The sequence below is a fragment of the Streptomyces sp. SID13031 genome (genome assembly GCF_010548305.1).
Lineage (GTDB): Bacteria > Actinomycetota > Actinomycetes > Propionibacteriales > Kribbellaceae > Kribbella.
Window position 1 is genome coordinate 1 of sequence record NZ_JAAGLV010000012.1, and the last position, 57671, is coordinate 57671.

General features: G+C 68.7%; 49 protein-coding genes, 1 rRNA gene and 2 pseudogenes (1 of these 52 running past the window's edge). 40 read left to right on the forward strand and 12 right to left on the reverse strand.

All coding sequences use genetic code 11. The features are described 5' to 3' along the window. The 4 genes from rrf to G3I17_RS23370 form a co-directional block, all read left to right on the forward strand. A 5S ribosomal RNA gene (gene rrf / locus G3I17_RS23355) occupies positions 1-103 on the forward strand; the annotation flags it as partial. A 972-nt stretch (positions 104-1075) separates the two neighbouring features. Next, entirely contained in the window at positions 1076-1708 is a 633-nt protein-coding gene (locus G3I17_RS23360; protein ID WP_164599711.1) for a hypothetical protein, read from the forward strand. Further along, positions 1705-2664 carry a hypothetical protein gene (locus G3I17_RS23365; RefSeq protein ID WP_203590640.1) on the forward strand — a complete coding sequence of 320 codons (960 nt, stop codon included), beginning with the start codon at positions 1705-1707 and terminating at the stop codon, positions 2662-2664. The genes G3I17_RS23360 and G3I17_RS23365 overlap by 4 nt, the downstream gene beginning before the upstream one ends. A gap of 133 nt (positions 2665-2797) precedes the next feature. After that, positions 2798-3874 carry a CHAD domain-containing protein gene (locus tag G3I17_RS23370; RefSeq protein ID WP_275402525.1) on the forward strand — a complete coding sequence of 359 codons (1077 nt, stop codon included), beginning with the start codon at positions 2798-2800 and terminating at the stop codon, positions 3872-3874. Between the two features lie 22 nt (positions 3875-3896). Here G3I17_RS23370 and G3I17_RS23375 read toward each other — a convergent pair whose 3' ends face one another. After that, positions 3897-5060, reverse strand: coding sequence for a DUF1015 domain-containing protein (locus G3I17_RS23375; RefSeq protein WP_164599713.1), 1164 nt, complete (start codon positions 5058-5060; stop codon positions 3897-3899). A gap of 24 nt (positions 5061-5084) precedes the next feature. Here G3I17_RS23375 and G3I17_RS23380 point away from each other — a divergent pair, with 24 nt between their 5' ends. The 13 genes from G3I17_RS23380 (at position 5085) to G3I17_RS23440 (ending at position 19612) form a co-directional block, all read left to right on the forward strand. Beyond that, positions 5085-6197 (forward strand): HAD-IIA family hydrolase, encoded by a 1113-nt coding sequence (locus tag G3I17_RS23380; RefSeq protein WP_164599714.1) that lies wholly within the window; start codon positions 5085-5087, stop codon positions 6195-6197. Positions 6198-6329: 132 nt separating this feature from the next. Beyond that, complete coding sequence (locus tag G3I17_RS23385) at positions 6330-6860, forward strand: phasin family protein (RefSeq protein WP_164599715.1); 531 nt, start codon at positions 6330-6332, stop codon at positions 6858-6860. A 1-nt stretch (position 6861) separates the two neighbouring features. Then, on the forward strand, positions 6862-7710 hold the full coding sequence (locus G3I17_RS23390) for a hypothetical protein (protein WP_164599716.1): 849 nt from the start codon (positions 6862-6864) through the stop codon (positions 7708-7710). Positions 7711-7826: 116 nt separating this feature from the next. Beyond that, entirely contained in the window at positions 7827-8642 is an 816-nt protein-coding gene (locus G3I17_RS23395; protein WP_164599717.1) for a TlyA family RNA methyltransferase, read from the forward strand. 57 nt (positions 8643-8699) lie between these two features. Continuing rightward, positions 8700-9656: an NAD kinase gene (locus tag G3I17_RS23400; RefSeq protein WP_164599718.1), complete on the forward strand. Its 957-nt coding sequence runs from the start codon at positions 8700-8702 to the stop codon at positions 9654-9656. A gap of 3 nt (positions 9657-9659) precedes the next feature. Then, positions 9660-11381, forward strand: coding sequence for a DNA repair protein RecN (gene recN, locus G3I17_RS23405; protein WP_164599719.1), 1722 nt, complete (start codon positions 9660-9662; stop codon positions 11379-11381). 138 nt (positions 11382-11519) lie between these two features. After that, positions 11520-12701, forward strand: a complete 1182-nt coding sequence (gene steA / locus G3I17_RS23410; protein WP_164599720.1) for a putative cytokinetic ring protein SteA — start codon at positions 11520-11522, stop codon at positions 12699-12701. After that, positions 12698-13642: a copper transporter gene (locus G3I17_RS23415; RefSeq protein WP_164599721.1), complete on the forward strand. Its 945-nt coding sequence runs from the start codon at positions 12698-12700 to the stop codon at positions 13640-13642. The genes steA and G3I17_RS23415 overlap by 4 nt, the downstream gene beginning before the upstream one ends. Before the next feature lies 1 nt (position 13643). Further along, positions 13644-14456, forward strand: a complete 813-nt coding sequence (locus G3I17_RS23420; RefSeq protein ID WP_164599722.1) for a hypothetical protein — start codon at positions 13644-13646, stop codon at positions 14454-14456. 28 nt (positions 14457-14484) lie between these two features. Next, positions 14485-16089 carry a lipid II flippase MurJ gene (locus tag G3I17_RS23425; RefSeq protein ID WP_164599723.1) on the forward strand — a complete coding sequence of 535 codons (1605 nt, stop codon included), beginning with the start codon at positions 14485-14487 and terminating at the stop codon, positions 16087-16089. Next, positions 16086-17123 (forward strand): glycosyltransferase family 4 protein, encoded by a 1038-nt coding sequence (locus tag G3I17_RS23430; protein WP_164599724.1) that lies wholly within the window; start codon positions 16086-16088, stop codon positions 17121-17123. Before G3I17_RS23425 ends, G3I17_RS23430 begins: the two co-directional genes overlap by 4 nt. 21 nt (positions 17124-17144) lie before the next feature. Continuing rightward, positions 17145-18965: a CTP synthase gene (locus G3I17_RS23435; RefSeq protein ID WP_343238387.1), complete on the forward strand. Its 1821-nt coding sequence runs from the start codon at positions 17145-17147 to the stop codon at positions 18963-18965. After that, on the forward strand, positions 18962-19612 hold the full coding sequence (locus tag G3I17_RS23440; protein ID WP_164599725.1) for an NUDIX hydrolase: 651 nt from the start codon (positions 18962-18964) through the stop codon (positions 19610-19612). The genes G3I17_RS23435 and G3I17_RS23440 overlap by 4 nt, the downstream gene beginning before the upstream one ends. A gap of 202 nt (positions 19613-19814) precedes the next feature. Here G3I17_RS23440 and G3I17_RS23445 read toward each other — a convergent pair whose 3' ends face one another. Further along, positions 19815-20765, reverse strand: coding sequence for a helix-turn-helix domain-containing protein (locus G3I17_RS23445; protein ID WP_164599726.1), 951 nt, complete (start codon positions 20763-20765; stop codon positions 19815-19817). A gap of 71 nt (positions 20766-20836) precedes the next feature. Between G3I17_RS23445 and G3I17_RS23450 the strand changes: the two genes are divergently transcribed. Then, complete coding sequence (locus tag G3I17_RS23450) at positions 20837-21859, forward strand: saccharopine dehydrogenase NADP-binding domain-containing protein (protein ID WP_164599727.1); 1023 nt, start codon at positions 20837-20839, stop codon at positions 21857-21859. A gap of 50 nt (positions 21860-21909) precedes the next feature. Here the strand turns inward: G3I17_RS23450 and G3I17_RS23455 are convergent, their stop codons facing one another. Together G3I17_RS23455 and G3I17_RS23460 are read right to left on the reverse strand one after the other, a co-directional pair. Continuing rightward, positions 21910-22662, reverse strand: coding sequence for a peptidylprolyl isomerase (locus G3I17_RS23455; protein ID WP_164599728.1), 753 nt, complete (start codon positions 22660-22662; stop codon positions 21910-21912). A gap of 28 nt (positions 22663-22690) precedes the next feature. Beyond that, positions 22691-26086, reverse strand: a complete 3396-nt coding sequence (locus G3I17_RS23460) for a GH92 family glycosyl hydrolase (RefSeq protein WP_275402526.1) — start codon at positions 26084-26086, stop codon at positions 22691-22693. A gap of 435 nt (positions 26087-26521) precedes the next feature. Between G3I17_RS23460 and G3I17_RS23465 the strand changes: the two genes are divergently transcribed. After that, positions 26522-27505: an alpha/beta hydrolase gene (locus G3I17_RS23465; protein WP_203590641.1), complete on the forward strand. Its 984-nt coding sequence runs from the start codon at positions 26522-26524 to the stop codon at positions 27503-27505. A gap of 96 nt (positions 27506-27601) precedes the next feature. Next, positions 27602-28030: a cupin domain-containing protein gene (locus tag G3I17_RS23470; protein WP_164599730.1), complete on the forward strand. Its 429-nt coding sequence runs from the start codon at positions 27602-27604 to the stop codon at positions 28028-28030. Between the two features lie 14 nt (positions 28031-28044). On the opposite strand, the gene G3I17_RS23475 is transcribed toward G3I17_RS23470, so the two are convergent. Continuing rightward, positions 28045-28875, reverse strand: a complete 831-nt coding sequence (locus tag G3I17_RS23475; protein WP_164599731.1) for an LLM class F420-dependent oxidoreductase — start codon at positions 28873-28875, stop codon at positions 28045-28047. Positions 28876-29311: 436 nt separating this feature from the next. On the opposite strand from G3I17_RS23475, the gene ald reads away from it, so the two are divergent. The 8 genes and pseudogenes from ald (at position 29312) to G3I17_RS23515 (ending at position 37613) form a co-directional block, all read left to right on the forward strand. Next, positions 29312-30427, forward strand: coding sequence for an alanine dehydrogenase (gene ald, locus G3I17_RS23480; protein WP_164599732.1), 1116 nt, complete (start codon positions 29312-29314; stop codon positions 30425-30427). Positions 30428-30435: 8 nt separating this feature from the next. Beyond that, positions 30436-31365, forward strand: coding sequence for a site-specific tyrosine recombinase XerD (gene xerD / locus G3I17_RS23485; protein WP_343238399.1), 930 nt, complete (start codon positions 30436-30438; stop codon positions 31363-31365). 9 nt (positions 31366-31374) lie between these two features. Beyond that, positions 31375-32676: a low temperature requirement protein A gene (locus tag G3I17_RS23490; RefSeq protein ID WP_164599733.1), complete on the forward strand. Its 1302-nt coding sequence runs from the start codon at positions 31375-31377 to the stop codon at positions 32674-32676. A gap of 383 nt (positions 32677-33059) precedes the next feature. Further along, positions 33060-33935: a ParA family protein gene (locus G3I17_RS23495; RefSeq protein ID WP_203590677.1), complete on the forward strand. Its 876-nt coding sequence runs from the start codon at positions 33060-33062 to the stop codon at positions 33933-33935. Positions 33936-34075: 140 nt separating this feature from the next. Then, positions 34076-34309: pseudogene (locus G3I17_RS41005) on the forward strand (cobyrinic acid a,c-diamide synthase); the annotation flags it as partial. Positions 34310-34316: 7 nt separating this feature from the next. Beyond that, positions 34317-35429: a ScpA family protein gene (locus G3I17_RS23505; protein ID WP_164599736.1), complete on the forward strand. Its 1113-nt coding sequence runs from the start codon at positions 34317-34319 to the stop codon at positions 35427-35429. A 407-nt stretch (positions 35430-35836) separates the two neighbouring features. Next, positions 35837-36442: pseudogene (scpB, locus tag G3I17_RS23510) on the forward strand (SMC-Scp complex subunit ScpB); the annotation flags it as partial. 370 nt (positions 36443-36812) lie between these two features. Further along, the gene (locus tag G3I17_RS23515; RefSeq protein ID WP_203590642.1) at positions 36813-37613 is read left to right on the forward strand and encodes a pseudouridine synthase; all 801 of its coding nucleotides are present in this window, start codon (positions 36813-36815) and stop codon (positions 37611-37613) included. Positions 37614-37724: 111 nt separating this feature from the next. Here the strand turns inward: G3I17_RS23515 and G3I17_RS23520 are convergent, their stop codons facing one another. Then, positions 37725-38660 (reverse strand): hypothetical protein, encoded by a 936-nt coding sequence (locus G3I17_RS23520; protein WP_164599737.1) that lies wholly within the window; start codon positions 38658-38660, stop codon positions 37725-37727. Between the two features lie 142 nt (positions 38661-38802). Here G3I17_RS23520 and pafA point away from each other — a divergent pair, with 142 nt between their 5' ends. Continuing rightward, the gene (gene pafA, locus G3I17_RS23525) at positions 38803-40164 is read left to right on the forward strand and encodes a Pup--protein ligase (protein ID WP_164599738.1); all 1362 of its coding nucleotides are present in this window, start codon (positions 38803-38805) and stop codon (positions 40162-40164) included. 313 nt (positions 40165-40477) lie between these two features. After that, complete coding sequence (locus tag G3I17_RS23530) at positions 40478-41458, forward strand: FKBP-type peptidyl-prolyl cis-trans isomerase (protein ID WP_164599739.1); 981 nt, start codon at positions 40478-40480, stop codon at positions 41456-41458. A 72-nt stretch (positions 41459-41530) separates the two neighbouring features. Here G3I17_RS23530 and G3I17_RS23535 read toward each other — a convergent pair whose 3' ends face one another. Continuing rightward, complete coding sequence (locus tag G3I17_RS23535) at positions 41531-42013, reverse strand: hypothetical protein (RefSeq protein WP_164599740.1); 483 nt, start codon at positions 42011-42013, stop codon at positions 41531-41533. Positions 42014-42044: 31 nt separating this feature from the next. After that, positions 42045-43121 carry a DUF3866 family protein gene (locus G3I17_RS23540; RefSeq protein WP_343238388.1) on the reverse strand — a complete coding sequence of 359 codons (1077 nt, stop codon included), beginning with the start codon at positions 43119-43121 and terminating at the stop codon, positions 42045-42047. Positions 43122-43225: 104 nt separating this feature from the next. On the opposite strand from G3I17_RS23540, the gene G3I17_RS42210 reads away from it, so the two are divergent. Together G3I17_RS42210 and G3I17_RS23550 are read left to right on the forward strand one after the other, a co-directional pair. Further along, positions 43226-44188, forward strand: coding sequence for a WYL domain-containing protein (locus tag G3I17_RS42210; RefSeq protein ID WP_164599742.1), 963 nt, complete (start codon positions 43226-43228; stop codon positions 44186-44188). Positions 44189-44261: 73 nt separating this feature from the next. Next, positions 44262-45242: a WYL domain-containing protein gene (locus G3I17_RS23550; RefSeq protein ID WP_164599743.1), complete on the forward strand. Its 981-nt coding sequence runs from the start codon at positions 44262-44264 to the stop codon at positions 45240-45242. On the opposite strand, the gene G3I17_RS23555 is transcribed toward G3I17_RS23550, so the two are convergent. Beyond that, a complete protein-coding gene (locus G3I17_RS23555; protein ID WP_164599744.1) occupies positions 45239-46435 on the reverse strand; it encodes a winged helix DNA-binding domain-containing protein in 1197 nt (398 codons plus the stop codon). The two genes, G3I17_RS23550 and G3I17_RS23555, sit on opposite strands and share 4 nt — an antisense overlap. 114 nt (positions 46436-46549) lie before the next feature. Here G3I17_RS23555 and G3I17_RS23560 point away from each other — a divergent pair, with 114 nt between their 5' ends. The 7 genes from G3I17_RS23560 (at position 46550) to G3I17_RS23590 (ending at position 54124) form a co-directional block, all read left to right on the forward strand. Next, positions 46550-46741, forward strand: coding sequence for a hypothetical protein (locus G3I17_RS23560; RefSeq protein ID WP_164599745.1), 192 nt, complete (start codon positions 46550-46552; stop codon positions 46739-46741). Between the two features lie 50 nt (positions 46742-46791). Further along, positions 46792-47082, forward strand: coding sequence for a twin-arginine translocase TatA/TatE family subunit (locus G3I17_RS23565; RefSeq protein ID WP_164599746.1), 291 nt, complete (start codon positions 46792-46794; stop codon positions 47080-47082). Positions 47083-47161: 79 nt separating this feature from the next. Next, a complete protein-coding gene (gene tatC, locus G3I17_RS23570; RefSeq protein ID WP_164599747.1) occupies positions 47162-47917 on the forward strand; it encodes a twin-arginine translocase subunit TatC in 756 nt (251 codons plus the stop codon). Continuing rightward, positions 47917-48789: a YegS/Rv2252/BmrU family lipid kinase gene (locus tag G3I17_RS23575; RefSeq protein ID WP_164599748.1), complete on the forward strand. Its 873-nt coding sequence runs from the start codon at positions 47917-47919 to the stop codon at positions 48787-48789. The genes tatC and G3I17_RS23575 overlap by 1 nt, the downstream gene beginning before the upstream one ends. Positions 48790-48910: 121 nt before the next feature. Beyond that, entirely contained in the window at positions 48911-49798 is an 888-nt protein-coding gene (locus G3I17_RS23580; protein ID WP_239062822.1) for a chitosanase, read from the forward strand. Between the two features lie 137 nt (positions 49799-49935). Further along, the gene (locus G3I17_RS23585; protein WP_164599749.1) at positions 49936-52809 is read left to right on the forward strand and encodes a DEAD/DEAH box helicase; all 2874 of its coding nucleotides are present in this window, start codon (positions 49936-49938) and stop codon (positions 52807-52809) included. 52 nt (positions 52810-52861) lie between these two features. Then, positions 52862-54124 carry a serine hydrolase domain-containing protein gene (locus G3I17_RS23590; protein WP_164599750.1) on the forward strand — a complete coding sequence of 421 codons (1263 nt, stop codon included), beginning with the start codon at positions 52862-52864 and terminating at the stop codon, positions 54122-54124. A gap of 1149 nt (positions 54125-55273) precedes the next feature. On the opposite strand, the gene G3I17_RS23595 is transcribed toward G3I17_RS23590, so the two are convergent. Then, positions 55274-55738, reverse strand: coding sequence for a MarR family transcriptional regulator (locus tag G3I17_RS23595; protein WP_164599751.1), 465 nt, complete (start codon positions 55736-55738; stop codon positions 55274-55276). A 63-nt stretch (positions 55739-55801) separates the two neighbouring features. Between G3I17_RS23595 and G3I17_RS23600 the strand changes: the two genes are divergently transcribed. Next, positions 55802-56173 (forward strand): cupin domain-containing protein, encoded by a 372-nt coding sequence (locus tag G3I17_RS23600; protein ID WP_164599752.1) that lies wholly within the window; start codon positions 55802-55804, stop codon positions 56171-56173. Between the two features lie 22 nt (positions 56174-56195). Here G3I17_RS23600 and G3I17_RS23605 read toward each other — a convergent pair whose 3' ends face one another. Together G3I17_RS23605 and G3I17_RS23610 are read right to left on the reverse strand one after the other, a co-directional pair. After that, on the reverse strand, positions 56196-57479 hold the full coding sequence (locus G3I17_RS23605) for a glycoside hydrolase domain-containing protein (protein ID WP_203590644.1): 1284 nt from the start codon (positions 57477-57479) through the stop codon (positions 56196-56198). A 57-nt stretch (positions 57480-57536) separates the two neighbouring features. Next, positions 57537-57671 carry the end of an alpha-amylase family glycosyl hydrolase gene (locus G3I17_RS23610; RefSeq protein ID WP_164599753.1) on the reverse strand. 1965 nt of this gene lie beyond the right edge of the window, so the window shows 135 of its 2100 coding nt (coding positions 1966-2100); the start codon falls outside the window, past its right edge — the gene reads right to left on this strand; its stop codon occupies positions 57537-57539.

Below are 57671 nucleotides of genomic sequence, written 5' to 3' on the forward strand. Positions count from 1 at the left end.
GTCAGGGAAACACCCAGTCTCCATTCCGAACCTGGAAGTTAAGCCTGACAGCGCCGATGGTACTGCGACCGGTAGGTCGTGGGAGAGTAGGACGTCGCCGGACATTCACACTGTTAAGGGCCACCCATCCACTGGGTGGCCCTTAATGCATGTGCCTGTACTTTTGTCTGAGCGCTGTTTTCCCTCGTACGACCGATAGGAGTCACCGTGGCTACGCCACCTCGCAACCCCCGCTCTGGCCCGGGCGATCGCTCCGGCCGTGGTTCGTCCGGCGGATCGGGTCGTGCCGGCGGCGGACGGTCCGGAAACACCGGCGGCCCCCGCTCCGGCGGCTCGAGTTCGAGCTCCGGCCCCCGCGGCGGCAGCTCTTCCGGCGCCCCGCGCGGCGGCAGCTCCTCTGGTGCTCCGCGAGGTGGTTCCGGCGGCTCCTACGGAGGCGGCTCTGACGGCGGCTCCCGTGGCGGCTCTTCCGGCGGCTCGTACGGAGCTGGCTCTGGTGGTAGCTCCCGCGGTGGTTCGTCGGGCGGCTCCTCCTACGGGGGCGGCTCAGGCGGCGGTTCTCGTGGTGGCTCTTCTGGTGGTTCCTACAGTGGCGGCTCCGGTGGTGGGTCCCGTGGCGGTTCCACTGGTGGTTCCGGTGGTGGGGCCCGTGGTGGGTCTTCGTGGAGTGCTTCCGGTGATGGACGGAGTGGGGCTCCTCGTACTGGTGGGTCGACTGGTGGTCCGCGCAGTGGTGGGCCGCGCCGGGACGACAAGCCGGCTCCGAAGCGGAACACGCGCTGGGATGACAAGGGCGATCCGGGCCGCGACCCGTTCCGTGGGCAGCTGTCCGACCGCGATGACCGTGGTCCGCGTCGCGACGACCGCTCGGGCCTAGGCTCCGACGGCCGCTCCGCGCCGCGTGGCGGCGACCGTGGTGGCGCCGGCCGCGACGACCGCGGCGGCTACAACCGCGATGAGCGCTCCGCGCCCGGTCGCGAGGACCGTGGCGGTTACAACCGCGACGACCGTTCTGCAGCCCCGCGTCGGGACGACCGCAGTGCTCCGCAGCGCGACGACCGCGGTGGCTACAACCGTGACGATCGCTCCGCGCCTCGGCGTGACGACCGGAGTGCGCCGCAGCGCGATGACCGCGGCGGCTACAGCCGTGATGAGCGTTCCGCGCCTCGGCGCGATGAGCGCAGTGCACCGCAGCGTGACGACCGTGGTGGGTACAGCCGTGACGAGCGCAGTGCGCCCCGTCGTGATGACCGGAGTGCGCCGCAGCGGGATGACCGTGGCGGCTACAGCCGTGATGAGCGTTCGGCGCCGCGCAGTGCGCCTCGGCGGGATGATCGTGGTGCGCCTAAGCGCGATGACCGTGGCGGGTATCAGAGTGGGCCGCGGTCTGCGCCGCCTCGGGATGGTCGGCCTACTGGCTTCAAGGGTGGCGCGCGGACCGGGCCGCGGAGTGATGACCGTACGGGGTCTGTGCCTCGGCGGGATGAGCGGACCGGGTACCAGGAGTCGGCTCCTCGCGATGACCGTGGACCGCGTCGGGATGACCGGTCCGGGCCTCGGCGTGAAGAGCGTGGTGGCCGGGGGCGGAACGACCGTGAGCGTGGCGGTCGTGGCACCGGACGTCAGGACGAAGAGAAGGTCGGTCCGCGCAGGGACGACCCGATCATTCCGGTCGGGATCACCGGTGCGGAGCTCGACAAGGGGATGAAGGCTGAGCTTCGGTCGTTGCCGCGCACCCTTGCCGACCTGGTCGCACAGCACCTGGTCGCATCCGGCCGGTTCCTGGACGACGACCCGGACCTCGCCTACCTGCACGCCAAGACGGCGCGGCGGCTCGCGGCGCGGCTCGGCGGAGTACGGGAGGCTGTGGCGATCACGGCGTACCTGTCTGAGCACTATGCCGAGGCGCTGACCGAGTTCCGTGCGGTCCGGCGGATGACCGGCAACCACGAGATCTTGCCGGCGATGGCGGACTGTGAGCGGGCACTCGGTCACCCGGAGAAGGCGCTGGCGCTGTCGCGCGAGAAGCAGGTGATCGAGCTCGAAGAAGGTTCGCAGATGGAGATGCTGATCGTGGCGGCCGGGGCCCGGCGCGACATGGGTCAGACGGCGGCGGCGATCCAGACGCTCGAGATCCCCGAGCTGACCAAGCGGACCCGGGCGGAGTGGTTGCCGCGTCTGCGGTACGCGTACGCCGATGCGCTGGCCGAGGCCGGCCGGACCGAAGAGGCGCTGACGTGGTTCCACCGCGCGGCCGGCTCGGACGCCGACGGCTCGACCGGAGCAGCCGAGCGCGCGGCTGAACTCGAAGGCCTCAAGTTCACCGACCTCGACACCGACGAAGACGAGATCACCGTCGACGTAATCGACGACCACGCCGACGCCAACTCCGAGGACGAAGGCAACCAGTCCGACGACGACACCGACGAGTCTGACGACGAGTCCGACGACGAAGACGACGAAGGCGACGACGAAGCTGACGTTGACGACGAGGCTGACGCGGACGACGAAGCCGAGGCTGACGCGGACGACGAAGGCGACGACGCCGACGAGGTCGACGAGGTCGAGGACGGCTCCCAGGACGATGAGTCCGAGGACGACGACTCCGAGGGTGACGAGGCTGCGGACGATGAGTCCGCGGTCGATGGGAAGTCGAAGGACTGACCTGGCTGGATCTGGTAACTGAACGGCCCGGGTGGGTGGTGGAGAAATCCGCTGCCTACCCGGGCCGTTCGTCTTGTCCGGGGGCGGGCGGCGTGGCGGGGCATGGCCTCTGGTCAGCGACGAGAATGGGGCGATGGCGGACACGGTGAGCTCGGCGCGAGACGACCAGACGGCCGAAGCACAGCCCGGTACGCCGGGAACCGGCGAGCCGGCTGCGCCCGAAGCTGCTGAGGCAGCTCCACCTGGGGTTGGTGAGCCGGCTGTGCCTGGAATCGGTGAGCTGGTTGCGCCGGGGGGTCGTGAGTCGACGCCGTCGGCAGGTGAGGCGACAGTGGCGGCTGGTGAGGTGGGTCGGGCTGTTGTGGGTGGTGGGGAGTTGTTGGTGGGGGAGTTGGTGGGGCGGGCTGTTGGGAAGGGGGCTAGGCGGCTTGTCAAGGCGGTGGGGATGGTGGAGCGGGGGGAAGATGACGCGATTCATCAGGTGCGGGTGTCGTGCCGGCGGTTGCGGAGTGATCTGAAGTTGTTCCGGAAGGTGCTGGCGGGGGAGTGGAGCGGCGAGCTACGGGATGAGCTGGCTTGGCTGGCCAACAGTTGTGGTGAAGCGCGCGATCTCGAGGTGATCGCGGAGTTGGTGCGCGATGGCGTGACCAGCGAGGACGATCCGGATCATGTGGGGACGATTCTCGGGACGTTGACGATCGGGCTGGAGCGAGCCGGCGCACGGTCGGCGGAGGTCGTCACAGGTGAGCGAACCGCCTTGCTGGTGGCCAATCTGAAGGCTGTCGCGGCCGCGCCTGAGCTGAACGAGAAGGCCTCGAAGTCCTGCGCCGAGGTGCTGCCCAAGCTGCTGACGGCGGCGCAGAGGAAGTTCAGCGAATCGGCCGACCTGCTGAAGCCGTGGACGCCGGATGACGACTGGCACGAGGTGCGGTTGCTGGCGAAGCGGGTTCGGTACGCGGCTGACACCACTGCGTCGGTGCTTGGCGATGAGGCGCGGGAGGCCGCAGTACAGGCGGCGAAGTTCCAGGAGTTGCTGGGCCAGCATCAGGACCACTGCGCGGCTGCCGACGCGCTGACCGCGCTGGCGAAGGAGGCGGCTGCTCAGAGCGATGCTGAGCTGTCGTTCACTCTCGGGCGGCTGACTGAGCGACACCGCGCAGCCCGCAAACCACTCCGCGAGGAGTTCCTCAGCCAGTACCACCGGCCGTAAGCCGCCAGAACCAGCAGCCGAACTAGCTGAGCATCCGGAACAGCAGCCCCACGCGCGGCTTGGGACCGAACGAGGTCGCCTTCTGCGGCAGTACGACGCCGCGCACGGCCGACCGCAGCACCTGGTCCATCCGCGGCGCTACAAGCTCCACTGCGGCCTGCTGTGGCCCAGCGAGGGCTACTGCGTCCGTCAGCGCGTGGTGGAAGGTGATCTCGTCTGCGGGCACTCCCCAGGCCGGCAGCAGCTCCCTGTGCAGCAGGGCGACCGTAGGAGTCACCTGCCCCTCTGTGGACTGCAGTGTCACCCAGGAGGTGCCGTCGGTGATCGCGATGCGATCCGGCACGCCCTCCACCCGACCAGGCAGCACCCGCCAGCCACTCGGTGTACGGGACGACACCAACTCCAGCGTGAGCCCCGGGACGACGCGGTGGATCGGGTCGAGGGTCAGCGGGTGCCGCTCGTTGTCGACGAGCATGGCCAGGCCGACATCGGTGCCGTCGCGGTTGGGGTCGCGCCGGTTGCGTTCCAGGTACGCCGCGTAGCGGTGGTGACCGTCGGCGATCAGCGCCTCGTGCGTCGCCAGCTCGTCGGCGATCTTGGCCAGCAGGTCCGGGTCCTCGATCCGCCAGATTCGGTGGTGGGCGCCGTTCTCGGTGTCGGCAACCAGCCAGGGCTCGCCCGCGCGGGCCTCGTCGACGGCGTCGCTTGCCACCCGGCCACCGTTGTAGGCGAGCAGGATCGGCTCCAGATCGGCGTCGGTCGCCTCCATCAGCTCGAACCGGTCGTCGACCCAGTGCGGCATCACGTCCTCGTGCGGCAGCACCACCCGGCGGCCGGGATCGAGCGCGAGTGCCCCGACCAGGCCGCACAGTACGGCGCCCTGGAACTGCTGCTCGTACACGTAAAGCGCGGGGCTGCGGTCCTGGATCACCACCCCTTGGTGCTGCCAGTCGGCGAGTCTGCGCGCGGGCTCGTCGTACCGGCCGGGACCCAGGTCGGGATCGCGTGGAAGGATGAGCCTCACCATGTTGTGGAGATCAGAGTCAGTCAGCCGCCGGACGATGGCGGGTTCCAGTACGTCGTACGGCGGCGAGGTCACCGCGCCGAGGCCGCTCACCTTGCCCGCGACGAACCGCCAGGCCCGCAGCGGCTCGAGCCGCAGCACGCTTGCGGACGCTTCTGACATGGGCGGCATCGTACGGGGGGAAGCATGACCAAGGCGCAGGAATCGCCCGCTCCACTGTCGGCTTGTGACGAACCGCTCGCCGGCCGGTACGACGTGGCGCTGCTCGACCTGGATGGCGTGGTCTACGTCGGCCCCGACCCGGTCCCGGACGCGCCGGAGAATCTGCGCAAGGCCGCCGCGGAGGGGATGCGGATCGGCTACATCACCAACAACGCGAGCCGGCCGGCCTCCGTGGTCGCCGAGCACCTGGCGTCGTTCGGGCTGGACGTGATCGGCGAGGACGTCGTCACCTCCGCGCAGGCGGCGGCGAAGCTGATCGCGAAGGAGTTCCCGAAGGGTTCGCCGGTGCTCGTGGTCGGTGGCGAGGGGCTGATCGCGGCGCTGGAGGAGTATGAGCTGCGGCCGGTCCGGAGCAGCGACGCGCACCCGGTCGCCGTCGTCCAGGGGTTTCATCCTGATGTGAACTGGGTGATGCTCGCGGACGGCGCGCACGCGATCAACGAGGGCGCCAAGTGGTACGCGACGAATCTTGATCTGACCATCCCGACCGCGGGCGGCAAGGCTCCTGGAAACGGGACGCTGGTCCAGGCGGTACGGGCGGCTGTCGAGGTCGATCCGATCGTGGCCGGCAAGCCGGAGACGCCGTTGCTGGAGACGAGCATCGAGCGGCTGAAGGCCGAGCGGCCGTTGATGATCGGGGACCGGCTGGACTCCGACATCGCCGGCGCGCACAACGTCGGGATCGCGAGCCTGTGGGTTGCCACCGGCGTACACGATGCCTATGACCTCGCTGCGGCGCCGAAGAACGAGCGGCCGACGTACATCGGGGCCGGGCTCGGTGCTTTGCGGCAGAAGCATCCGGGGGTGACGGTCGACGGCGGCAAGCACAGCTGCGAGGGCTGGACGGCTTCGGTTGTTGACGGCGCAGTGGCTGTGACGGGCGAGGGCGAGCCGTACGACGGGCTGCGGGCGATCCTGTCGGCGACCTGGGCGGCGGTGGACGCTCCGGCCAAGTCGGTCGCCAAGACAGCCTCGAAGGGCGCGGCCCGGGGGCGGCGGCCGCTGCCGAAGCCGGCGCCGGAGCTGGGCTCGATCAAGATCGGCGAGGCGCTGCACCGGGTGGGCCTGGACAAATAGCCCGGCTGGGCCGTACGGACCGGCACAGCGGGACACTGGCACGGGTGGGCTGGTATTGCGGCCGTGGCGCGATACCGTGGCTGGCAACCAAGCCTGACCGGTGGGGTGCAGAATCAAGCACGGAGGTTTCTCATGGTGATGGATGCATTGCGCGGCTACGTACAGCTCGCGAACGGTCTGACCGAGGTGACGAAGCAGCGTGCGCAGCAGGCCGCGAAGGCGTTGTTGCAGCAGACCGGCGCGGACGCGCTGACGGCCGGCGTGACCACCAAGGTGAGCGACCTGGCCGAGGAGATCGTTGCCACCAGCAAGAGCAACCGGCAGTTGCTGCAGGCGATCGTGGCGAACGAGGTCGAGGGCGCGGTGGCGCGGCTCGGGTTCGTCCGGTCCGAGGAGGTCGCGGCGCTGAGCCGGCGGGTCGATGGGCTGGAGCGCGAGCTGTCCGAGGCGAATGACGCGCTGGCGGCCGCCGCTGTCTCTGCTCCGGCGCCCGCTGCTGCCGCTTCGAAGCCGGCGGCGAAGAAGGCTGCCGCGGTGAAGACGCCGCCGGTCAAGAAGGCCGCTGCGAAGAAGACTGCGGCCAAGAAGACCGTGGCAACCAAGACGGCGACCAAGACTGCAGTGAAGAAGACGGCCAAGAAGGCCCCGGCGAAGAAGGCGTGACGTGACCGACTACCCCGGCGAGCAGTTCCCCCCGGCAGTCGACCCCGACGTCGAGCCGGGCCGCGAGCCCCGGCCCGGCGAGAACGCCGAGCCCGACTACGACACCGAGCCCGGCCCGGACTCGCACACCCCGTGGGTCAACCCGACCCTCCAGGGCCGCCCGCACACGGACCCCCTGCTGGCCGGCTTCACCGTCTACGGCGACCCCACCCCAGAGCCAGACCCCGAAGAAGACACCGAACAAGCCTTCGAGGCCTCCCTGGAAGAGCCAGAACGCCACTCCTTCGTAGACGACGGCCCGGACGACTGGTCAGACGACACCTCTGCAGCGGGCGACGAGCCGGTGCCGGTAGCGCCGAGCGCTGGGGCAGCAGGAGGCTCCACACCGGGCTCTGCATTCCCCCGGCCTGCGGGTCCAACCCCCGGGCAGGCGTTCCCTCGGCCGGCGGCCACGTCTGCCACTCAGTCGTATACCCAGCAGACTCCGGCTGCACCAGCTCCGCGGCCCGGGGCGTATGTGCCCGGCGCGCCTGCGGCCCCGCGACCGGCGGCTCCGTCGTACACCCAGCAGGCACCGGCTGCACCGACGCCTGCACCTCCAGTGCCTGCTGCGCCCGCGCCTTCGGCTCCTCGGCCTGTGGTGCCGGTGCCTGCCGCGCCTGCGGCCGTAGTACGGGCTGAGGAGCGTGGCGAGGACGAGGTGCATCCGTTGGTTGAGGAGACCATGGAGCGGTTGGATGGGTTGCGTGACAAGCCGGTGGGCGAGCATGCGGACGTTTATGCGGATCTGCATGAGCGGCTGCAGAGTGCTTTGGTGGAGGCGGACGCCGACCATGGCGACCGGGGTTGAGTGACCGCGGGGACTAGGGCGTGTCTCCTAATTCCCTGCGTGCTGCGCGGCACTCGGCACGGCACCTCGCACCGAGCACCTGCTCGCGACTGCAGGGAATTAGGAGACACGCCCTAATGGCTAAAGGGGTGAAGCGGTCCCGGCTCGATGCCGAGCTGGTACGGCGTGGGCTGGCGCGATCGCGGGAGCAGGCCAGTGAGCTGGTGCTGGCGGGCAAGGTGAAGGTGGCCGGGACGGTGGCGACCAAGCCCGCGACCGGTGTCGGCGTGGATGCGGCGATCCTGGTCGACACGTCCGAGACGGATGATCCGGGATACGCGAGCCGCGGCGCGCACAAGCTGGTCGGTGCGCTGGAGGCGTTCAGCGAAGTACAGGTGAAGGATCGCCGGTGTCTGGACGCGGGTGCGTCCACTGGCGGGTTCACCGACGTACTGCTCAGGAACGGCGCGGCGAGTGTGATCGCGGTCGACGTCGGCTACGGGCAGCTCGTCTGGGCGCTGCAGACCGACGAGCGCGTCACCGTGATGGACCGCACCAACGTCCGCACGCTGACCCTCGAGGACATCGGCGGCGATCCGGTCGAGCTGGTCGTCAGCGACCTCAGCTTCATCTCGCTCACGATCGTGCTGCCGGCGCTGCTCGCAGTGGTCGAACCCGACGGCGACCTGGTGCTGATGGTCAAGCCGCAGTTCGAGGTCGGCAAGGAGCGGCTGGGCAAGGGCGGCGTCGTCCGGGACCCGGTACTCCGCGCCGACGCCGTCCGTGGCGTGGCCCGGAAAGCGGCCGATCTCGGCTGGGGGGTGGCCGGTGTCGCGGCCAGTCCGTTGCCGGGTCCGTCAGGAAATGTCGAATACTTCCTGTGGATACGCCGTACAGCGCCGCCGCTCGATGAGACGATGCTGCGGACCGCCATCGAGAGCGGGCCGCAGTGACCCCACCCCGACAGCTACCCGCAGCAGGACGGCCCGCACGACGACGTGGCGGTGCCGATGAGCGAGAGGCAGGTCCCCGTGGTTGAGCCGGCGCCCGAACCGCGGCGCGTGCTGCTGGTGACGCACACCGGCCGCGACCTGGCCGTGGAGGTCGCCCGCGAGGCGCACCGGTTGCTGACCGACGCCGGGCTGCTGGTCAGGTTGCTGACCGAAGAGTTCGAGGCGATGAAGCTCGACCCGGTCGAGATCGCCGACGATCCGGCCAAGGCGGCCCAGGACGTCGAGCTGATCATCGTGCTCGGTGGCGACGGCTCGATCCTGCGCGCGGCCGAGCTGGCCCGCCCGCACGGTACGCCGGTACTGGGCGTGAACCTCGGCCATGTCGGGTTCCTCGCCGAGGCCGAGCGCGACGACCTGGAGCGGATCGTCGACGTGGTGGTCGAGCGCAGCTACACGGTCGAGGAGCGGATGACGCTCGCGGTCGACGTCTGGCACGAGGACGAGCTGATCTTCGACACCTGGGCGCTCAACGAGGCCAGCGTCGAGAAGGCGGCTCGCGAGAAGATGCTCGAGGTGATGGTCGAGGTCGACGGCCGGCCGCTGTCGCGCTGGGGTTGCGACGGGGTAGTGGTCGCGACGCCGACCGGCAGTACGGCGTACTCGTTCTCTGCCGGCGGACCGATCGTCTGGCCCGAGGTTGAGGCGATCCTGATGGTTCCGCTCAGCGCGCACGCGTTGTTCTCCCGGCCGATCGTGGTGGCGCCGACGTCGCAGTTGTCGATCGAGCTGATCGCCGCCTGGCACGGGCGCGGGGTGCTGTGGTGCGACGGCCGGCGGATGGTCGAGGTACCACCGGGTGCGGTGATCCAGGTCCGGCGCGGCAAGACCCCGGTCCGGCTGGCGAGGGCGCACGAATCGTCCTTCACCGATCGGCTGGTGGCCAAGTTCGATCTACCGGTGCTCGGCTGGCGCGGCCGCGCCGAGCGCGACCAGGCTTTACAAGAGGAGAACTAGACCATGCTCTCGGAGATCCGCATCACCGGACTGGGCGTGATCGAGGACGCGACGCTGGAGCTCGATCCGGGCTTCACCGCGGTCACCGGCGAGACCGGGGCCGGTAAGACGATGGTCGTGACGGGCGTGAACATGCTGCTCGGCGGTCGCGCCGACAGCGGCCTGGTCCGGCACGGGGTCCGGCGGGCCCGGGTCGAGGGGCGCGCGAGCAACGTGCCGAAGTCGATCGTGAAGCAGGCCGAGGACCGTGGCGGTGAGCTGGACGACGACGAGCTGCTGATCGCGCGCGAGCTGTCGTCCGAGGGCCGGTCGCGAGCCTTCCTGGGTGGCGCCTCGGTGCCGGTGTCGGTGCTGGCCGAGGTGTCGGGTGACCTGGTCGCGATCCACGGCCAGGCCGATCAATGGCGGTTGCTGCAGCCGGCTAGGCAGCGCGAGACGCTGGACACCTTTGCGGGCAAGCCGGTTCTCGTTCCGCTGGGGGAGTACGCCTCGGCGTACAAGCGGCACCGCGAGATCGACAACGAGCTGACCGAGCTGACCACGCGCGAGCGCGACCGGCTGGCCGAGGCCGATTTGCTGCGCTTCGGGCTGCGGGAGATCGCCAAGGCAGAGCCGTTGCCAGGCGAGGATGTCGAGCTGGCAGCCGAGGAAGAGCGACTCGCTTACGCCGACGGCCTTCGTACTGCGGCAACGACAGCGGCCGACGCACTCGCCGCGGAGGACATCGAGTCCACCCGGCCGAGCGACGTACTCGGTCTGCTCGCCCTCGCGAAGCAGGCGCTGGATGCGGAGCGCGAGCATGACGAGAAGCTGGCAGGGCTGGCCGATCGCGCGAGCGAACTCGGGTACCTCGCCGCGGACCTGGCCGGCGAGCTCTCGTCGTACGCGTCGGATGTGGACACGGATCCCGCGCGGCTCTCCGTGGTGAGTGAGCGGCGATCGCTGCTGACGGCGCTGGCTCGCAAGCACGGCGCCGAGCAGGGCACGGTCGAGGAGGTACTGGAGTGGGCGAAGCGGGCCACTGCGCGACTGGCCGAGCTGGAGGGCAGCGATGAGCGCGTCGAGCAGCTCACCGCGGAGCTGACCGAACTGCGGGCCCAGCTGAAGGATCTCGGCGACCAGGTCGGTACTGCGCGCCGCGAGGCGGCGGCCCGGCTGGGCGTCGCCGTGTCGGAGGAGCTGAGCGGGCTGGCGATGCCGCACGCGAAGTTGACGGTGGACATTCACGAGACCACGCCCGGGCCGTTCGGAGCGGACGAGATCGAGTTCTGTTTCGCGGCGAACCCGGGCAGTCCGGCGCGGCCGCTGCAGAAGGCCGCCTCGGGTGGTGAGCTGTCGCGGGTGATGCTGGCGCTCGAGGTGATCCTGTCGGACACCCACCCGGTGCCGACGCTGGTGTTCGACGAGATCGACGCCGGGATCGGTGGCCGGGCCGCGGTGGAGGTCGGCAAGCGGCTGGCGCGGCTGGCGGAGAAGGCGCAGGTGATCGTCGTGACGCACCTGCCGCAGGTGGCGGCCTTCGCGGATCGGCACGCCGTGGTGCTGAAGAGCGACGACGGCTCCGTCACCACGAGTGGTCTGGTGGCACTGGACGACGACGCCCGGCTGAAAGAGCTGTCCCGGATGATGGCCGGCCTGGAGAACTCCGACGCGGCCCAGGCGCATGCGGAAGAACTGCTGGCCCTGGCTGCGGAGCGTCACAAGAAGGGCAAGAAGAAGAAATAGCAGTGCGGGTGGGGTGGAAGAAGTCTGGTTCAAAAGGATGATTTAACGCGCTGTCACCGGGGCGCTAGTGCAGCAATGGCTGCCCTGGCACCTCAAAAGGCGGGCGGAGGGCTCTTGACATGGCAGGATGAGTAAGCGATGAAGCTGCCCAGACTGCGGAGAGCACGCCCACCTGAACTGCCCGGGATCGCCGGAGTGGTCCGGCTGGATCGGCGTACCAAGAATCTCACCAAACGGCTCAAGCCGGGTGAGATCGCGGTCATCGATCACGTCGACCTGGACCGGGTCAGCGCCGAGGCGCTGGTCGACTGCAAGGTCGTCGCGGTCGTCAACGTGGCCGACTCGATCTCCGGGCGCTACCCGAACCTCGGTCCCGAGATCCTGGTCGAGGCGGGGATCCCGCTGGTCGACGGGGTCGGCCGCGAGGTCTTCTCGGTACTGCACGAGGGCGAGCGGATCCGGCTGCACGACGGGATCATGTACCGCGGTGAGGAAGTCGTCGCCAAGGGTGTCGTCCAGGACAGCGAGACCGTCGCCCAGTTGATGGACGACGCCCGCGCGGGCCTGTCGACCCAGCTCGAGGCTTTCACGGCCAACACCCTGGAGTACTTGCGCCAGGAGCGCGACCTGCTGCTGGACGGCATCGGCGTACCGGCCGTGCACACGGCGATGGACGGCAAGCACGTGCTGATCGTGGTCCGCGGTTACGACTACCGCGAAGACCTGGTCGCCCTCCGGCCGTACATCCGCGAGTACCGGCCGGTCCTGATCGGCGTCGACGGCGGCGCGGACGCCCTGGTGGAGAACGGCTACGTCCCCGACCTGATCGTCGGCGACATGGACTCGGTCAAGGACGAGACGCTCAAGTGCGGCGCCGAGGTCGTCGTGCACGCGTACCGCAACGGCCATGCGCCGGGGTCGGAGCGGCTGGAGCGGCTCGGCATTGACTCGATCGAGTTCCCGGCCACCGGGACCAGCGAGGACGTCGCGATGCTGCTCGCCGATTCCAAGGGCGCCTCGCTGATCGTCGCGGTCGGCACCCACAACTCGCTGGTGGAGTTCCTCGACAAGGGCCGGTCCGGAATGGCCAGCACGTTCATCACGAGACTGCGGGTCGGTGCGAAGCTGGTGGACGCCAAGGGCGTCGGCCGGCTCTATCGCAGCCGCGTCTCGTCCATGCAGGTCGTCGCGCTGATCGCGGCCGGCCTGTTCGCGCTCGGGGTGGCGATGGTGGCCATCGGCGCCGACGATGTGCTCTGGTCGATCCTGCGGGCGCGCTGGAACGACTTCGTCTACTGGATCCGGGAGCTGTTCACGTGATCGACTTTCGCTACCACATCGTCTCCATCGTGGCGATCTTCTTCGCCCTAGGCGCCGGTGTGGTGCTGGGGGCCGGGCCGCTGAAAGGCGCCGGCAGCGACCTCGTCCAGGCCCAGGCCGACAAGGACCGGGCCACGGTCGAGGACCAGCGCGAGCAGTTGATCCAGGCCAAGGCGCTGGACAAGTACCGCGACGACTATGTCGCCAAGGTGACCGCGGGCCTGACCGACGGCAAGCTGACCGGCAAGCAGATCGTGCTGGTCACGATGCCGAACGCCGCCAGCGACATGACGGATTCGATCCAGGACGCGGTCGAGCAGGCCGGCGGCCAGGTCACCACCCGGGTCTCGCTGGACAGCAAGCTGTTCGACCCGGGACAGCGCCAGCTGGTCGAGCCGCTGGTCAACGACCTCGTCACCAGTGACATCGACTTCCCGAAGGAGAGCAACACCTACCAGCGGGCCGGGATGATCCTGGCCCGCGGGGTGGCCGCCAAGGAAGGGGCCAAGATCGTCGACTCGGACGCGCTCAAGATCATCAACGGGCTGGCCAGTGCGAAGCTGGTGTCGCTGAAGACCCCGAAGGACCGGGCCAGCCTGATCGTCGTGGTGGCCGCCAAACCGCCGACGCCGCTCCCGGACAACTCCTCGTACAACGACGCGGTCGACTTCGCCGAGGGTCTCGACGGGGCCAGCGCGGGTGTGGTGGTCGCCGGGACGCCCGAGTCCGCTCAGAACGGCGGGCTGCTGAAGTCGCTGCGCGGCGACGCCGACGCGACCAAGGTGCTGTCCTCGGTCGACGTCGCGAACCTGCCGAGCGGTCAGATGACGGTCGTCTTCGCGCTGGTCGAGCAGGCCACTGGCAAGGCGGGGCAGTACGGCGGGATCGATGCGAAGAACGGCGTCGCGCCGTCGGCCGACATGGTGAAGGGCAACAACTGAGATGGGTCTGTTGGGTGCGGTGATCGGTGCTGCCGCGACGGCCGGGCTGGAGCGCGCGGCGGCGAAACTGCCGAAGGAGAGCCGCGCGCCGTTCGAGCGGACCAACCACCGTGGCGAGACGGTCACGCTGCTGGAAGGTCCGATCGCGGTGCTCGGCGCGCTCGCCGGAGTCGCTGCTTCGCGATCGGATGGACGGGTGAAGGCGGCTGCGCTGCTGGCGGGCTCGATCTCCGGTGCTGTCGGCGCGTATGACGACCTCGCGGGAGCCACCGAAACCAAGGGCTTTCGCGGTCACCTGACGGCTTTGCGCCGCGGCGAGGTGACCAGCGGTGCGGTGAAGATTCTCGGTGTCGGCGTGGCCGGCCTGGCTGCGGCGGCGTTGCTGCCGCGCCGCTCCAAAGGCTTCGGCGCCGCGGTCGAGATCGTTGCCGACGGCGCCTTGATCGCCGGTACGGCGAACCTCGCGAACCTGCTCGACCTTCGCCCGGGGCGCGCGTTGAAGGGCATCGCCGCGGTGAGTGCTCCGGTCGCACTGGTTGCCGGTGGGCCTGCTGCCGCAGTAGTCGGTGCCGCGGTTGCTGCTGCGCCTTCGGACCTCGGCGAGCGTTCGATGCTCGGCGACTGCGGAGCCAACGGCCTCGGCGCGATCACCGGTACTGCGCTCGCGTCCGCGCTGCCGCGACCGCTGAAGGTGCTCGCCCTGGGCGTGGTCGTCGCGCTCAACCTGGCCAGCGAGAAGGTCAGCTTCACCAAGGTGATCGCGAACACGCCGGTCCTCGACAAGATCGACCAGTGGGGCCGACGACCCCGGTGAGGGGCTGCAACATCTCGCGGGTGACGCTGTGAGCACGGGCGGGCGGATCGCCCGGGCCGCGCTGCTCGTCGCCGGTGTGACGGTCCTTGCGCGGGTGGTCGGGTTCGCGCGGTGGCTGGTCTTCTCCAAGACTGTCGGCGCGGGCTGTCTGGCCGATGCCTATGCGACGGCGAACCAGTTGCCGAACGTCGTCTTCGAGATCGTCGTCGGTGGTGCTCTGGCCGGCGCGGTCATCCCCGTGCTCGCGGGCCCGGTGGCGCGTGGCGACCGGGCTGCTCAAGGGCGGATCATCGGCGCGCTGCTGACCTGGTCGCTCGTGCTGCTGACCCCGTTCGCCTTGCTGGCTTGGCTTTTCGCCTCGCACTACACGTCGGCGATGCTCGACGCGGGCCCCGAGTGTGCCGGGTCCGGCAACACGGCGACCCGGATGCTGTTGATCTTCGTGCCGCAGGTCTTCGGCTACGCGATCACTGTGGTCGCTACGGCCGTACTGCAGTCCCACAAGCGTTTCGCTGCAGGCGCAGTCGCTCCACTGATCTCCAGCCTCGTCGTGGTGGCGACCTACTTCCTCTTCGCCGCCGCGGCTCCCAGTGCCGACCAGGCATCGCAGGGCGCCGCCGACCTGCTCGCCTGGGGTACTACAGCCGGTGTTCTCGCACTAGCGCTCACCGTCCTCGTGCCAATGCTCTTCCTCCGCCTGCCGATCAAGCCCACGCTCCGGCTCGACCCTGGCGTCGGCCCGGTACTACGCAAGCTCGCTGCCGCTGGCCTCGCCGTACTGGTCGCCCAGCAACTGGCCTTCGTCGTCACCACCTACCTGGCCAACCACCGAGGTGCAGCAGGCAGCATCGCGGTCTACACCTGGGCCAACGCGGTCTACCTGCTGCCCTACGCAGTACTGGCTGTGCCGATCACCACTGCGGTCTTCCCGCGCTTGGCGGCCGCATTTGAATCCGGGGAGTCGGCCGCCTTCGACCTGTACGCCGCTACGTCGACGCGGGCGGTGATGCTCGCCGGGGGAGCGGGCGCTGCCCTGCTGGTCGGTACTGCGGTTCCGGTCGCACGCATCTTCGCCTACAACGACGGGCGGGTGCAGGAAGCCCAGGCCTCGTCGTTGGGTGCAGGTCTCGTCGCCTTCGCTCCCGCGATCATCGCCTTCGCAGTGCTCATGCATCTCGGCCGGGTGCTCTATGCGCGGCATGCCGGGCGGCAGGTCGCGGTAGTGACCGGTGGCGCCTGGCTGGTCGTTGCTGTCGCCGGGATTCTGCTGACGCTGCGGTGGGATGGCGCCGACGCAGTAGGGGCTCTGGCGGCAGCCATGTCGATCGGGATGGTCGTCGGCGCCCTAGTGCTGCTGGTGGTCCTGCGGCAGGTAGCGGGAGCCGCAGTGCTCAGTGGGCTGCCTCGTGCAACGCTTGCCGCGCTCGTCGGCGCAGTACTGGCCGGTGCGGCCGGGTGGCTGGTTGCACTGCCTGCCGACGACGGTGGCTGGGAGAGTGCCCTGCTGTTCTCGGTACTGTCCGGCCTGGCCGTTGTGATCGTGTACGCCGTGATCGCGGTCGCCCTGGACCGTCCGGACGCCCGAGCGCTGCTGCGCCGTGGTGTGCCAACCGTTGTGGAGGAGAAGGCATGAGGATCGGCTTGCTGCTGGCAGAGTCCCGGGGCGGGATCGGGCAGCACGTCGCGTCGCTGGTGCCGCGCTACTTCGCGGCCGGTCATGAGGTGGTCGTCTGCGCCCCACCTGGTACTGCGGACCACTTCGACTTCGGCGACGCCACTGTCGTAGTACAAGCTGCGGGACTGCGTGGGTGCGACGTGATCCACGCCCACGGCTACCGGGCCGGTACTGCGGCTCTGCGCGACCGGTCCCGCCTGAGGCCGCTCGTGGTGACCTGGCACAACGCGATCCTGACCACTGGGCCGCGTGGAGTGGTCATGCGGCTCGGGCAGCGGTTGGTTGCTCGCGGAGCCGACCTGACTCTAGGAGCGTCTAGTGACCTCGTTGAGCTCGCCGAGTCGCTGGGTGCCCGGAAGGTGCAGTTGGCGCCGGTAGCCGCGCCTGCGCTGCCGGAGGCCCGTACGTCGGCTGCGGAGGCCCGCGAGGCCCTCGGGCTGGGGGACGGGCCGCTGGTGCTCTCAGTGGGCCGGCTGGCCCCGCAGAAGGACTACCCGACGCTGCTCTCGGTGGCGGCCTCGGTGGCGGCCTCGGTGGCGGCTGAGCTGCCGGACGTGGTCTTCGCCGTTGTCGGCGACGGGCCGCTCAAGGAGAACCTGCAGGCGCGGATCGACGCTGAGGGCCTCCCCGTGCGCCTGCTGGGCCACCGGAGCGACGTGGCCGACCTGCTGGGCGCGGCGGACGTGTTCCTGCTGACCTCGCACTGGGAGGCGCGCGCTCTGGTGATCCAGGAGGCGATCCAGGCGGGCGTACCGGTCGTGGCGACGGCGGTCGGCGGCGTACCGGAGTTGGTGGGGGACAGCGCGGTTCTGGCTGCTCCGGGCGACGCGGCGGGGCTGGCGGCCGGAGTACTGGAAGTTTTTTCTGACCCGGAGAAAGCGGCCGCTATGCGGACAACAGGCTTGAAGTTGGCCGCTGGATGGCCGGACGAAGACGAAACCGCAAAGAATCTGCTCACCATCTACGCGGGTCTCGTCGCGACCACTGGCTGACAAGAGGTAGCCTTAAAGCCCGTGGACAGAGCTTCGAGCGGGCAGCAGACAAAGCACGTATTCGTCACCGGTGGCGTGGCCTCCAGTCTCGGCAAGGGGCTGACAGCGTCAAGCCTCGGCAGCCTGCTGACGGCACGGGGCATCCGGGTCACCATGCAGAAGCTGGATCCCTATCTCAATGTGGATCCCGGCACGATGAACCCGTTCCAGCACGGCGAGGTGTTCATCACCAACGATGGCGCCGAGACCGACCTGGACATCGGGCACTACGAGCGTTTCCTCGACCGGGACCTGTCCCAGGTCGCCAACGTCACCACCGGCCAGGTCTACTCGTCGGTGATCGCGAAGGAACGCCGCGGCGAGTACCTGGGCGACACCGTCCAGGTGATCCCGCACATCACCAACGAGATCAAGGACCGGATGCTGGCGATGGCCGGCGCCGACGTCGACGTGGTGCTGCACGAGATCGGCGGCACGGTCGGCGACATCGAGTCGCTGCCGTTCCTCGAGGCCGCGCGCCAGGTCCGGCACGACGTCGGCCGCGACAACGTCTTCTTCCTGCACATCTCGCTGGTGCCCTACATGGCCCCCAGCGGTGAGCTGAAGACCAAGCCGACCCAGCACTCGGTCAACGCGCTGCGGTCGATCGGTATCCAGCCCGACGCGATCGTGTGCCGCGCGGACCGGCCGATCCCGGACGGCGTGAAGCGCAAGATCTCGCTGATGTGCGACGTCGACGTCGAGGCCGTGGTGGCCGCGCCGGACGCGCCGAGCATCTACGACATCCCGAAGGTGCTGCACGCCGAGGGGCTGGACGCGTTCGTCGTCCGGCGGCTGAACCTGCCGTTCCGCGACGTCGACTGGACCCGCTGGGACGAGCTGCTGCGGGTCGTGCACCACCCGGCCGACCAGGTCACGGTCGCGCTGGTCGGCAAGTACATCGACCTGCCGGACGCGTACCTGTCGGTCGCCGAGGCGCTGCGGGCCGGCGGTTTCGACAACGACGCCAAGGTCAACCTGCGCTGGATCGCCTCCGACGAGTGCGCCACCCCCGAGGCGGCCGCGCGGCTGCTCGGGGACGTGGACGCGATCTGCATCCCGGGCGGCTTCGGCGTCCGCGGGATCGAGGGCAAGATCGGCGCCATCCGGTACGCCCGGGAGACCGGCGTACCGATCCTCGGCCTGTGTCTCGGGCTGCAGTGCATGGTGATCGAGGTGGCCCGCGACCTGGCCGGCCTGGCCGACGCGAACTCGACCGAGTTCGACCCCGACGCGGAGCAGCCGGTGGTCGCGACGATGGAGGAGCAGAAGCACATCGTCGACGGCACGGGCGATCTCGGCGGCACGATGCGGCTCGGGCTCTACCCGGCGAACCTGACCGAGGGCTCGATCGTCCGCGGCCTGTACAACGCTCCGTCGATCCAGGAGCGGCACCGGCACCGCTACGAGGTCAACAACGCCTACCGCGACAAGCTGGAGGCCGCCGGCCTGGTGTTCAGCGGCCTGTCGCCGGACCACGAGCTGGTCGAGTTCATCGAGCTGGACCGCGCACAGCACCCGTACTTCGTCGCCACCCAGGCGCACCCGGAGCTCCGCTCGCGGCCGACCAGGCCGCATCCGTTGTTCTCCGGCCTGATCGCTGCCGCTCTGGTCCGCCAGCGCGAGTCGCGGTTGCCGGTCGAGGGCCTGGCCAAGCCGGCCGCGAAGCCCGCCTCTGCCGCCAAGGATTCTGCCGCCAAGGATTCTGGCGCCAAGGGCAAGGCCGCTGCGGGCAAGCCTTCCGAGGTCGAGGTCGAGGTCGAGGTCGAGGCTGCGGTTGCCGAGACGGCGAAGGCACGATGAACGACCACCCGGTACTCCGCTTCGGCGCCGGGCTGGCCGACTCCCGGGAGTCGTGGGAGGTCTCGTCGTCCGAGGTCGTCCACTCGACCGGCCGGGTGATCTCGGTCCGCCGCGATCAGATCGTCCCGCCCAACGATGGCGAGACCTTCACCCGGGACGTGGTCGTGCACCCCGGCGCTGTCGGGGTGGTGGCGCTCGACCCCGACAACCGGATGCTGCTGGTACGGCAGTACCGGCATCCAGTTGGGTACCGCCTTCTCGAGCCGCCCGCGGGGCTTCTCGACGTACAGGGGGAGGCGTACCAGCTCGGTGCCGAGCGCGAGCTGTGGGAAGAGGCAGCCACCAAGGCAGCCGACTGGCGGGTCCTGGTGGACGCCTTCACGTCACCAGGCCTCACCAATGAAGCGGTCCGCATCTTCCTGGCCAGGGAGCTGTCCGAGGCCCCCGAGACCTACGACCGCCTCCACGAGGAAGCCGACATGGAGACGGTCTGGGCACCACTGGTCGACGTAGTAGGCGCAGTACTGGCCGGCGACCTCCACAACCCCATCCTCGTCATGGGCGCCCTCTCAGCCTGGGCAGCCCTCAACGGCCCCGGCTTCAACAACCTCCGCCCCGCCGACACCCCCTGGCCCGCCAAAGACTGACCCACGCGCCCTCGCCCCGGCCCCAGCCTCCTGAGCGCATGGCCACCGGCCGGGTCGGGCTGGGTTGGCGTCGTTTCAGGGGTTAACCCCTGAGATGGCGGGTTGCACGTCCAGATTCTCAGTAGGCAACCCGCCGGTTGAGGGGTTAACCCCTGAGACGGGGTACGCGCCCGGGCTGGGGAAGCTTTCCCTGGAGTGGTTCTCAGGCTGTGGTTGGGGTGCGGAAGGTTCGGCGGTAGGTGTCTGGGGGGACTCCTACTACTCGCTTGAACTGGCGGCGGAGGGTGGTGGATGTGCCCATGCCGGTGGCTGTGGCGACTGATTCGATGCTGTCGGTGGTGGACTCCAGGAGCTCTTGGGCTCGGCGTACGCGTTGGGTCAGGAGCCACTGGAGTGGGGTTTGGCCGGTTACTGCGCGGAACTGGCGGCCTAGGTTGCGGGAGCTCATGCTGGCTTGCCGGGCAAGGTCGGTCACCGTCAGCGGCTCGTCCAGGCGCTGCTGGGCCCAGGCGAGCAGGCCGGCCAGTAGGTGGTCGCCGCTGACCTGCATCGGGGTTGCCACGAACTGCGCCTGACCGCCGGGCCGGTGGGGTGGCATGACCAGGCGGCGGGCGACTGTGTTGGCGATGATGGCGCCGTGGTCCAGGTGGATCAGGTGGATGCACAGGTCCACCGCGGCCGCCTTGCCTGCTGCGGTCAGCACGCTGCCGTTGTCCGTGTAGAGCACGTCCGGGTCGACAGTGGCCTCTGGGTGGCGGGCAGTGAGCTCCGCGGTGTGCGCCCAATGAGTGGTGGCGCGGCGGCCGTCCAGTAGGCCGGCGGCGCCGAGTGCGAAGGCCCCGGTGCACAGCGACGCGATCCGGGCGCCCGCGTCGTGGGCTGCGCGGATCGCGTCGACCAGCTCGGCCGGCGGCGGTACGTCGACGTCTGCGCAAGCTGGTACGAGCACGGTGTCGGCCGTGACGAGGCGATCCAGCCCGTACTCGGGCTCCAGCGTGAAAGGCCCGACTTCCACGGGTCCGGGCCCGCACAGCAGGACGTCGTACCAGTCGTCACGGGCGAGCTCCTCGGGCGGCGTACGGAAGATCTCGTAGGCCACTCCCAGCTCGAAATGCAGGAGCTGACCGGCCATCGCCAGCGCGATCGTGTGCATGTCCGAAAGTGTACGCATGCTGTCGTTCCGGACTCTCACGGAAAGTGTCCGATCCCGGCCACAGTGGACACATGCAGACAGCGAAGGCAGTAGTGGTCTACGGCGCGACCGGGCACACCGGCCGCTTCATCGTCGCCGAACTGGTCGAACGGGGCTTCGTCCCGATCCTGTCCGGCCGGGACGCGGCGCGCCTCGAAGTACTGGCCAAGGAGTACGACGGTCTGGCCGTGCGCCCGGCCACGGCCGACGATCCGGAATCCCTCGACCGAGCGCTCGAAGGCGCCGCAGCGGTCATCAACGCCGCCGGCCCCTTCGCCGTGACAGCCGGCCCAGTGGTCGAGGCCGCGTTGCGCGCACGCATCCCGTACGTCGACGTCGCGGCCGAGATCGAAGCGAACGCGGACATGTTCGCCGACTACGCGGAGCCGGCCCGCCAGGCGGGTGTGGTGGTAGTACCGGCGATGGCCTTCTATGGCGGCCTCGGTGACTTGCTCGTGTCGGCGGCCATGGGTGACTGGACCAGCGCTGACGAGGCCCACATCGCTTACGGCCTGACCAGTTGGCATCCGACACCCGGCACCCGCAGCGCGGGCGCGGTGTCCCACGAGCGCCGCGCCGGCCGCCGCGTGCGCTTCAGCGAGGGCCAACTGCGGTACCACGACGACCAGCCGGTGCAGCAGGACTGGGACTTCCCGGAGCCACTAGGGCGACGCCAGGTGGTCGCAGAGTTCACCATGGCCGACGTAGTCACCGTCCCCAGCCACCTGTCGATCCCAGAGGTCCGCAACTACATGTCGATCGAAGCAGCCAAGGACCTGTCCGACGAGGACACCCCCGCACCGGTAGCCGCCGACGCCGAAGGGCGTTCGGACCAGACCTTCGTAGTAGACGTCGTTGTCCGAGCGGGCGACGCCGAGCGTCGTATCACCGCCCACGGCCGAGACATCTACGCAGTCACCGCACCACTGGCAGTAGAGGCCGTCCACCGCATCCTGACGGGCCGTACCCGAACCACCGGAGTCGCCTCGGCCGGCAGCATCTTCCATGCCGACGACTTCCTCCGGTCGCTGAGTCCCACCCTGTCCATCAAGTAATACACAGCCGCCGGGACCCAGTTGGGCCCCGGCGGCTGTGGCTGTGATTGTCAGAAGGCCAGGCGGAGGGCTAGGAGGATGTCGGTCTTGCGGTTGGGGGTGCCGTCTACCGGGGCCGGTTCTTCTGGGGTGGGCTTGACGCCGGCGGCGGCTACCTTGTCGATGGCCTTGAGGCCGAGGCGGTCCACCGAGCCGAAGACGGTGTAGTCGGGGCGGAGGCGGGAGTCGCCGAAGACCAGGAAGAACTGGCTGCCGTTGGTGGCGGGGCCGGCGTTGGCCATTGCCAGCGTGCCGCGGGCGTAGACCTTGCGGGTGCCGGTGGTGTCGCCGGGCCAGTTGGGCAGGTCGGTCGGGAGTTCGTCCTTGTAGGAGTAGCCCGGGCCGCGCTCACCGGTACCGGTCGGGTCGCCGCACTGCAGCACCTTGAGGGTGTCGTAGAGGGTCAGCCGGTGACAGGTGGTGAAGTTGTAGAAGCGGCTCTTGGCCAGGTGCAGGAAGCTCTGCACCGTACAGGGCGCCTTCGCCCGGTCCAGCGACAGCAGCATCGGGCCCTGGTTGGTCGCCAGCAGCACCTTGACGATGCCCTTGTCCGGCGTGTGCTTGGGGTCCGGCGGCAACGACACCGGCCGCGGCGACGGGTCGTCGGGCGTCGCGACGTACCCGCAGGGACCGCTAGTCGTCTTCGCCGCAGCGGCAGCGGGCGCCTGGGTAGCGTCTGCGGGCTGCGCCAGCGCAGCACCGGCCGGTGCTACCAGGCCTGCGACGGTCAGCGCCGCGCAGGCGATGACACTGGTGGCTCTCATCGATGGGTCTCCTTAGGGGCGTTCGGGATCAGCCGGCTGCCAGGGTGAAGATCCGCAGGTCGCGGTTCTTCGGCAGCGTCACGCTAACCGGTGTCTTGCCCGTCGGGAAGGTGAACGGGGCGGTCGCGAAGATGTGGGTGGTGACGTTGTCCTTGCCGCCGCCCGCTTCGTTCCGGTACGGCGTCGTGGCGACGATCAGGTTGCCGTAGTGGACGGTGTCGCCGCCGCCGCCGAGGGTCCAGTCGCTGAAGGACAGGTCGATCGGGGCGGTGCTGCCGTCGGAGTACGTGAGGGTGGCGGTGGTCTGCTGGTTGCCGTTCACCGCACTGCCGACGAAGGAGAGCTTCGTGGCGCCCGCAGGGAGGTTCAGGTTGAGCAGTTGCCCGTCCGCAGGCACGTTGTCGGGATCACCGACCGGTACTGCGGGCCACGTGAACGTCAGGCCCTGCTTGGTGACAGTGGCGCCGGGGACGAGTCCCGCCGCGGATAGCGCCTGGCGGGAGTAGCTGACGCCACCACCGTCGTAGTCGGCCTCGTTGTGGTCACCTGCGTCGTCAGAGGCCGCTACACCTTCGCGGAGTACGGAGAAGGAGTTCGGCTCGCCCACAACGACGGTGAAGCCCAGCCGGGGCAAGGCAGTGCCATCCGCTGCTTGCAGGGCCACAGTGACCGACGAGCGGCCGTCCGGAGTACCAGGGGCTGCCGTAATGGTCACTGGTGCACTGCCTACGCCACTGGCTGGGTCCACCGTGAATGTGCCACTTGCAGGAGACGCTGTGAGGCCCGCCGGCGTTGTCACGGTGTACTTGACTGTCGTCGCGTTCCCGCTGAGCCGGTGTGCCTTGATGGCCACCGGAGCGCTGGTGGTCCCGGGAGCGACTACTACTCGGCTGGTGTCGGTAGAGGTCTGGAACGGGATCTCCCCGGTCCGCCACGAGCGCGGTGCGTCCTTGGCTGCGCTGCCCCACGCGGTGTTGGGGGTAGTACCGAGGTGGAAGTCGAGCGTGCCGCCGTGCTTGACGAAGTCCTCGTCCAGCCAGGCCTTGGTCGAGTTCTGGCCGTTCACACTCAAGCTCTGGACGTACTGCGCGGGTGCCTCAGGTGCGGTGATCTCGATCGACTTGCCGTGCTTGCGGTGGATGATCGCGTGCGGGAACAGCGGTGCGCCCACCTGGAGGTCAGCCCGGCTCGGTACGTCCGGGTACAGGCCGAGGGCGGTCCACACGTACCAGGACGACATGGCGCCCAGGTCGTCGTTGCCTGGGATGCCGCCGGTGGTGGTGTTCCACAGCTGGGTCATCGCCTGCCGCAGCGTCTCCTGCGTCTTGTACGGCTGCCCGGTGTAGTTGTAGATCCAGGGGGTGTTGATCGACGGCTCGTTGTCCATCTCCGCGTGCAGGTCGCCGGAGTGGGTCAGGGCCCAGTTGCCGTTCGGGTCCTTGAAGAACGCGTCCAGCCGCTCGCTGGCCTTCGCCTGACCGCCCATCGCGTCGAACAGCCCGGCCCGGTTGTGCGGGATCATCCACGTGTACTGCGCGCTGCTGCCCTCGGCGAACCCGTCACCCGTCGCCGGCTCGAAGCCCGGCCAGGCGCCGTTCTCGTCCCGGTTCTGGATGTAGCCGCCGTTCTCGGGGTTGAACACGTTCTGCCAGTACTGCGAGCGCTTGAGGAACTGGTCGTACGTCTTCGAGTCGTTGGTCTTCAACGCCAGCTGGGCGATGGCGAAGTCCGCGGTGGTGTCCTCGAGCGTCTCGACGGCGCCACCCCAGGCGTTCGACTTGGTGGGGATGTAGTGCAGTGCCAGGTACTTGTCGAGCGAGGGCCGCTGGCCGATCGACATGACCGGCTTGCCCGCCGAGCTGAGGTCCTTGGCCGTCGGTACGGTCGCGGCCTTCACCAGCGACTTCAGAGCGTCGCGGGCGTCGAAGTTGGTGCCGCCGAACGCGTAGATGCCGGCAACGGCGGGTGCCGCCGGGTCACCGGTCATGACCGCAGTACTACCGGAGGCGTGCGTCCAGCGGTCCCAGATGCCGCCGTTCTGGTCGGCCTGGTTGAGCAGCGACTGCGCGATGTCCCCGGCCTTGCGAGGCTCCAGGAGAGTCAGTAGCTGTACCTGCGACCGGTAGACGTCCCAGCCGGAGAAGGTCGCGTACTGCGCCTCCTGTACTCCCTTGACGCGGTGCTTCTTCTGGTCGAAGCCCCAGTACTCGCCATTGACGTCGCTGTACAAGTTCGGGTGCAGCAGTGCGTGGTACAGGGCGGTGTAGAAGGTAGTACGCGATGCAGGCGTACCGCCGTCGACCTCGATCTTGTTGAGCTGATCCCGCCAAGCCTGCTTGGCCTTCGCGGCAGTCGTCTCCAGGGAGGTGCCCTGGGGGTTCTCGACGTTCAGGTTGGCCTGGGCGTTCTCCTGGCTCACGTAGGAGATACCGATGCGCATGCCGACGTTCTTGGCGTCGAAACCGACGTATCCGCCCGAGCCCTTGTTGGCGGGCATCCAGCCGTCAGGCCCGTACGTCGTACCGCCCTGGGCGCTCGTGCTGCCAGGAGTGACGGTCGTGTCCTTCCAAGTGCCCGTCTTGGCGAAGGGCTGGTCGAACTCGGCCACGAAGTGCAGCGTGTAGTAGCTGCGCTGGCCGACGGAGGCCAGGTAGCCGCAGAAGTTGCCACTGGTCACCGAGCCGCTGACGGTCCGCTTGACCGGGTCGATCGTCACCTGGGCGTCGCTGCTGCCCACTTCGGAGTTGGAGGTGCGGAAGAGCAGCGAGGACGGCTTGTCGGCCGGGAACGCGAACTTGGCCGAGCCGGTGCGTGCACTGGCCGCCAGCTCGGCGGTGACGCCGGAGTCGAGCCCCACCTTGTAGTAGCCGGGCTTGGCGACCTCGTTGGCGTGGGAGAACGTGCTGGCGTACGTGGCGTCCTTCGCGTCCGCCTGGGGAGAGGTGGTGACCTCACCGGCGTACGGGAAGATCGGGATGTCGCCGGAGCCGCCGGCACAGCCGGTACCCGACATGTGGGTCAGGCTGAAGCCGCGGATCTTCGTGGCGTCGTACAGGTATCCACCGGGCGCTGCCGTGCGGTAGGCGTTGCCCCTGCTCGTCTCCGGGCTGAAGGAGAACATCCCCTGCGGCGTCACCGCGCCGGGGAAGACATTGCCCAGGTTGGACGTACCGATGAGCGGGTCGACGTGCTCTGTTGGGTCCACGGAACTGGTGGTGATCCGCGACGAGCCGGTTGCCTGGGCAGCGCGCAGACCGGGCGGAGTGGTGTCCGGCGTGGCTGTGGTCGGCTGGCCTGTCCCACCAGCAGCACCTGGTGGTGCCGGACTGGGGCCGGCGAGTGCGGAGGTTGTCAGCGAGACGGCTGCGATCACAGATCCAGCCAGTACTACGGACGCGCGGCAGCGCAGGGCGGACTTCTTCAAGGGGTTCCCCACCTTCGACGTCGATTCACGGGCGGCGTGACATCGTTGTCAGCATTGATAGCCGACACCGCCGAGCAACGTCAAGGGATCGCCCACGATCCGCAACCCCCCAACCCCGTAGCGCTACCTCGCCGCCCCAGCCCCCAGCTCCCAGCCGCCAGTCAGCCCACTTTGTGCACCGGCTGAGCGTCCTACTGGCGAGTATTTGCCTACCTGGTGCACAAAGTGGAGCGGGTGGTCATAGGTTGTGGGCTGGTTCGTGGTGGGGTTGGTAGAGGCCGAGGGTGCCGCCGCCGGGGAGGCGGATGGTGGTGAGGATGCCCCAGCGTTGTTCCTGGGGCGGGTCGGGGAACAGGGTTCGCTCGCGGTTTAACCGGGTACAGTGTACTCAGTTTGATCTTCGAGAGGGGCTGGATGTTGGAGAAGAAGTGGTTGGTGGCTGGGGCTACGGCGGCGGGGCTGGTGCTGGGGTTGGTGCCTGGGACGGCTATCGCGGTGGGAGCGCGGTGCGAGGCGGTGGAGATCCCGGTGGCGATGAGCGCGGGCAGGCCGGTGGACGCCAGGATTTCGGGGACCCTGTGCCGGCCGCGTGGGCGGGATCGTGGGGTGTTACAGGTGCTGCTTGCAGGTGGCGGGTACGACCGGAACTACTGGAGCTGGCGGGGTGACTCGCGCGGGCCGTCGTACGTGGAGGCGATGAATCGAGCGGGGTATGCGACCTTCGCGCTCGATCGGATCGGGACGGGGGAGAGCTCGGCGCCGTCGAGCGCCGCCTTTGCGCCGGACAGTCAGGTCTTCACGATTCACCAGGTACTGCGGAAGTTTCGGCACGAGCGGGTCGTGCTGGTCGGGAACTCGCTCGGGTCGACCATTGCGCGGATGATCGCGGTGCGCTACCCGGCCGGCGTGGACGGTCTGATCCTGACCGGTGAGTCGAGCACGCCCAACTGGGCGGCCTTCGAGCAGTTGGGTGCCGACTTCATCACGGCCGCCGAGCATCCGCTCCTCAAGAGTCGCAAGCTCGACGACGGTTACGGCGTACTACGTCCTGGCGTACGGCGGAGCTGGTTCTACTACGGGCCGACCGCTGCCGACCACATCGTGGCTCGCGACGAGGCGAACCCGGAGCCTGATGTCTTCCCGAGCGACCCGGAGTTCGGCTCGGTCGACCTCAACCGCAAGATCAAGGTCCCCGTACTGGTCGTAGTCGGTCAGTATGACCGCCTGATCTGCGGCCAAGGCGCCTCCGATTGCTCCAGCTCAGCCGCGTTACTGGCCGGCGAGCGCCCGTACTACGCGCCGAACGCCGACCTCGAGGCATTGGCCGTCCCGAACACCGGCCACGTCCTCAACCTCCACCGCACAGCGCCGGGCTTCTATCCCCAACTGGCCCACTGGACACAGCGCCACATCCGCTAGAAGCCTTCGCCGAGCGGAGCCCTGACGCCGAGGCGAGGGCGGCGGCCACTCTGCCCATCGGCAGGTGCTGATGTCACGGCGATTACCGTTTGGGGCATGACGAAGCCCGAGTTGGCGGCGGTACTGGGGTTGGAGCGGCATCCGGAGGGTGGTTGGTTCCGGGAGACCTGGCGGTCGGAGGTGTCGTTCCGGCCCGACGGGTACGACGGGGAGCGGGCCAGCGCGACGGCGATCTACTTCCTCCTCGCGCCGGGGGAGGAGTCGCGCTGGCACAAGGTGCGGTCGGCGGAGATCTGGCTGTGGCACAGCGGCGGCCCCCTGACACTCGAGCTCGGGGGCACCGGTGATGAGCCCGGTGAGTCCGTGGCGATCACGCTCGGCCCGGACGTGAAAGACGGCCAGCACCCGCAGGCCGTAGTACCGGCGGGTGCTTGGCAGGCTGCGCGGCCGGCGGGGGATCAGCCGGTCCTGGTCTCCTGCATCGTCTCCCCAGGCTTCGACTTCGCCGACTTCACGATGATCTAGATCAGTAAAATGATCTAGGTCAGTACGGTCGCCAGTGCCTCATAGCCGGGCAGCAGGTCGGGTCCTTCCTTGCCGAGTTGCTGCACGACGACCTGGTCGGCGCCGGCCTCCAGGTGCGCCTTGAGGCCCTCGGCGATCTCCACTGCCGACCCGTGCAGGACCAGCGAGTCGACCAGGTGGTCGCTGCCCCCGTCGGCGAAGTCATGGTCGCTGAAGCCGAGCCGCTTCAGGTTGCTCGTGTAGTTGGTGAGCCTCAGGTAGGTCGCCAGGTAGTCGCGGGCGACGACCCGGGCGATCTCGTCGTCGGTCTCCAGCACCACCTTCTGCTCGGGCGCGAGCAGTACTCCCGCGCCGAGCGTCTCGCGGGCCCGGCGCGTGTGCTCGGGAGTGGTCAGGTACGGCAGCGCGCCGGCCGTCCGCTCGGCCGACAGCTTCAGCACGCGCGGTCCGAGGGCCGCCAGCATCCGGCGGTCCGCCGGGACCTTGCCGTCGTCGAGCGCGTCGAGGTAGTCGACGATCGTCTCGTACGGCGTCTTGTACTGACCGGTGTGCTCCGGGTGCCCGATGCCGACTCCGAGCACGAACCGCCCAGGGTGCTCGGACTCGAGCCGTTGGTACGACTCGGCCACCGCGGCCGCGTCGGACTTCCAGATGTTCACGATGCTGGTTCCGACCACCGCAGTGGTGGTGGAGGCGAGCAGCACCTCTGCGTCGCGCAGGTCCTCGGTGGGAGAGCCACCGAGCCAGAGCGCGCCGTAGCCCGCCTTTTCGACCCCCGCCGCAAGCTCAGGGCCCCACTTGTCCGCCTGGTGCCAGACTCCGAACCGTCCCAGATCGACCGCCACGTCGTGCTCCTCTCGTCGTTATTCCGAACACAGCAACAGCGGGCGGACCATCATTCCAGCCTGGATCTCCGCACCTGGCAACGATGGCAGAAGCAAGCATCCCAGACTCCGCCACAGGCGCAACGGAATCTCGTTCAGTGATCAACCTTCCGGGTTTCCCGTTCGGGTACCGGAAAGTAGCTGAACGGGTTAAGAAATGCCTGCTGTGAAAGGGAGCTGTAAAGATTAACGGGACTGCCACGCGGCATTCCTGCGCGTCGGCGGCCGACAGGACCAACCCGTCGAGTGGTATGAACCCGACGGGCTTACACTCGGCAGCGACCTGGCGTTCCCTACCCCTCGAAACGCCCGGGCCGCGGACCACAACGATGTGAGCCGCCGGCGACTCGGAGGCAATCGGCCGGGTCGTCACCTGGATACGGAAGAAGGGCAAGTTGTGAAGGTCGGAGTTCCGAAGGAAGTCAAGAACCACGAGTACCGGGTGGCGATCACCCCGGCCGGTGTGCACGAGTTCGTGCGCAACGGGCACGAGGTTCTGATCGAGCAGGGCGCCGGTACCGGTTCGCTGCTCACCGATGCGGAGTTCGTCGCCGCGGGCGCCCGCATTCTCCCCACCGCCGACGACGTCTGGGCGGAGGCCGAGCTCGTCTTGAAGGTCAAGGAGCCGGTCGCCGAGGAGTACCACCGGATGCGCAAGGACCAGGTGCTGTTCACCTACCTGCACCTGGCCGCGAGCCGCGAGACCACCTCCGCGCTGCTCGACTCCGGGATCACGGCGATCGCCTACGAGACGGTCCAGCTGCCGGACGGCTCACTGCCGCTGCTGGCCCCGATGAGCGAGGTCGCGGGCCGGCTGGCACCGCAGGCTGGTTCGTACCACCTGATGGCCAACGGCGGCGGCCGCGGCGTCCTGATGGGCGGTGTCTCCGGTGTGCACTCGGCCCGGGTCGTCGTCATCGGCGCCGGTGTCGCGGGGATGAACGCGGCGGCGATCGCGCTCGGCATGCAGGCCGAGGTGCAGCTGTTCGACCGCAACATCGCCCGGCTGCGCGACGCCGACCGGACCTACCAGGGCCACCTGCGCACGGTCGCGTCGAACGCGTTCGAGATCGAGAAGGCGGTGCTCCAGGCCGACCTGGTGATCGGTGCGGTCCTGGTCACCGGTGCGAAGGCGCCGAAGCTGGTCAGCAACGAGCTGGTCTCCCGGATGAAGCCGGGCAGCGTGCTCGTCGACATCGCGATCGACCAGGGCGGCTGCTTCGAGGACTCGAAGCCGACCACCCACGCCGACCCGGTCTACAAGGTGCACAACTCGCTGTTCTACTGCGTCGCGAACATGCCCGGCGCGGTCCCGAACACCTCGACGTACGCGCTCACCAACGTGACGCTGCCGTACGCCGTCGACCTGGCGAACCTGGGCTGGCGCGAGGCGCTGAAGCAGGACCACCCCCTCGCGCTCGGCCTGAACACGCACGCCGGCCACATCACCTACGGCCCGGTCGCGGACGCGCACGGCCTCGACCAGCTGAAGCTCGACGAGGTGCTCGTCTGAGCCGGGACATCACGCGGGCGGTCAGCTCCTACCTCGACCATCTGACGGTCGAGCGGGGACTGGCCGCCAACACCCTGGCGTCGTACCGCCGCGACCTGCGCCGGTACGACGCCTACCTGGCGGGCACTGGCATCGACAGCCTCGGCCGGATCTCCGAAGCCGTCATCGGCGAGTTCCTGATGCGCCTGCGCGAGGGGGACGCCGACCACCCGCCACTGACCGCCTCCAGCGCGGGGCGGACCGTCGTAGCGGTCCGTGGGTTCCACAAGTTCCTCCTGCGCGAGGGGCTGACCGCTGTCGACCCGGCGGCCGCAGTGAAGCCCCCCGCTCCGCCGCAGCGGTTGCCGAAGGCTCTGTCCGTCGACGAGGTGACCCGGATCCTCGCTGCTGCCGCAGGGGCGGAGGCAGAGCCCGCAGTACTGGCAACTCGGGATGCTGCGCTGCTGGAGTTCCTCTACGGGACTGGTGCGCGGATCTCCGAGGCTGTCGGGCTGGACGTCGATGATGTCGACCTGGAGACCGGCGCGGTGCTCCTCCGCGGCAAGGGCAGCAAGGAACGCGTCGTACCGGTCGGGCGCTACGCCCGCGACGCGGTGTCGGCGTACCAGGTCCGTGGCCGGCCGGACCTCGTGCAGCGGGGTCGTGGGTCGCATGCGCTCTTCCTGAACGCCCGCGGCGGCCGTCTCTCCCGTCAGAGCGCCTGGACCGTACTGCGACGTGCGGCGGAGCGGGCCGGGATCGCCAAGGAGATCTCGCCGCACACCCTGCGCCACTCGTTCGCCACCCACCTGCTGGACGGCGGCGCCGACGTACGGGTCGTGCAGGAGCTGCTCGGTCACGCCTCCGTCACCACCACGCAGGTCTACACGCTCGTCACGGTCGACAAACTCCGCGAGGTCTACGCAACCTCCCACCCCAGGGCGCTGTCTTCCTCTTAACTAGGGCACGTGGCAGATCAGAAGACCTCTGAGGAGCGGCACGCCAGCTGGCTGGAGCTGTTCTTCGACCTGACGGTGGTAGCGGCCGCCACTCAGATCTCGCACCGGCTGCATGGCGCGGACAGCATCGGCCAGGTAGCGGCCTGCGCAGCGATGTACTACGCGATCTGGAGCGTCTGGACGACCACCAGCATCTACGCGAACGTGGCCGGCGAGCGGACCCGGAGCCGTGCGGTACTGCGCACCATGCTCGGCATCGCGGTGATGGCGGCGGCCGTACCGGGGGTGTGGCCGGAGCTGCTCCCCGGTGAGCACGAGGAGCTGAAGGGGCGGACCGCTGCCTTCGTGGTCGCCTTCCTGGTGTGCCGCGTGATCGCGTCGAGGTCCGCGGCCAGAGACGGACAGGTGATCACCTTCTGGCCGGCTACCCAGAGCGTCATGGCTACGCCCTGGGTGATCTCGATCTTCGTGCCAGACACGGTCGCCTACTGGCTGTGGGGAGTGGCGATCGCGGTAGACCTGCTCTTCTCGATGCTGGGCGCCCGGAACCCGCGCTCGATCGAGGAGATCACTGAGCGCGCCCGCAGACGCCAGGAGCAACAGGACCGGCAGCAGGAGCGCAGGCTGGCCCGGCTGATCGAGCGGGGCATCGCTCCGGACCAGTTACCGAGCCGGCCGACGACGTACCTCTCAGTGGCGCAGGTAGAGCGTGGGCACCTCGACGAGCGGCTCGGCCTGTTCGTCATCATCGTGCTGGGTGAAGCGCTGGCCCAGGTCGTCGCGTCCAACACCGAGGAGGTCTGGACCGTTCAGGTGGTCCTTGCCTCGCTCGCCGCCTTCCTTGTGCTGGTCGTGCTCTGGCAGCTCACCACCCTGTACGGCTTCAGCCCAGCACCACGGACCACTGCGCCGCTGGAGCCGTGGCAGTCGCTCCCGGCCCACCTGGGCGTCACCGCCTCGATCGTCGCCATCGCGACGGGCTTCGGCGCGCTGATCCCCGCCGCGGCCGAGCACGTCCACGACAAGGACCGGTGGTACCTCTTCGGCGGGCTGGCCCTGTACTTCGTCACCAGCCTCATCGCCGGGCTCGCAGGCAAGGCCCCGCTCCGCTGGTACCTGGGCTGGCTCGCCCCGTGCCTCCTGGCCGCAGCCGCCGTCGCGGTCTTCGGCCATCCCCTCACCGGCTGGGGTCTCGCCGCCCTGGCCTGGGCGATCCTGCTCTGGTTCTCGACCTACAACAGCCTGCCCGAACTCCGGGCGAAGGTGCTGCGGGTAGTGCGGTACGAGCGACCGGTACCCACCGGACGGTAATCCGCAGCGGTGTGCGATCATTTGGTCACGTTCGGTCACTCCAACGGGGTGATCGGGCCTGTCCGGAAGTACGGCCGACCCCGCTGCGGAGTGGCTGGTTGAGAGTGCTTCAATGCACGCTTACAGTCGCTGGGATCGCCCGTATCGGTTGAAAGGTTTGACGAGTCATGAACGAGTCGACATTCCCGGGCACCCAGCACCTGTCGTCGTCGACGGAACCGATGTCGCCGACTCCTGACCCGGCGCCCGCCACGCCCGTGACACCAGCACCGTCACCAGCACCCACACCAGCACCGACGACCCCGGTTCCGCCCCGGACCGTCACCCCACCCAGTAACTATGCGGAGATGCCCCGGCCGACGGCCAAGCTCACCGCGGAGGACATGCACCCTGTGAATGACGCGAACGGCGCGAAGGGCAAGATCGGGCCGACCGGACGGCCGCTGCCCGACCTGCCGGACGTCCTGCCGCCGACCCGGCGCGGTCCCGCGCAGGTGATCGCGATGTGCAACCAGAAGGGTGGCGTCGGCAAGACCACGACGACCATCAACCTGGGCGCCGCGATCGCCGAGACCGGGCGCAAGGTGCTGCTGATCGACTTCGACCCGCAGGGCTCGGCCTCGATCGGCCTCGGCGTGCAGCCGCACGACCTGGAGATCTCGGTCTACAACCTGCTGATGCAGCGCGACATCACCCCGGACGAGGTGATTCAGGCGACCAAGGTGCCGAACCTCGACCTGCTGCCGGCCAACATCGACCTGTCCGCGGCCGAGGTGCAGCTGGTCCAGGAGGTCGCCCGGGAGTACACGCTCTCCCGCGTGCTCGAGCCGATCATCCCGCTGTACGACGTGATCCTGATCGACTGCGCGCCGTCGCTGGGGCTGCTCACCGTGAACGCGCTGACCGCGTCGAACGGCATCGTCGTCCCGCTGGAGTGCGAGTTCTTCGCGCTCCGCGGCCTGGCGATGCTGACCGACACGATCGGCAAGGTGCAGGACCGGCTGAACCCGAAACTGGAGATCGTCGGCATCCTCGGCACCATGTTCGACGGCCGCACCACGCACGCCCGGGAGGTGCTCGACCGGGTCGTTCAGGCCTTCGACGAGCGCGTCTTCCACACCGTCATCCGGCGTACCGTCAAGTTCCCCGAGACCACCGTCGTCGGCGAACCGATCACGACCTACGCGCCGTCCTCATCTGCGGCTACCCAGTACCGCGACCTTGCCAAGGAGGTGCTCGCGCGTTGTCCCGCCGGGTAAGCCTGCCAGGTGCCAGTGAACTCTTCGGGGGTGCGGCACCCAAGCAGACCAGACCCGAGAAGCGCACCACCACTGACGGATCGTCGCTGGCCGACGACCGCCCCGGTCCGAACGGACGCGGCCGAACCGCCGTCGTCGAGGACCGTAAGTCGAGTGGACGGATCCGGCACGACACGAAGATCACCGTGTACGTGACGGAAGAAGAGCTGCTCGGACTGGAACAGACTCGGCTCGCGTTGCGGGCCGAGCACGGCTTGACCGCCGATCGCGGCCGGATCGTCCGGGAGGCGATCGACGTGCTGCTGGCCGATTTCGTCGACCACGGACCGGACTCCGTGCTGGTGCAGCGGCTCCGGGCCGCGGCTCCGGAGTGACCCGGCGATGAGTGACGCCCTGGCTCCCGAGGCCTCCGCTGCTGCCGCGGCGGAGACCCCGGAGCCGCCGATCGACCTGCCCGGGGTGCCTGACCCGGAGTCGCCGGTGGTGGCCGAGGGCAAGGGCTTCAACGTCCACCTGGTCAACTTCGAGGGTCCGTTCGACCTGCTGCTGCAGCTGATCAGCAAGCACAAGCTGGACATCACCGAGATCGCGCTCTCGGTGATCACCGACGAGTTCATCGCCTACATCAAGGCGCTCGGCTCGGAGTGGGACCTCGACCAGACGTCGGAGTTCCTGCTGATCGCGGCGACGCTGCTGGACCTCAAGGCGGCCCGGTTGCTGCCGCAGGGTGATGTCGAGGACGCGGAGGATCTGGCGCTGCTGGAGGCGCGGGATCTGTTGTTCGCGCGGTTGCTGCAGTACCGCGCGTTCAAGCAGATCGCGGCATTGATGCAGGTCCGGATGGCCGAGGAGGCCAAGCGCTTCCCGCGCGCGGTGGGGATGGAGCCACGGTTCGCGGATCTGCTGCCGGAGGTGTTGCTCGGGGTCGACCCCGTGGGTCTGGCGAAACTGGCCGCGCGGGCGCTGGCGCCGAAGGCGGCCGTAGTACCGGAGGGTGTTTCGCTGGCGCACCTGCACGCGCCGGCCGTCACCGTGCGCGAGCAGGCGGTGGTGATCATCGACCGGTTGCGGCAGCAGCGCAGTCTGACGTTCCGGATGCTGGTGTCGGACTCGCCGGACACGGTGACGACGGTATGCCGGTTCCTGGCGTTGCTGGAGCTGTTCCGGGAGGCGGCGGTCACCTTCGAGCAGGAGACGCCGCTGGGGGAGCTGACGGTCGTCTGGACCGGCACCGACGACGGTGAGATCGCGGTCGGCGACGAGTTCGACGAGGTACCAGCGGTCGAAGGCGAGGACGGCGAGGCACCGGTGGTGCCCGACGAGCCCGACTTCCTCGAGCCCGGCGAAGAACTGACCGCCCCCGACGAGCCCGACGACGCTGGCGATTCCGACGATGCTGGCGATTCCGGCGACGCTGGCGACGAGCCCGCCGGGCCGCAGTCCGAAACCGAGCCCGGAACCGGGCCGGAGGAGCACGAGACGGTGGAGCAGTGACCGACAACCAGACCCCGACCGACCTCCAGGAGCCCGCCGACGCCGCCACGGCAGACGCCCTGGACTCCAGCACCAGCACCGAAGAACACCTCGCCCCAGCCGACGACGCTGTACCGGCCGACGAGGCTGCACTGACCGACGACGCCGTAGTGGCCGAGGAAGGTGCCGTGGACGAGTCGGCGGACGACGTACCGGTCGAAGAGAGTGTCGTGGACGGGCCGGCGGAGGACATCACTGACGCCGTACCGGCCGAGGAGACTGCGGCGGACGACAGACCGGTGGAAGCGGGGGCCGTTGCTGAGGTGGCGCCTGCTGAGGGGGTGCCGGTGGAGGGGGATGTGGCGGCGTTGCTCGATGCGGAGCCGGGCGATGTGGTTGTGCCTGAGGACGCCATCGACGACGGCACCATGCGACGGGCGCTGGAAGCGATCTTGATGGTGTCGGACGAGCCGCTGCCCGCCTTGATGCTGGCGCGGTCCGTGGCGCGTGCAGTAGCCGACGTGACAGCTGCGCTGGCCGGGTTGGCGGCGGAGTACACCGAGCAGGGGCGCGGGTTCGATCTGCGCGAGGTCGGCGGTGGCTGGCGTTACTACACGCGGGAGGACACGGCTGCGTACGTCGAAGCGTTTGTCCTCGACGGCCAGCAGTCGCGGCTGACCCAGGCTGCGCTCGAGACGCTCGCGGTGGTCGCGTACAAGCAGCCGGTCAGCCGTGCCCGCGTCTCCGCCATCCGCGGGGTGAACGTCGACGGCGTCATGCGCACGCTGATCAGCCGGGGCCTGCTCGAAGAAGCCGGCCCCGACACCGAGTCGCAGTCCACGCTCTACCGGACCACCTCGTACTTCCTCGAGCGGATGGGCATGCAGTCCCTCGACGACCTGCCCGAGCTGGCCCCGTACCTCCCCGACATGGACGACATGGAGGAGGAACTGGCCGCCCAGGCAGCCGCCGCCGCGGAACCCGTCCCGTCCGAAGAAGCCCCGGCCGCACCCGAAGACGACGACGGCCCACTCGAGAACGACCTCGCCCCACCAGCACCCCCCACCGACCTCGACGCCCCTGCCGAAGAGCCCGACGAGGAATCCGACGACGCCGACGAGCCATCCGACGAGGCCGACGCCGACGAACTGCCTGGAGACGAGCAGCCCGACGCTGAGGTGAACGCCGCCGAGCCGTCCGACACCGCCGAGCTGGTCGATGACGAGTCGGGTGACGCCGAGTCGGGCGACGGGGCCGGGGAGCGCGCGGTGGGTGACGGCGAGCCGGGCGATGGTGACGTGGATGGCGATGCCGGGTGGGCCGATGGTGAGGTTGTCGGTGTGGGGGACGACACTGTGGATGGGCCCGTAACGGGTGGTAGTGGCGAGAGCAAGAGTGGGATGGATGACTGACGAGCACGAGGGTGACACCGGCGAGAGCGCTGAGAGCAGTGAGCGCGGCGAGAGCGGCGAGAGCGGCGAGTCGGGGCTCCGGCTGCAGAAGGCGCTGGCTCAGGCGGGGATCGCGAGCCGGCGTGGATCGGAGATTCTGATCGAGCAGCGCCGGGTCGAGGTGGACGGCCAGGTGGTGACCGAGTTCGGCACCCGGGTCGACCCGGCCGTCTCGGTGATCCGCGTGGACGGGGTACGGATCCCGCCGATCACCGCGCACGTCTATCTGGTGCTGAACAAGCCGCGCGGCGTCGTCACCACGATGTCCGACCCGCAGGGTCGGCCGTGTGTCGCCGACTACGTGCACGACCGCCCCGAGCGGCTGTTCCACATCGGCCGGCTCGACACCGACACCGAGGGCCTGCTGCTGCTCACCAATCACGGTGAGTTCGCGCATCGCCTCGCGCACCCGTCGTACGAGGTCTCGAAGACGTACGTCGCCGAGGTGGAGGGCAACGTCAAGCCGGCCGTCCTGCGCCGCCTCACCGACGGTGTCCACTTGGAGGACGGGTTCGCGCAGGCGGACACGGTCCGGGAGATGACCAGCATCAAGGGCCGCACGCTGATCCAGATGACCCTGCACGAGGGCCGCAACCGGATCGTCCGCCGGATGTTCGACGCCGTCGGCCACCCGGTCAAACGCCTCACCCGTACTGCGATCGGCCCGGTCCGCCGCGGCAACCTGCACACCGGCGAACTCCGCGAGCTCGACAGCAAGGAACTCGGCCAGCTCCTCGACCTCGTCGACCTCTGACCGGCCCGCACCGCCACCACACATCAAAGGCGCCCTACCTCCGTACTCCGGGCGTAGGGCGCCTCGCGTTCCGCAACCATCAGCGAGTTGGTGTGTGGTGGCGGTCCGGGGTCACTCGCCGTTCAGGTTGCCCGCTTCGGGGGTGTCCAGGAACTGGCGTGCGTAGAACTGGTCGTCGAAGGTCCCGGTGACCTTGCCGAGGCCCTGGATGACCGTGGCCGTCCCGTTGGCGTGACTGACGGCGTACAGCTGGCCGCTCTTGGTGTCCTTGTCGATGCCCAGCAGCAGCGTGCTCTGGGTGCCGCACTTCTCCGCCACCAGGGTCTCGAAGCCCTGCCAGCCGCTACTCCGGATGAGCTTCACGACCGGTGTCAGCGCCCCGGTGGTGGGCACCCGGACGGAGTAGAGGGCGCCGGCCGCGGTGTTGGCCAGGAACGTGTCGTAGGTCCGCTTCTGGCTGATCAGCGTCATCGTCTTGATCCCGGTCGGCAGTGCTGACGTGAACTGCCTGTTGTGCCAGCCCTTGGAGTCCACGGTCCAGCGGGTGAGCCGGCCGGTGTCCTGCAGTGCATAGGTGTTGTAGCGGCTGTAGGTGAAGCCCTCGGTGTAGGTCGACTCCTCGAAGTACGTGTAGTCGACGCCCCAGCCGCCCCCGATCTTGGTCGTGCCGAAGGAGCCCGGGTAGACCTCGGTGCCCGTGCCGTCGGTGGTGTAGCCCATTGCGTACATGTCGGTGCCGAGCACCAGATAGCCGTTCACCTGCACGCCGCCCGGTACGACGGGCTCCCGCCCGACGGCGCCGGCCAGTCTGGCCTTGCCGTCCGGGTACAGGCCCTTCGGGCCCATGAACGGTGCGGATGCCGACGGTGGCTTGGTGGCACTGACCCCGAGCTGTTTGTCATCGCCGCCGGGCGTCACCGTGCTGAGCCCCATACCGCAGACGTTCGCCGCGGTCTGCGCGTTCGCGGTCGCCGGTACCAGCGCGGCACCCAGCATGGTCAGGCCGGCCAGTACGGCAGCGCCACGGACAGTGATACGAGTCGTCATCAGTTCCCCTTGTTCCCCAGTGGTCGTTCACTTCTCAAGAGGCTTGATGCAGCTGTCGGCCGGAAGGTTGCGGGCAACGAAGCGGAAACGGCGCGCCTGAGACGTCACCCGATTGTCGGAAGGGGGTCGTAGGGTGGGGACTGTGAACCGGCGAATCTTCGGCCTGGAGAACGAGTACGGAGTCACCTGCACTTTTCGCGGTCAGCGCCGACTGACCCCCGATGAGGTGGCCCGGTACTTGTTTCGGCGCGTCGTGTCCTGGGGGCGGAGCAGCAACGTCTTCCTCCGCAACGGGGCGCGGCTCTACCTCGACGTGGGCTCCCACCCGGAGTACGCGACCGGCGAGTGCGACTCGGTCACCGACCTGATCGCACACGACAAGGCAGGGGAGCGGATCCTCGAGGGCCTGCTCGTCGACGCGCAGAAACGGCTGCACGACGAGGGCATCTTCGGTGACGTCTACCTGTTCAAGAACAACACCGATTCGGCCGGCAACAGCTACGGCTGCCACGAGAACTACCTGGTCAGCCGGCATGGCGACTTCGCCAAGCTCGCCGACGTACTGATCCCGTTCCTGGTCACCCGGCAGCTGATCTGCGGCGCCGGCAAGGTGCTGCAGACGCCGCGCGGCGCCGTCTACTCGGTGAGCCAGCGCGCCGAGCACATCTGGGAAGGCGTCTCCAGCGCGACGACGCGGTCCCGCCCGATCATCAACACCCGCGACGAGCCGCACGCGGACGCCGAGCGGTTCCGCCGGCTGCACGTGATCGTCGGCGACTCGAACATGTCCGAGACCACGATGCTGCTCAAGGTCGCCAGTACCGACCTGGTGCTGCGGATGATCGAGGCCGGCATCGTGATGCGCGACCTCACCCTGGACAACCCGATCCGGGCGATCCGCGAGATCAGCCACGACATGACCGGTAAGCGCGAGGTCCGGCTGGCCAACGGCCGCGAGGCGAGCGCCCTGGACATCCAGGGCGAGTACCTGAACAAGGCCCGCGACTTCGTCGACCGCCGCGAGCTCGGCACGCCGGCGGTGGAGCGAGCACTGAACCTGTGGGAGCGCTGCCTGAAGGCGATCGAGTCCGGCGACCTGTCCGGGATCGAGCGCGAGATCGACTGGGTGATCAAGTACCGGCTGATCGAGCGCTACCGCCAGCAGAACAACCTCGGTCTGGCCAGCCCCCGGGTCGCCCAGCTCGACCTGGCCTACCACGACATCCACCGCCCGCGAGGTCTGTACTACCTGCTCGAGCGCAAGGGCGCGGTCACCCGGGTCGTCGACGACCTGCGGGTGTTCGAGGCCAAGTCGGTGCCGCCGCAGACGACGCGGGCCCGGCTGCGCGGCGAGTTCATCAAGCGGGCGCAGGAGCGCAGGCGCGACTTCACCGTCGACTGGGTGCACCTGAAGCTGAACGACCAGGCCCAGCGGACCGTGCTGTGCAAGGACCCGTTCAAGTCGCATGACGAGCGGGTGGAGAAACTCATCGCGAGTATGTAGGTGGCTCTCCCCCCAGCCGACTCATCATCGGTCCCTTATGACCAGATAGCTCGCATCGCTATGACAGCTCACGTCGGCAATCTGGTCATAAGGGACCGATGATGAGTCGGTCAGGGGTTGAGGGGGCGGGCGGGGGGAGCTGTGAGGTGGCTGGGAGCCTGCTGTGCGACGCTGCGTGACGTGACCGAACGGTGACTGAGGTGGCTGGCGTGCGCCTTGTCCGCGCAGGCTAGGGTGGGCGAGTTCATCTGGCCGCATATCCAGGCGGGCCCGCCGTAACAGGCACCGCCGTGAGATTTCGAGGTGCTCGTTCGTGCGCAAGCTGTTGAGTCTGGTCGCGGTGTTGGCGCTGGGGTCTTCCCTGGCCGCCTGCGGCTCCGATGATTCCAAAGCCGGGGGCGACTTCGGCAAGACCGGGATCAAGGTGACCGAGGAGTTCGGCAAGAAGCCGACCGTCACCCACAAGGACGGGGAACCGGACAAGGCCCTGGTGACCGACGTCCTCAAGGAGGGCGACGGCCCCGAGGTCAAGAAGGGTGAGCTGCTCACCGCGAACTACCTCGGCCAGATCTGGCGTGACGGCAAGGTCTTCGACAACTCCTACGACCGCGGCGCACCGTCGTCGTTCCCGATCGGGATCGGCGGCGTCATCAAGGGCTGGGACGAGGCGCTGGTCGGCAAGAAGATCGGCAGCCGGGTGCTGATGTCGATCCCGGCCGACAAGGGCTACGGACCGGCCGGCGGCAACGAGCAGGCCGGTATCACCAAGGACGACACGCTGATCTTCGTCGTTGACCTGGTCGGTGCGGCCGGCAACGACTCCAAGCTGGACGCCGATCCGGTCGCGTCGCTGCCCGCGCCGTTCAAGATCACCGGCGAGCTGAACGCCGAGCCGAAGGCGACGCTTCCGGCCGGCACCAAGGCGCCGGCGAAGCCGGGCAAGCCGATCGTGGTTGCCACCGGCAAGGGCAAGCCGATCGAGAAGGGCACCCAGCTGATCGGCCGCTACGTCGTCTTCGACTACACCGGCAAGAAGCAGGCGAGCACCTGGGACCCGCAGCCGGCGTCGGAGACCGCTCCGGCCCAGCCGGGTTCGCCGACCGACAAGCTCCAGGTCGGCCCGGGCCCGAAGGGCGAGGCCGGCGCACTGGACGGCCTGGCGGGGATCCCGATCGGTAGCCGCGTTCTGGTCGAGCTGCCGGCCGCGAAGGATGCCAAGGGCAAGGTCACCAGCCCCGCGGCCTTCGCGATCCTCGACATCTTCAACGCCTTCCCGGCACCGAAGCAGCAGTAACACCCCGAGCACAGTGGTGGGGGTGGGGTGGCGGTACTTCGGTACCACCACCCCACCCCCACCCTTTTTGCGTCAGCTCCTGGCTTTGAACCAGCGGTTGGCGTCCGGCTGGTACATCAGCACCACACCCGCGATGACTGCCATCACGTGCACACTGCGGAACGCCGCGAAGGCGGCGAAGTCCGCGGTGACGTCGATCGCGCCGAAGTTGCCGTCGGCCAGCAGCCACTGGATCGGGCCGACGATGAGCGTCGCCATGCCGACCACGCCCAGCAGGCCGGCCAGTAGGTGGCGGGACCAGTTCCGGCCGAGGCGGAAGAACTTGTCGATCACGACGAACAGCCCGCCGTAAATGATGGTCCGGAAGGCGATCTGGGTCAGCAGAGCCGGCCAGGGGATCGAGCGGTCGCCGAGGGCGCCGATCACGCCGAGGATCGACTCGGCCACTCCAGCGCCTACCGCGAGGAACCAGGCGGCGGTCGCCGCGCGGACCGCGACCGGCGGTTCGGTCCGCACGGTGTCGTGAATCGAGAGGTTGCGCTGCGTGGTTGCCATGCTTCCACTCTCGACCTCCCGGCCGCCCGGTTCAGGAGTACTGAGCCCCCGATCCGGGTGGTGGTACGTCCACCAGCCCGGCTGCGTGACGGCCCGCTGCGGCGGCTGCCTCGAAGTACGCGCGGTCTGCGTCGAGGTCACGGCCCATGGTCGACAGCTTGACCGGAGCGTCCCGCAGGGCGTCGTACAGGCCATCTACCCCGACCCGTACTACCCGGTGCCGCGCCTTGAGCGGCTCGGCTGCGTCGCGGACGGCGTCACCGAAGTCGCCTGACAGATCCGGTACTACGACGTCCGCCGGCTGCAGCGCCACCCGCCCGTACGCCGTGAGGCTGTGGTGCGAGATGCCGCGATGCCGTGGTCGCGGGTCGGCCTCGGAGATGCGCAGCGACGCCACGGCCCGGCCGCCCAGAGTGCCGACCGCGTTGACGGCTTCACCCGACTGGACGCCGGAGAAGCCCCAGCGGGTGCCAGTACCCAGGTTGCCCGGGCCTTGCGTTAGTACGACGACCTCAGCCGCCAGCACGTGTACTGCGGTCAGCAACCCGGTGTGGACCGTAACGGCCTCGCGGTCGCCGCCGTACGCCTGCCCGACCGTCACTGTCCCACCAAGCCAGCCGGCGTCGCGCAGTGCGGAAACAGTGCGCGAGAACGCCAACGGCAGCGCTCCGCCGTCGGTCATCACGTAGACGACCCTGGTACCAGGGCGAGCCTCGAACACCCCGGCCAGTACGGCGGGTAGCGCGGAGTGCAGGTCAGCCACGACTACCGGCGTACCGAAGAGGTCGTCGGCGTCGCGCAGTACTGCGTGGTCTGGTGAGTCCTGCTCATCGGCACCGAGCACCATGGACTGCAGCGGCGTGTAGCGGGCCTTGACCAGGTGCCCGGTCTCCGGCGGGTCCTCCGGCAGCCGGTCGGGGATGGCGACGACCAGCGCATAGCCGCCAGTGCCCAGACCCCGGTCCAGCGCGCCCACATTGAGCAGCACCCGATCGCCCACCACAGGCGAGCCCACGAGGTCCGGGTACGCCAGGGATCGGACAGCGCGATCACCAACGGCCACTGTCAGTTCCTGCGCTCCGGACCAGCTCCGCCCGAGCTCACTCACGATTCCTTCACGCCACCGCATCACAGAGATGACCCTAATAGATCCGAACACCTGTTCGGCGCGGAACGGCCCGGTTTGCGACCCTTACCCCGTAAGGTGGTCGGGTGTCGGCGCGGAAGAGTGAGCGGCTGCTCAATTTGGTGATCTGCCTGCTGGTCGCGCGCACGTACGTGACCAAGGAGCGGATCCGCGAGGTGGTCGAGGGCTACGCCGGGCAGACCGACGACGCCTTCGAGAAGATGTTCGAGCGCGACAAGGACGAGTTGCGCGACCTCGGCATCCCGATCGAGATGGGCACCATCGACAAGTTCTTCTCCGACGACGTCGGCTACCGGATCCGGCGTGACGTGTTCGAGCTGCCGGAGGTCCACCTGGAGCCCGACGAGGCCGCCGTCCTGGGCGTCGCCGCGCGGGTCTGGCAGCACGCCAGCCTGGCCGAGGCGACCACGTCGGCCGTGCTCAAGCTGAAGGCCGCCGGGATCCAGACCGACCAGTCCGCACTGAGCGCGATCGAGCCGCACGTCGGCGCCTCCGAGCCTGCCTTCGACCCGATGTGGTCGGCCGTCGTGAGCCGTACCGTGGTCCGGTTCGAGCACACCCGCAGCGGCAGTTCCGAGTCGACCACCCGCACCCTCGAGCCGTGGGGCATCGTCTCGTGGCACGGCCGCTGGTACGTCGTGGGCCGGGACCGCGATCGCGAGGCGACCAGGATGTTCCGGCTGTCCCGGATCGGCGGCAACGTCCGTACGGTCGGCCAGCCGAACGCGTTCACCGTGCCCGAGGGCACCGACCTCAGGTCACTGGTCAGCGAGCTCGCGCCGGCGCGGCCGACCTCCGAGGCGAAGGTCCGGGCCCGGACGGGTTCGGGCGTGAGCCTGCGCCGCCGGGCGAACGCAATCGAGCCGTACGAAGAGGGCTGGGACCTGCTGCACGTCCCGTACGCCGACGCCGAGGTGCTCGCCGAGGAGATCGCGTCCCTCGGCCCGGACGCCGTGGTCGTAGGCCCGGGCGACGTACTCGACGGCGTTCTGCGGCGCCTGCGGACCATCGCGGGGGTGCCACAGTGAGGGAGCGCAGCGAGCAAACCAACAAGTACAGCGAGTCCGGCTCAGGTGTGGCGGAGCGAAGCGGAGCCACAAAATGAGTAGTGCCCGTGACCAGGTGCAGCGGCTACTCGCACTTGTGCCCTACTTACGTGAGAACGATGGCGCGCGCGTTGACGACGTCGCCGCCGAGTTCGGGGTGCGGCCGAAGCAGATCATCGCGGACCTGAAGGTGCTGTGGTTCTGCGGGCTGCCCGGTGCGCAGATGGGCGATCTGATCGAGATCGACATCGACGCGGCCGAAGGCGACGGGGTGATCCACCTCAACAACGCCGACTACCTGGCCCGCCCGCTGCGGCTGGCGGCCGACGAGGCGCTCGCCCTGCTGACCGCGCTGCGGACCTTGCGCGAGGTGACGGCGGGCCAGGACCGGGACGCCGTCGACCGGGCGATCGCGAAGCTGGAGAAGGCCGCGGGGGAGGGGGCCGCTGCGATCGAGGGTTCCGCCGCCCACGTCCACGTCGAGCCGGCCGCGCCGGAGATCGCCGACCTGGTCAACCGCGGGCTGGCCGGGAAACGGCGGATGCACCTCACGTACGACGTACCGTCTCGCGACGAGACGACCGAGCGGGACGTCGACCCGATGCGGTTGGTGGTCTCCGAGGGGCGCAGTTATCTGGAGGCGTGGTGCCGGCTGGCGGAGGACGTCCGGCTCTTCCGGCTGGACCGGATCGCCGCCGCGAAACTCCTCGACCTGCCCAGTGAGCCGCCGCCCGAGGCGACGCCGCGAGACCTCTCCAACGGCATGTTCCAGCCGTCGGAACAAGACCTGCTGGCCACCGTCAAACTGGAGCCGCCGGCGCGCTGGGTGGCGGAGTACTACCCGATGGAGTCGGTCGAGGAAGCCCCCGGCAACTCCTTGGTGGTCAAGCTCCGCGTGGCCGACACCGCCTGGCTGCAACGCCTGATCCTCCGCCTCGGCGGCACCGCCACTGTCCTCGATCCCCAAGACCTGGGCAAGCAGATCGCCGAGACCGCCCGCGAAGCACTCTCGGCCTACGACGACCAGCTGCCCTAGCGCTTGGAGAGTTCGGTCTCCAAGGGGGAGGCGCGGCGGCCGCGGGGAGTGATTCGGACGCCGGCCAGCCACTTGGTCCAGCGGTCTGCCTCTGCCTCGATCGCTGTCGCGGTCTCGGTGCCGACGTCGTCGAGCAGTTGGTAGCGGACGTCTCCGGACTCCGGTTGCCCCCAGCCGCCGACGATTCGTCCGTCGGCCCAGATCGACGGGCCGATGTTGCCGGTGGTGTCGAACATCCGGGCCTTGTGCTCGCCCAAGTACCAGTCGCGGTCCTTCCAGCCCATCGGCGTCGGGTCGAGCGCGGGCAGGAAGGCCACCCACGGCTCGGGCTCGACCTCCGACTCCTCGTCCCCAGGCAGTACGTAGCCGACGGCTCCGTCCAGGTCGACCTCGACGGCCTCGACTGCCAGTAGGGCCTTCCTCGTCTGGCCGAGCGTCCAGCCACTCCACCACTGCAGGTCTGCGGAGGTACCCGGTCCGAACGTACCTAGCCAGGCGCGGGCCAGTGTCGCGCGGGCCTCGTCGGCCGACGGCTTGTCGCCGAACCCGTCGGGCAGCCAGTTCTCGACCGGCGACCACTGGTGCTGCCCGCTCAACCAGGTGCCGAGCGGGCGGCCCCGGACGATCCGCCCCTCGGCCGAGAGCTGGAAGAGGACCCGGCTCGTCACATACGGCTGGGTTGAGTACGCCTTGCCGGGTGTCATCGCGAGCCGGCTGCGCAGGCGAGGCTCGTCGGCCGACAACTCCTGCGCTGTCGCCGAACCGCGCAGGGTGAGGGCGGTGGCCGTCGACTCCTCGACCGCCCGCAACCACGTCCCGCACTGCTCGGTATCAGCCGCGATCCCCGCCTCTTCGAGGTGCTTGACGAGCAGGTTGCGCTGCTTGACCGCGATGTCGTCGGTACACGCCGCCTGTACCACCGGCGCGAACGAGGTCGGTACGACGAACACCGTTCGCCGCATCCCGAGCATCCGGATCAGCGTCCGCTCGTCGTACAGGGCCCGCTCGGTCCCCGCGACCTCACTCCCGGGCACCCGCGCCGCGATCGACAGATGCACGGTCGCCGGGTCGGTCGCATGCAACACCACCATCGCCCGCGCCGCCTCGACCGGATCCGCCGCCTGCGCCGACCCCGCCAACCGATGCCGCCGCCCGAGCCGCGCCCGCCGTTCCCCGACCGATAACCGCTCCATTACGTCCCCCTGAGTCTGTACGTCCCCTTTTCTTACCATTACGTTCCGACACCGTTGTCCACAGCGACGGGCTGCGGGTCAGGACATGACCGTGAACCGGATAGGCTCAGAGGCATGTATTGGTTCCTGCTCTTCCTGGGTGTGGTGGCGGTGTGGCTTCTGGTCCTCGCGCTGCTCGCCCGGAGGTTGTGGGGCCAGACCAAGGCACTGACACGTGAGTTGGTCGCCGCCCAGTCCAAGCTCGAGGACGCGCAGTCGCAGGCCGGGTCAGCCCGGGCCGACGAGGGCGTGCGCGCTCGGGCGTAGTATCGGCGCTCACGGTTGAGCCACGATCAGAAGTCGGTAGGGAGTTCGTCATGGTTCCGTTCATCGGAATGCCTCAGGGCGCGGAGTGGCTCGTCATTCTCGCGATCGTGGTGCTGCTCTTCGGGTCGGCCAAGCTGCCGGCCCTGGTCAAGCAGCTCGGCAAGTCGAAGAAGATCTGGGAAGAGGAGGTCGGTCCGTCGTCGCGCAAGAAGGACGGTGAGCTGACCGAGGGCACCCAGGCTCCGACGCAGCAGGTCAACCCGCAGGTGCAGGCGCCGAGCCAGCAACCGAACGGCCAGGCCCCGGGCGACGGCTTGCCGCCGACCCACACGGCCAACTGAGTCACGCTCACCACCTGTGACGATGGTGAGGCTCGGACGACGGAAAGAATCCCGCCGCCCGAAGGACGAAGAGGGTCGGATGACCCTGCGCGAGCACATCGTCGAGCTCCGTAACCGGTTGCTCAAGTGTGTGCTCGCGATCCTGCTGGGGACGGTCGGCGGCTGGATCTTCTACAACGATGCCCTCGCTTTCCTGAAGGCACCGTTCGAAGACAGCGTCGCGGCGCTCGCTGCGGAGTCGAACCTGAAGCCGATCCTGACCTTTACGGGCGTCGGTGACGCGCTGACGTTCAAGATCAAGATCTCCGCGTTGTTCGGGCTGATCGTGGCGTCGCCGGTCTGGCTCTACCAGCTGTGGGCATTCATCGCGCCGGGTCTGCATCGCAACGAGCGTAGATGGGCGATGCTCTTCTCCGCGATCGCGACGCCGCTGTTCGTCGGTGGCATGTGGGTGGCCTACTGGACCCTGCCCAAGGGCTTGGAGATCCTGATCGGTTTCACGCCGCTGGACATCCAGAACCTGATCACTCTGCCGCAGTATCTCGATTTCGTGATCCGCACGATGCTCGTCTTCGGGGTCGCCTTCCTGATCCCACTCGTCGTCGTGCTGCTGAACATGGTCGGTGTGGTACCGGCCTCGGCACTGGGCAAGTTCCGGCCCTACATCATCCTGGTCATTTTTGTCTTTGCCGCGGTGGCCACCCCCTCGGGTGACCCGTTCACAATGTGCCTGCTGGCGATCCCGATGTGCCTGCTGTTCTTCATCGCCGAGGTGATCGCGCGACTCAACGACCGACGCAAGAAGCGTCAGGTCGATGAACTGCTGGCCGACTGATGGGGCGCAAGATCGCGCTGGTGGTCAACCCCACCAGCGGTCGCGGCCTGGGTGCGCGGGTCGCACCCGCGGTCCGGGCTGAGCTGGAAGCCGGCGGGTTGACCGTCGACGAGTACACGACCACCTGCGCCGAGGACGTCGGCCGGATCTCCGCCGAGGTGATCGCATCGGGTGCCGACGGGGTCGCGCTCGTCGGTGGTGACGGCACGATCCACCTCGGAGCGCAGGTGCTGGCCAAGTCGGGGATGCCGTTCGGCGTGATCCCGGCGGGCACCGGCAACGACTTCGCCCGCGGCATCGGCGTACCGCTGAAGGATCCGAAGGCTGCCGCCGCGCTGATCGTTCGCGGCCAGACCCGGGCGATCGACCTCGCGACGGCGAAGGACGAGTACATCACCACCGTCGTGGCCGGCGGCTTCGACTCGTTGGTCAACAAGCGCGCCAACGCGATGACGTGGCCGAAGGGCAATGCGCGCTACACCCTCGCGACCTTCGCCGAACTGCGCACCTTCAGCCCGATCTCGTACGTCGTCACCGTCGACGGTGAGGTGCTCGAGACCGACGCGATGCTGGTCGCGGTCGGCACCGGGCCGACGTACGGCGGGGGACTGCAGATCTGCGCCGGCGCCGGGATCGACGACGGGCTGCTCGACGTCACGATCATCAAGCCGGTCTCCCGGCTGACGTTGCTGCAGATGTTCCCGAAGCTGTCCAAGGGCACCCATCTCGGCCACCCGGCGGTGCACACCCTGCGCGGCCGCTCGGTCCGGCTCGAGTCGGCCGGCGTCACGGCGTACGCCGACGGCGAGATCCTCGGCCCGCTCCCGGTCGACATCGGCATCGCGCCGGGAGCCTTGACCGTCTTCGCCTAGTTCGAACCGGTTAAGTTCGCACCATCACTGAATGAATCTCCACGATCTCTGTTCGTCACCAGGTTTGTCTGATAGGAAAGCTTCCTAACAGATAACCCTCGACGCCCCTCGGAGGAGATCGATGCTCAACCGCCCCCTGAACGCCCCGCAGAGCAACCGTATGGGCACCGGCCGGAAACTCACCGGCATCCTGTTGGGCCTCGCCGTCGCTGCCGCCCCGGCGACCGCGTACGCCTCGCCGCTGCTGGAGAACCACGCCACCGCCACCCAGTACCAGAACAAGGTGCTGGCGCCGGCGGCGACCGGGCTCGACGACCCGGCCAAGAAGGAAATCGCGATGAAGATCGTCTCCAGCGCGGAGAACTCCTCGCTGGACTGGAAGGCGCAGTACAAGTACATCGAGGACATCGACGACGGCCGCGGCTACACGGCCGGCATCATCGGGTTCTGCTCGGGCACCGGCGACATGGTCGACCTGGTCGAGCTCTACAAGACCCGCAAGCCCGGCAACGTGCTGCAGAAGTACCTGCCGGCCCTGCACGACGTGGACGGGAGCGACTCGCACGCGGGTCTCGACCCGAACTACACCAAGGACTGGAAGACCGCCGCGAACGACTCCGTCTTCAAGGCCGCCCAGGACAGCGAGCGCGACCGGGTGTACTTCAACCCGTCGGTCTCGCAGGGCAAGTCCGACGGCGTCGGCGTGCTCGGCCAGTTCATGTACTACGACGCGATCGTCATGCACGGCGACGGCGGCGACTCGACCAGCTTCAGCAACATCCGCAAGCGCGCCCTGACCAAGGCCAAGCCGCCGGCCCAGGGCGGTAACGAGACCACCTGGCTGAACGCCTTCCTCGACGCCCGCGTCTGGGCGATGAAGCAGGAGGAGGCGCACAGCGATACCAGCCGGGTCGACACCGCCCAGCGCGTCTTCCTCCGCAACGGCAACCTCAACCTCAACACCCCGCTGGACTGGAAGGTCTACGGCGACTCCTTCCACATCAGCTGACGCTGCACGTCAGCTGACCCTGACCAACTGCTGACAGCCTCCGCCCCCCGAGTGTCCCCGGGGTGCGGAGGCTGTGTTTTGGGCCGGGTCGGTCGGGTAGCGCTGGTTCTGGGGGTGGCGTCGCATAGATTGGGGGCATGAGTACTCCGTCCGAGAAGTATGCCGTTTTCCGCTCGGACCAGGAGCATCCTGCGGTGCGGGAGTTCCGCTCGCTCTACGACTTCCGGCTGGACGAGTTCCAGCTGCGGGCGTGTGCCGCGCTCGAGGACGGCCATCAGGTCCTGGTCGCCGCGCCGACCGGGTCGGGTAAGACGCTGGTCGGCGAGTTCGCCGTGCACCTGGCGCTGCAGCGTGGGCAGAAGTGCTTCTACACCACCCCGATCAAGGCGCTGAGCAACCAGAAGTACAGCGACCTCGCGCGCCGCTACGGCCACGAGAACGTCGGCCTGCTGACCGGTGACAACTCGATCAACTCCGAGGCGCCGATCGTCGTGATGACGACCGAGGTGCTGCGGAACATGCTGTACGCCAGGTCGCAGACGCTGCTCGGCCTGTCGTACGTCGTGATGGACGAGGTGCACTACCTCGCCGACCGGGCCCGCGGCGCGGTCTGGGAGGAAGTGATCATCCATCTGCCGGAGTCGGTCTCGGTGGTCTCGCTGTCGGCGACGGTGAGCAACGCGGAGGAGTTCGGCGACTGGCTGGAGACGGTTCGCGGCAACACCGTGGTCGTGCTGGAGGAGAAGCGGCCGGTGCCGCTGTTCCAGCACGTCATGGTCGGCAAGCGGCTGCACGATCTGTTCGCCGGCGAGGCGCCGACCGCGCGTACCGGCGGCGCAGCGCAGTACGGGCCACCGAGCACGACCAAGCCACAGAGCTCGTCCAAAAGGGCGGGCAACCCGGCCAAGGCCGCCGCGGCAGGCGCGGCGCCGGACCTCAGGGACATGGTCAACCCGCAGCTGGTCAAGATCGCCCGCGACGACAGCCGGGTCTTCCGCGACGACTCGCGCAATCCGCGCCGCCGGCGGGATCTGCCCAAGGGCCGGCCGACCCGGTCGCACTTCACGCCGTACCGGTCGGACGTGGTCGAGGAGCTGGACGCCGGTGCGCTGCTGCCGGCGATCTACTTCATCTTCTCCCGCAAGGGCTGTGAAGACGCGATGCTGCAGTGCCTGCGTTCGGGGTTGCGGCTGACCAAGCCGAGCGAGCGGGACGAGATCAAGCGGGTACTTGCCGAGCGCACCGTCGATCTCCCGGACGAGGACCTCGGCGTGCTCGGGTATCACGACTTCGCCGAGGCGCTCAGCCGTGGCATCGCGGCGCACCACGCGGGGATGCTCGCGGCCTTCAAGGAGGTCGTCGAGGAGCTGTTCGCGCGCGGCCTGATCAAGGTCGTCTTCGCCACCGAGACGCTTGCCCTGGGCATCAACATGCCGGCTCGCACGGTCGTGCTGGAGAAGCTGGGCAAGTGGAACGGTGAGGCCCACGTCGACATCACGCCGGGGGAGTACACCCAGCTGACCGGTCGCGCCGGCCGCCGGGGGATCGACGTCGAGGGGCACGCTGTCGTCCTCTGGCAGCCCGGATTCGACCCGCGCGCGGTCGCCGGCCTGGCCTCCACCCGGACGTATCCGCTCCGCTCGTCGTTCGCGCCGTCGTACAACATGGCCGTCAACCTGGTCCGCCAGGTCGGGCGGTCGCGGGCGCGGGACATGCTGGAGCTGTCGTTCGCGCAGTTCCAGTCCGACCAGGCCGTGGTCGGGCTCGCGCGCCAGGTCCAGCGCAACACCGAGGCGCTGGAGGGGTACAAGGAGTCCATCAACTGCCACCTCGGCGACTTCCTCGAGTACGCCGCGCTGCGCCGCCGGATCGGTGATCGCGAGTCGTCGGGCTCGAAGGCGCGCAAGCTGGACCGTCGGGTCGAGGCGCAGGAGTCGCTGGAGAAGCTGCGGATCGGCGACATCATCCGGATCCCGGCCGGCCGCAGCGCGGGCTGGGCGCTGGTCCTCGACGCCGGCGTCAGGTCCGAGCGCGAGGGGCCGCGGCCGACCGTGCTGACGCTCGACCGGCAGGTGCGCAAGCTGTCGATGATCGACTTCCCGACCCCGGTCGCGGCGATCAGCACGCTCCGGGTGCCGAAGAAGTTCAACGCGCGCAACCCGCAGCAGCGCCGCGAGCTCGCGCACGTGCTGCGTGGCCGCACCGACATGCTCGGCGAAGAGGGACCGCCGTCGTCGCGCAGTCGTAGCGGCGACGTCGTCACGCACGCGGACGACCCGGAGCTGCAGCAGATGCGGGCTGAGTTGCGCGCGCACCCCTGCCACGGCTGCGCGGATCGGGAGGACCACGCCCGCTGGGCCGAGCGGTACTTCCGGCTCGACCGGGAGAACCGCGACACCCAGCGCAAGATCGAGCAGCGGACGAACACGATCGCCCGCCAGTTCGACCGGGTCTGCCAGGTGCTCGACGCGCTGCACTACCTGGACGGCGACAAGACCACCGAGGCCGGCGACCGGCTCTCGCGGATCTACACCGAGCTCGACCTGGTCGCGGCGGAGTGCCTGCGAGTGGGGGTGTTCGACGACCTCGACGTACCGGAGCTGGCGGCCTGTCTGGCGGCGCTGATCTACGAGTCGCGGTCCAAGGACGAGCCGACGTCGCCCCGGTTGCCGGGCGGTGAGGTGCGCAACGCGCTGGACCGGATGGGCACCATCTGGCGGGACCTGTCGGCGCTCGAGCGGGACATGCGCGTCGACTTCCTGCGCTCGATGGATCTCGGCTTCTGCTGGGCCGCGTTCCGGTGGGCGTCGGGCGCCGCGCTCGCCGAGGTGCTGTACGAGTCCGACCTGGCCGCCGGAGACTTCGTCCGCTGGGTCAAGCAGCTGATCGACCTGACCGAACAGGTCGCCGACGCAGCGGGTCCGACACCGCTGCGGAAGACGGCCCGCCAGGTCACCGACCAGATCCGTCGCGGTGTGATCTCCTACGCTTCGGTCGTCGACGAACCCTGAAGTCGATAGGGTTCTGACGGTCAACCGCCTGTATTTGAAGGAGTTCACGTCAGTGGAACTGTCACGCCGCAATCTGGGCAAGCTCGTCGTCGCGACCGGAGGAGCCGCGGCTCTCGGGACGGCGGTGATCAGGTCCGCCGACGCCGCCGCGACCTGGAAGGCGACCGGTACCGCAGTACCGGCGCTGGCCGGTTTCGACAACCAGATGAAGTCCTTCATGCAGGCCCGGGGTGTCACGGCGGGCCAGCTGGCGGTTACCTATAAAGGCCGCCTGGTGCTGGCCCGCGGCTACAGCACCGAGTCCACGGTGGCCGTCCAGCCGACCTCGTTGTTCCGGGTCGCCTCGCTGACGAAGTCGTTCACTTCGGCCGCCATCCTCAAGCTGGTGCAGGACGGCAAGCTGAGCCTGAGCACGCCGGTGACGTCGATCCTCACCTTCACGCCGCCGGCCGGGCAGACGGTCGACCCGCGGCTGAAGACGGTCACGATCAAGCGCCTCCTGCAGCACCTCGGCGGCTGGGACCGCGACGTGTCGGGTGACCCGACCGGCATGGACGCGACCATCGCGAAGGCGCTCGGCGTCCCGATGGAGCTGCAGCACGCCGACGTCATCAAGTTCATGGCCGGACGGCCGCTCGACAACGCGCCGGGCACCAAGGTCGCCTACTCCAACTACGGCTTCCTGCTGGCCGGCCGCGTGATCGAGAAGGTCAGCGGGTTGCCCTACGCGACGTACGTGCAGCAGAAGTTGCTGACTCCGTTGAAGATCACCCGGATGGCGCAGGGCTACTCGATCGCCAAGCACGCGGGCGAGGTGCCGTACGACTCGCAGTACACGGCGAAGACGGTCCTCGACACCACGGGCAAGGTCGTCGCCGCGCCGTACGGGACGTTCAGCATGCGCATCCACGACGCGAACGGCGGCTGGATCGCGAGCGCGCCGGACCTGGTCCGCTGGGCGAAGACGTTCGACGCGCCGTCCACGGTTCTGAACAGCACCTCGCTGGCCAGCGTCTGGGCAAAGCCCGAGACCGGAGTTTCCCCCGACGGCTGGTACTACGGCCTCGGCTGGCAGGTGCGCCCCACCACCCAGGGCGGCACCGGCCGCAACACCTGGCACACCGGCAGCCTGCCCGGCACCTTCACCCTGCTCGTCCGGACGTACAACGGGATGAGCTGGGCCGCACTGTTCAACCGCCGCGACGACGTCAGCGGCAAGTCGTACGGCGACATCGACACGGCCATCTGGACCGCCGCCAACGCCGTGAAAACCTGGCCGACGAACGACCTGTTCCCGCAGTACTTCCCTGCCTAGCTCACGACCGGTCCCCACTAGGTGGGTGTGGATGCGGGGTGCTCGGGGTGGGGGTTGGGGTGGATATCGGGGGTGCTCGGCGTGAGGCTGGTGTGGATTCGGGGTGCTCGGCGTAAGAGGACTGTGGTTCGCGGTCTCCGCTGCGGGAGTGTCCTAGTCGAGACGATGAGCGTCAAGAGCGCTTCGCGTCCCGTCGGGATCGAACGAGTTCGACTCTTGACCCTCATCGTCTCGACCAGGGAAGGACGCAGCTATGTGGATCCCGCGGAGAGGTGTGAGCCAGGGGCCATCTTGGGTCAGGCCGGCCGGGTTGCGGGGAAACGACGGTGAGGTCGGCCGGGTTGCGGGGTCGGGCGGGGGTGGGGGTGGGGGTTGAGTGGGTAACTTTTGGTCGCCAGGTGCAAGTTTGTTTCCACCGCCGCGGGGTTGCTGGGGGCGACGGGCTGCTGTGCATACCTAACTCGGTAGGCAAGCGCTTACCTCGGTGTGTCGGGGCGCTCGCGGCGAGTTGTGCGTGCGTGCCGGTCCCGGTTGGTCCCCTCGGCCAAACGCGACAGGTGTGTCTGTCGGTGATGGTGCTGTTTTGGGCGGTTTTGGGGGCTGGGTTCGTGTTGGTGGGGGTCGGCTGGCGGGTTGTTGTACCGCTAGCGTCTTGTAGGGCGCTAGTGGTCGGATAACGCGCTAGTGGCTGAGGAATCGGGGTCGCCGGGCCCGCCCGCACGCCGCCCGGGCGCGGTGCGGCGGGGCGGGGGCGTCAGGGGTCACTCGGATGGTGCCTCGCCGGGTGGAATCTTGGGTGCCTATGGTGCCCGGATGGTGGCTGGCCTTGGGATGGTGGTGACTCATCCATTGTGGTCAGTCTTTCCAGCGGCTCCGGGATAGCTGCGTCTTTGCCTGGTCGTGGTGGTGGGTGTCAAGAGTCGAACTTGTTCGATCCCGAAGGGACGCCGGAGGCGCTCTTGACGCGCATCGCCGCGACTAGGACCATTTCGCAGCCCGGCGACGCAATCCAGAGTCCCTTGGCGCAGCACCACCCAACCACCCGACGCCTCACCGTCAGGCTCCCCGCCAGACCTCCCCGCCAGACCTCCCCGCCAGACCTCCCCGCCAGACCTCCCCGCCAGACCTCCCCGCCAGACCTCCCCGCCGTCAGAACATCAGCGCCCGGAAGTGCGGGTCCGTGATGCTGTCTTCGCCTGCCATCGAGGTGAAGACAGCTCGCATGGTGTCGATCGCCTCGTCGCCGTGGGCCTTGCGCAGCCTGCGTTCGTAGGTCTGGTGGAATCGGCGAGCCGCAGCCAAGGCGGCGCGACCGCGCTTCGACAGGTGGATCAACCGGGCCCGGCCGTCGGTCGGGTCGGGCTGGCGCTCGACGTACCCCCGCCGCTCCATGTCGTCGACGATCTGCGCTGCGCCTTGCTTGCTGATGTCCAGCCGAACCGCGAGGGTGCTGATCGTCGCCGGTGCGCGACCGAGTGTGCGCAGGACGAAACCGTCGGAGCGGCCCTGGTCGTCGAAGCCCTGTGCTGCTGTCGCCGCCCGTAGTTCGCGGACGAACTCCTGGTCAGCGAGCAGCAGCAGGATGCCGAGATCGGGCTTGTCATTCGTCGCCATGTCTCCCATCATAGACAAGTCAAGTTGAACAAGTCAGCTTGTCTAAACCGTCCAGGGGGACAGATGTCGATCATCCGCGCGGCCGAGGCGCCGCAGTTCGACCTACCGGGCGTGCACTTCACCGGGCTGGCCGCGCCCAGCCGTGGCTCCGAGAGTCTGTGCACGTGGAAGCTGCGGCTCGACGTAGGCCTTCGCAACGACGAGCCGCACACGCTGGACCGCGACGAGGTCTTCATGGTGCTGTCCGGCACTGTGCAGCTCACGCCGGATGGCGAGAAGCTCGGTGCCGGCGACGCGGCCGTAGTACCGGCGAGGGAGCCGATTCAGGTCCGCAACCTCGGTGAGACCGAGGCTGAGCTCTATGTCGCTATCACAGCCGGCTTCACCGGCACCATGGCTGACGGGACCACGGTGCAGCCGCCGTGGGCTCAGTAGTTCCAAGGGAAGGAAGGGGATTTCAGCAGCGGCGGATGGGAGCGCTGTAGGTGGTGTTGCTCGGGTTGGCGACGTAGTAGTCGGTGACCCAGCTGCCATCGCTCAGGCGGTCCCAGACTGCCGTAGTACCGACTGTCGTGCCGGCTCGTTGGCAGGTGACCCAGGCCAGCGAACCAGTCGGCAGGAGACCTGGGTGCGCGCCGTACCCCGTACCGGGACCGCGTCGTCTCGCCAGGTTGTCCGTTGTTGTCTGGTAGGGGTAGCTGCAGCCGGGGATCGGTGGGCTGTAGCCGGTCTTGTTGGGGGTGCGGACGTAGTAGTCGATGACGTAGGTGCCGTCGATCAGCTTGTTCCACACAGTGCTGGTGCCGATCTTCGGGCCGTAGGTCTGGCACACGATCCGGACACTGGAGTTCTGGGCGATCGTCGCCCGTCTCGGGTAGGCGGTGGACGGGCCGCTGTAGGCGTAGATGGTCGTCCGGACCGTGTAGGTGTACCAAACAGAGGCGACCGGGGCGTCGAAGCGGTCGTTGTCGATGTTGAGAGTGACACCGCCGTACGTCTCCGTATGGTCGCCCCGGTACTGCTTGGCCCGCTGCCCCACGGACCAGTAGCGGTCCGAGATCAGCGGCCAGCCGGTCAGGGTGGAGCTCTGGTCCCAGCGGGCGATCCACACTGCGTCAGGGCGCGCGTAGGCGGTCGAGTTGTAGACCTCGGCCAGGTGGCGAGCCCCGGAGTCCTGGTGGGCGTACACCGCGGAGATGTAGCCGCGCCGGTGGAGTTCCTTTGTCCAGGCTGAGAGGTACCGCAGTACTGTCGCCCGGCAGGTCGCATCGGAGACGGCGTAGTGCTCCATGTCGCCATACAGCGCGCTACCCGGCAGGATCCCGAGCGCTGCTGCCTTGGCAACGGCATCAGCCGCCTGCGCCGTCCCCTGCGTTGCCGCAGACGGCACCGTCATCTTGACTGCGTTCGGCCGAGTGGTGCAGGGCGCCTGATACCCCATGTAGATAGGGATGAGCCGCCATCCCATCCGCGTCACAGTGCTCACCCAGCTGGCAGTCAGCTGCGGCTGCGCGCACCCACGGTTTACCCCGCCGAAGTAGATCCCCACCGCCTTGTACGGCGATGCCTTCCACGCGGTCATCTGGGCAACCGTCGGCGCAGTACAGGTGTCGAACGCCAACCCGGTGAATCTGGTCGCTGTAGCCCCTGCCGAGTACCCCACAGACGTAGCCGGTTCAGCCGCCGCCGGCACCGCCATCCCCACCCACAGCAACGCCACAACCAACAGCAAACGTTTCATCCCACCAGCCCCCTAGCTCTTGCAGTACACGCCTCCAAAGGCGTGCTCTGCAAGGGGCTAGTGCAAGGACGCGGCGCCCAGGCGGTTCTGGCGGTCCTTCACCACTACGCGCAGCTCGAGCTTGCCGGCGGGGAGCTTCGAGTAGACCCGGTACGGCGCGGCGTCGTCGGTACCGAGCACTGTCCAGTTCTT

What these genes read in the sequence shown, in the direction of transcription:
- G3I17_RS23450 (WP_164599727.1), top strand. Translation starts at nt 20,837, where the DNA reads ATGCAGACAGCGAAGGCAGTAGTGGTCTACGGCGCGACCGGGCACACC.
- G3I17_RS23520 (WP_164599737.1), bottom strand. Translation starts at nt 38,660, where the DNA reads ATGACGACTCGTATCACTGTCCGTGGCGCTGCCGTACTGGCCGGCCTG.
- G3I17_RS23455 (WP_164599728.1), bottom strand. Translation starts at nt 22,662, where the DNA reads ATGAGAGCCACCAGTGTCATCGCCTGCGCGGCGCTGACCGTCGCAGGC.
- steA (WP_164599720.1), top strand. Translation starts at nt 11,520, where the DNA reads ATGAAGCTGCCCAGACTGCGGAGAGCACGCCCACCTGAACTGCCCGGG.
- G3I17_RS23580 (WP_239062822.1), top strand. Translation starts at nt 48,911, where the DNA reads ATGCTCAACCGCCCCCTGAACGCCCCGCAGAGCAACCGTATGGGCACC.
- G3I17_RS23560 (WP_164599745.1), top strand. Translation starts at nt 46,550, where the DNA reads ATGTATTGGTTCCTGCTCTTCCTGGGTGTGGTGGCGGTGTGGCTTCTG.
- G3I17_RS23445 (WP_164599726.1), bottom strand. Translation starts at nt 20,765, where the DNA reads ATGCACACGATCGCGCTGGCGATGGCCGGTCAGCTCCTGCATTTCGAG.
- G3I17_RS23395 (WP_164599717.1), top strand. Translation starts at nt 7,827, where the DNA reads ATGGCTAAAGGGGTGAAGCGGTCCCGGCTCGATGCCGAGCTGGTACGG.
- G3I17_RS23375 (WP_164599713.1), bottom strand. Translation starts at nt 5,060, where the DNA reads ATGTCAGAAGCGTCCGCAAGCGTGCTGCGGCTCGAGCCGCTGCGGGCC.
- G3I17_RS23470 (WP_164599730.1), top strand. Translation starts at nt 27,602, where the DNA reads ATGACGAAGCCCGAGTTGGCGGCGGTACTGGGGTTGGAGCGGCATCCG.
- G3I17_RS23550 (WP_164599743.1), top strand. Translation starts at nt 44,262, where the DNA reads ATGAGTAGTGCCCGTGACCAGGTGCAGCGGCTACTCGCACTTGTGCCC.
- G3I17_RS23515 (WP_203590642.1), top strand. Translation starts at nt 36,813, where the DNA reads ATGACTGACGAGCACGAGGGTGACACCGGCGAGAGCGCTGAGAGCAGT.
- G3I17_RS23600 (WP_164599752.1), top strand. Translation starts at nt 55,802, where the DNA reads ATGTCGATCATCCGCGCGGCCGAGGCGCCGCAGTTCGACCTACCGGGC.
- G3I17_RS23575 (WP_164599748.1), top strand. Translation starts at nt 47,917, where the DNA reads ATGGGGCGCAAGATCGCGCTGGTGGTCAACCCCACCAGCGGTCGCGGC.
- recN (WP_164599719.1), top strand. Translation starts at nt 9,660, where the DNA reads ATGCTCTCGGAGATCCGCATCACCGGACTGGGCGTGATCGAGGACGCG.
- G3I17_RS23380 (WP_164599714.1), top strand. Translation starts at nt 5,085, where the DNA reads ATGACCAAGGCGCAGGAATCGCCCGCTCCACTGTCGGCTTGTGACGAA.
- G3I17_RS23595 (WP_164599751.1), bottom strand. Translation starts at nt 55,738, where the DNA reads ATGGCGACGAATGACAAGCCCGATCTCGGCATCCTGCTGCTGCTCGCT.
- G3I17_RS23535 (WP_164599740.1), bottom strand. Translation starts at nt 42,013, where the DNA reads ATGGCAACCACGCAGCGCAACCTCTCGATTCACGACACCGTGCGGACC.
- G3I17_RS23420 (WP_164599722.1), top strand. Translation starts at nt 13,644, where the DNA reads ATGGGTCTGTTGGGTGCGGTGATCGGTGCTGCCGCGACGGCCGGGCTG.
- G3I17_RS23585 (WP_164599749.1), top strand. Translation starts at nt 49,936, where the DNA reads ATGAGTACTCCGTCCGAGAAGTATGCCGTTTTCCGCTCGGACCAGGAG.
- G3I17_RS23430 (WP_164599724.1), top strand. Translation starts at nt 16,086, where the DNA reads ATGAGGATCGGCTTGCTGCTGGCAGAGTCCCGGGGCGGGATCGGGCAG.
- tatC (WP_164599747.1), top strand. Translation starts at nt 47,162, where the DNA reads ATGACCCTGCGCGAGCACATCGTCGAGCTCCGTAACCGGTTGCTCAAG.
- G3I17_RS23370 (WP_275402525.1), top strand. Translation starts at nt 2,798, where the DNA reads ATGGCGGACACGGTGAGCTCGGCGCGAGACGACCAGACGGCCGAAGCA.
- G3I17_RS23565 (WP_164599746.1), top strand. Translation starts at nt 46,792, where the DNA reads ATGGTTCCGTTCATCGGAATGCCTCAGGGCGCGGAGTGGCTCGTCATT.
- G3I17_RS23440 (WP_164599725.1), top strand. Translation starts at nt 18,962, where the DNA reads ATGAACGACCACCCGGTACTCCGCTTCGGCGCCGGGCTGGCCGACTCC.
- G3I17_RS23385 (WP_164599715.1), top strand. Translation starts at nt 6,330, where the DNA reads ATGGTGATGGATGCATTGCGCGGCTACGTACAGCTCGCGAACGGTCTG.
- G3I17_RS23365 (WP_203590640.1), top strand. Translation starts at nt 1,705, where the DNA reads ATGAAGGCTGAGCTTCGGTCGTTGCCGCGCACCCTTGCCGACCTGGTC.
- G3I17_RS23505 (WP_164599736.1), top strand. Translation starts at nt 34,317, where the DNA reads ATGAGTGACGCCCTGGCTCCCGAGGCCTCCGCTGCTGCCGCGGCGGAG.
- G3I17_RS23495 (WP_203590677.1), top strand. Translation starts at nt 33,060, where the DNA reads ATGCACCCTGTGAATGACGCGAACGGCGCGAAGGGCAAGATCGGGCCG.
- G3I17_RS23400 (WP_164599718.1), top strand. Translation starts at nt 8,700, where the DNA reads ATGAGCGAGAGGCAGGTCCCCGTGGTTGAGCCGGCGCCCGAACCGCGG.
- G3I17_RS23605 (WP_203590644.1), bottom strand. Translation starts at nt 57,479, where the DNA reads ATGAAACGTTTGCTGTTGGTTGTGGCGTTGCTGTGGGTGGGGATGGCG.
- G3I17_RS23555 (WP_164599744.1), bottom strand. Translation starts at nt 46,435, where the DNA reads ATGGAGCGGTTATCGGTCGGGGAACGGCGGGCGCGGCTCGGGCGGCGG.